This window comes from Streptomyces tendae (assembly GCF_014650435.1).
Classification (GTDB): Bacteria; Actinomycetota; Actinomycetes; order Streptomycetales; family Streptomycetaceae; genus Streptomyces; species Streptomyces tendae.
This window is the reverse complement of the sequence record NZ_BMUY01000013.1, coordinates 172,486-229,955: the sequence shown is the minus strand read 5'-3', so window position 1 is coordinate 229,955 and position 57,470 is coordinate 172,486. Positions and strand designations below refer to the sequence as shown.

Annotated in this window: 50 protein-coding genes and 1 riboswitch (2 of these 51 only partly in view); of the genes, 28 read left to right on the top strand and 22 right to left on the bottom strand. The window is 73.6% G+C overall.

What is annotated here, in order from left to right; genetic code table 11:
- Window positions 1-1,161: the 5' portion of a glycosyltransferase 87 family protein gene (locus IE258_RS30790; RefSeq protein ID WP_229892517.1), read on the bottom strand. The gene continues 108 nt to the left of window position 1, outside the view; only the first 1,161 of its 1,269 coding nucleotides appear in the window; its start codon is at window positions 1,159-1,161; its stop codon lies beyond the left edge, outside the window.
- Between the two features lie 156 nt (window positions 1,162-1,317).
- On the opposite strand from IE258_RS30790, the gene IE258_RS30785 reads away from it, so the two are divergent.
- Complete coding sequence (locus IE258_RS30785) at window positions 1,318-2,460, top strand: glycosyltransferase family 4 protein (protein ID WP_189748985.1); 1,143 nt, start codon at window positions 1,318-1,320, stop codon at window positions 2,458-2,460.
- A 119-nt stretch (window positions 2,461-2,579) separates the two neighbouring features.
- On the opposite strand, the gene IE258_RS30780 is transcribed toward IE258_RS30785, so the two are convergent.
- Entirely contained in the window at window positions 2,580-4,376 is a 1,797-nt protein-coding gene (locus IE258_RS30780; protein ID WP_189748983.1) for an AMP-dependent synthetase/ligase, read from the bottom strand.
- A 310-nt stretch (window positions 4,377-4,686) separates the two neighbouring features.
- Between IE258_RS30780 and IE258_RS30775 the strand changes: the two genes are divergently transcribed.
- The 6 genes from IE258_RS30775 to IE258_RS30750 all read left to right on the top strand — a co-directional run bounded on the left by IE258_RS30775 (window position 4,687) and on the right by IE258_RS30750 (window position 9,919).
- On the top strand, window positions 4,687-5,484 hold the full coding sequence (locus tag IE258_RS30775) for a metallophosphoesterase family protein (protein WP_159330104.1): 798 nt from the start codon (window positions 4,687-4,689) through the stop codon (window positions 5,482-5,484).
- 108 nt (window positions 5,485-5,592) lie between these two features.
- Complete coding sequence (locus IE258_RS30770; protein ID WP_189748981.1) at window positions 5,593-6,027, top strand: SRPBCC family protein; 435 nt, start codon at window positions 5,593-5,595, stop codon at window positions 6,025-6,027.
- 184 nt (window positions 6,028-6,211) lie between these two features.
- Window positions 6,212-7,384, top strand: a complete 1,173-nt coding sequence (locus tag IE258_RS30765) for an ArsA family ATPase (RefSeq protein WP_189748980.1) — start codon at window positions 6,212-6,214, stop codon at window positions 7,382-7,384.
- An 83-nt stretch (window positions 7,385-7,467) separates the two neighbouring features.
- Window positions 7,468-8,004 carry a DUF5304 domain-containing protein gene (locus IE258_RS30760; RefSeq protein ID WP_189748978.1) on the top strand — a complete coding sequence of 179 codons (537 nt, stop codon included), beginning with the start codon at window positions 7,468-7,470 and terminating at the stop codon, window positions 8,002-8,004.
- Between the two features lie 54 nt (window positions 8,005-8,058).
- Window positions 8,059-9,012: an ROK family glucokinase gene (locus tag IE258_RS30755; RefSeq protein WP_031035803.1), complete on the top strand. Its 954-nt coding sequence runs from the start codon at window positions 8,059-8,061 to the stop codon at window positions 9,010-9,012.
- Window positions 9,013-9,157: 145 nt separating this feature from the next.
- Entirely contained in the window at window positions 9,158-9,919 is a 762-nt protein-coding gene (locus IE258_RS30750) for an endonuclease/exonuclease/phosphatase family protein (protein ID WP_189748976.1), read from the top strand.
- Between the two features lie 32 nt (window positions 9,920-9,951).
- Here IE258_RS30750 and IE258_RS30745 read toward each other — a convergent pair whose 3' ends face one another.
- Both IE258_RS30745 and IE258_RS30740 read right to left on the bottom strand, forming a co-directional pair.
- The gene (locus IE258_RS30745; protein WP_159330099.1) at window positions 9,952-10,578 is read right to left on the bottom strand and encodes a hypothetical protein; all 627 of its coding nucleotides are present in this window, start codon (window positions 10,576-10,578) and stop codon (window positions 9,952-9,954) included.
- Entirely contained in the window at window positions 10,571-11,374 is an 804-nt protein-coding gene (locus IE258_RS30740; RefSeq protein WP_189748974.1) for an alpha/beta hydrolase, read from the bottom strand. Before IE258_RS30740 ends, IE258_RS30745 begins: the two co-directional genes overlap by 8 nt.
- 150 nt (window positions 11,375-11,524) lie before the next feature.
- Between IE258_RS30740 and IE258_RS30735 the strand changes: the two genes are divergently transcribed.
- The 5 genes from IE258_RS30735 (at window position 11,525) to IE258_RS30715 (ending at window position 16,491) form a co-directional block, all read left to right on the top strand.
- The gene (locus tag IE258_RS30735) at window positions 11,525-12,289 is read left to right on the top strand and encodes a lysophospholipid acyltransferase family protein (RefSeq protein WP_189749024.1); all 765 of its coding nucleotides are present in this window, start codon (window positions 11,525-11,527) and stop codon (window positions 12,287-12,289) included.
- Window positions 12,290-12,309: 20 nt separating this feature from the next.
- Window positions 12,310-13,551, top strand: a complete 1,242-nt coding sequence (gene macS, locus IE258_RS30730; RefSeq protein WP_189748972.1) for a MacS family sensor histidine kinase — start codon at window positions 12,310-12,312, stop codon at window positions 13,549-13,551.
- 127 nt (window positions 13,552-13,678) lie between these two features.
- The gene (locus IE258_RS30725; RefSeq protein WP_189748971.1) at window positions 13,679-14,326 is read left to right on the top strand and encodes a response regulator; all 648 of its coding nucleotides are present in this window, start codon (window positions 13,679-13,681) and stop codon (window positions 14,324-14,326) included.
- Window positions 14,327-14,382: 56 nt separating this feature from the next.
- A complete protein-coding gene (locus IE258_RS30720; protein WP_189748969.1) occupies window positions 14,383-15,411 on the top strand; it encodes a 6-phosphofructokinase in 1,029 nt (342 codons plus the stop codon).
- An 84-nt stretch (window positions 15,412-15,495) separates the two neighbouring features.
- Window positions 15,496-16,491: a 2-hydroxyacid dehydrogenase gene (locus tag IE258_RS30715; protein ID WP_189748968.1), complete on the top strand. Its 996-nt coding sequence runs from the start codon at window positions 15,496-15,498 to the stop codon at window positions 16,489-16,491.
- Here IE258_RS30715 and IE258_RS30710 read toward each other — a convergent pair.
- The 3 genes from IE258_RS30710 to IE258_RS30700 all read right to left on the bottom strand — a co-directional run bounded on the left by IE258_RS30710 (window position 16,449) and on the right by IE258_RS30700 (window position 21,405).
- The gene (locus IE258_RS30710; protein WP_189748966.1) at window positions 16,449-18,374 is read right to left on the bottom strand and encodes an anthranilate synthase family protein; all 1,926 of its coding nucleotides are present in this window, start codon (window positions 18,372-18,374) and stop codon (window positions 16,449-16,451) included. The genes IE258_RS30715 and IE258_RS30710 overlap by 43 nt on opposite strands.
- Before the next feature lie 100 nt (window positions 18,375-18,474).
- A complete protein-coding gene (locus tag IE258_RS42110) occupies window positions 18,475-18,531 on the bottom strand; it encodes a trp operon leader peptide (RefSeq protein ID WP_071528813.1) in 57 nt (18 codons plus the stop codon).
- Window positions 18,532-18,576: 45 nt separating this feature from the next.
- Window positions 18,577-21,405, bottom strand: a complete 2,829-nt coding sequence (locus IE258_RS30700; RefSeq protein ID WP_189748964.1) for an N-acetylmuramoyl-L-alanine amidase — start codon at window positions 21,403-21,405, stop codon at window positions 18,577-18,579.
- A gap of 169 nt (window positions 21,406-21,574) precedes the next feature.
- Here IE258_RS30700 and IE258_RS30695 point away from each other — a divergent pair, with 169 nt between their 5' ends.
- Complete coding sequence (locus IE258_RS30695; RefSeq protein ID WP_042825976.1) at window positions 21,575-22,927, top strand: class II 3-deoxy-7-phosphoheptulonate synthase; 1,353 nt, start codon at window positions 21,575-21,577, stop codon at window positions 22,925-22,927.
- 165 nt (window positions 22,928-23,092) lie between these two features.
- Window positions 23,093-23,326 (top strand): (2Fe-2S)-binding protein, encoded by a 234-nt coding sequence (locus tag IE258_RS30690; RefSeq protein ID WP_164883559.1) that lies wholly within the window; start codon window positions 23,093-23,095, stop codon window positions 23,324-23,326.
- 16 nt (window positions 23,327-23,342) lie between these two features.
- Here the strand turns inward: IE258_RS30690 and bfr are convergent, their stop codons facing one another.
- Window positions 23,343-23,846, bottom strand: coding sequence for a bacterioferritin (gene bfr, locus IE258_RS30685; RefSeq protein ID WP_127894764.1), 504 nt, complete (start codon window positions 23,844-23,846; stop codon window positions 23,343-23,345).
- A gap of 191 nt (window positions 23,847-24,037) precedes the next feature.
- Here bfr and IE258_RS30680 point away from each other — a divergent pair, with 191 nt between their 5' ends.
- Window positions 24,038-24,685 (top strand): sulfite oxidase-like oxidoreductase, encoded by a 648-nt coding sequence (locus tag IE258_RS30680; RefSeq protein WP_127894763.1) that lies wholly within the window; start codon window positions 24,038-24,040, stop codon window positions 24,683-24,685.
- Window positions 24,686-24,704: 19 nt separating this feature from the next.
- Here the strand turns inward: IE258_RS30680 and IE258_RS30675 are convergent, their stop codons facing one another.
- Window positions 24,705-25,586, bottom strand: a complete 882-nt coding sequence (locus tag IE258_RS30675) for a deoxyribonuclease IV (RefSeq protein WP_189748962.1) — start codon at window positions 25,584-25,586, stop codon at window positions 24,705-24,707.
- 95 nt (window positions 25,587-25,681) lie between these two features.
- Here IE258_RS30675 and IE258_RS30670 point away from each other — a divergent pair, with 95 nt between their 5' ends.
- The 4 genes from IE258_RS30670 (at window position 25,682) to IE258_RS30655 (ending at window position 29,857) form a co-directional block, all read left to right on the top strand.
- The gene (locus IE258_RS30670; protein ID WP_127894761.1) at window positions 25,682-26,002 is read left to right on the top strand and encodes a CU044_2847 family protein; all 321 of its coding nucleotides are present in this window, start codon (window positions 25,682-25,684) and stop codon (window positions 26,000-26,002) included.
- A gap of 159 nt (window positions 26,003-26,161) precedes the next feature.
- Complete coding sequence (locus IE258_RS30665; RefSeq protein WP_159330091.1) at window positions 26,162-26,332, top strand: FxSxx-COOH-like cyclophane-containing RiPP peptide; 171 nt, start codon at window positions 26,162-26,164, stop codon at window positions 26,330-26,332.
- A complete protein-coding gene (locus IE258_RS30660) occupies window positions 26,295-27,494 on the top strand; it encodes an FxsB family cyclophane-forming radical SAM/SPASM peptide maturase (RefSeq protein WP_189748960.1) in 1,200 nt (399 codons plus the stop codon). Before IE258_RS30665 ends, IE258_RS30660 begins: the two co-directional genes overlap by 38 nt.
- Window positions 27,491-29,857, top strand: coding sequence for an aKG-HExxH-type peptide beta-hydroxylase (locus IE258_RS30655; protein ID WP_189748958.1), 2,367 nt, complete (start codon window positions 27,491-27,493; stop codon window positions 29,855-29,857). Before IE258_RS30660 ends, IE258_RS30655 begins: the two co-directional genes overlap by 4 nt.
- Here IE258_RS30655 and fxsT read toward each other — a convergent pair.
- The 7 genes from fxsT to thiO all read right to left on the bottom strand — a co-directional run bounded on the left by fxsT (window position 29,788) and on the right by thiO (window position 41,725).
- Window positions 29,788-34,227 (bottom strand): FxSxx-COOH system tetratricopeptide repeat protein, encoded by a 4,440-nt coding sequence (gene fxsT / locus IE258_RS30650; protein WP_189748957.1) that lies wholly within the window; start codon window positions 34,225-34,227, stop codon window positions 29,788-29,790. The genes IE258_RS30655 and fxsT overlap by 70 nt on opposite strands.
- Window positions 34,227-35,243: an AAA family ATPase gene (locus IE258_RS30645; RefSeq protein ID WP_229892515.1), complete on the bottom strand. Its 1,017-nt coding sequence runs from the start codon at window positions 35,241-35,243 to the stop codon at window positions 34,227-34,229. Before IE258_RS30645 ends, fxsT begins: the two co-directional genes overlap by 1 nt.
- Window positions 35,240-37,168 carry a VMAP-C domain-containing protein gene (locus IE258_RS30640; protein WP_189748955.1) on the bottom strand — a complete coding sequence of 643 codons (1,929 nt, stop codon included), beginning with the start codon at window positions 37,166-37,168 and terminating at the stop codon, window positions 35,240-35,242. The genes IE258_RS30645 and IE258_RS30640 overlap by 4 nt, the downstream gene beginning before the upstream one ends.
- Before the next feature lie 144 nt (window positions 37,169-37,312).
- Window positions 37,313-39,286, bottom strand: coding sequence for a Stk1 family PASTA domain-containing Ser/Thr kinase (pknB, locus tag IE258_RS30635; RefSeq protein ID WP_189748953.1), 1,974 nt, complete (start codon window positions 39,284-39,286; stop codon window positions 37,313-37,315).
- A 218-nt stretch (window positions 39,287-39,504) separates the two neighbouring features.
- Window positions 39,505-40,299, bottom strand: coding sequence for a thiazole synthase (locus IE258_RS30630; RefSeq protein WP_189748951.1), 795 nt, complete (start codon window positions 40,297-40,299; stop codon window positions 39,505-39,507).
- 2 nt (window positions 40,300-40,301) lie between these two features.
- Window positions 40,302-40,502 carry a sulfur carrier protein ThiS gene (gene thiS / locus IE258_RS30625; RefSeq protein WP_189748949.1) on the bottom strand — a complete coding sequence of 67 codons (201 nt, stop codon included), beginning with the start codon at window positions 40,500-40,502 and terminating at the stop codon, window positions 40,302-40,304.
- The gene (thiO, locus tag IE258_RS30620; protein ID WP_189748947.1) at window positions 40,499-41,725 is read right to left on the bottom strand and encodes a glycine oxidase ThiO; all 1,227 of its coding nucleotides are present in this window, start codon (window positions 41,723-41,725) and stop codon (window positions 40,499-40,501) included. Before thiO ends, thiS begins: the two co-directional genes overlap by 4 nt.
- A riboswitch (TPP riboswitch) is annotated at window positions 41,723-41,834 on the bottom strand. Its footprint overlaps the gene before it by 3 nt.
- A 52-nt stretch (window positions 41,835-41,886) precedes the next feature.
- On the opposite strand from thiO, the gene IE258_RS30615 reads away from it, so the two are divergent.
- The 6 genes from IE258_RS30615 (at window position 41,887) to IE258_RS30590 (ending at window position 46,847) form a co-directional block, all read left to right on the top strand.
- Window positions 41,887-42,237, top strand: a complete 351-nt coding sequence (locus IE258_RS30615) for an avidin-fold protein (protein ID WP_189748946.1) — start codon at window positions 41,887-41,889, stop codon at window positions 42,235-42,237.
- 32 nt (window positions 42,238-42,269) lie between these two features.
- Complete coding sequence (locus tag IE258_RS30610) at window positions 42,270-43,544, top strand: NAD(P)/FAD-dependent oxidoreductase (RefSeq protein WP_189748944.1); 1,275 nt, start codon at window positions 42,270-42,272, stop codon at window positions 43,542-43,544.
- A gap of 41 nt (window positions 43,545-43,585) precedes the next feature.
- Window positions 43,586-43,951, top strand: a complete 366-nt coding sequence (locus IE258_RS30605) for an Rv2175c family DNA-binding protein (protein ID WP_127896972.1) — start codon at window positions 43,586-43,588, stop codon at window positions 43,949-43,951.
- A 125-nt stretch (window positions 43,952-44,076) separates the two neighbouring features.
- Window positions 44,077-44,751 carry a thiamine phosphate synthase gene (gene thiE, locus IE258_RS30600; RefSeq protein WP_189748942.1) on the top strand — a complete coding sequence of 225 codons (675 nt, stop codon included), beginning with the start codon at window positions 44,077-44,079 and terminating at the stop codon, window positions 44,749-44,751.
- A gap of 126 nt (window positions 44,752-44,877) precedes the next feature.
- On the top strand, window positions 44,878-45,801 hold the full coding sequence (metF, locus tag IE258_RS30595) for a methylenetetrahydrofolate reductase [NAD(P)H] (protein WP_189748940.1): 924 nt from the start codon (window positions 44,878-44,880) through the stop codon (window positions 45,799-45,801).
- A gap of 56 nt (window positions 45,802-45,857) precedes the next feature.
- Window positions 45,858-46,847: an SCO2102 family sporulation regulator gene (locus IE258_RS30590; RefSeq protein WP_189748937.1), complete on the top strand. Its 990-nt coding sequence runs from the start codon at window positions 45,858-45,860 to the stop codon at window positions 46,845-46,847.
- A 13-nt stretch (window positions 46,848-46,860) separates the two neighbouring features.
- On the opposite strand, the gene IE258_RS30585 is transcribed toward IE258_RS30590, so the two are convergent.
- Entirely contained in the window at window positions 46,861-48,381 is a 1,521-nt protein-coding gene (locus IE258_RS30585; RefSeq protein ID WP_189748935.1) for a phytoene desaturase family protein, read from the bottom strand.
- A gap of 440 nt (window positions 48,382-48,821) precedes the next feature.
- The gene (locus IE258_RS30580; protein WP_159330602.1) at window positions 48,822-49,451 is read right to left on the bottom strand and encodes a TetR/AcrR family transcriptional regulator; all 630 of its coding nucleotides are present in this window, start codon (window positions 49,449-49,451) and stop codon (window positions 48,822-48,824) included.
- A gap of 184 nt (window positions 49,452-49,635) precedes the next feature.
- Between IE258_RS30580 and IE258_RS30575 the strand changes: the two genes are divergently transcribed.
- From IE258_RS30575 to IE258_RS30565, 3 genes are all read left to right on the top strand, one after another.
- On the top strand, window positions 49,636-50,223 hold the full coding sequence (locus IE258_RS30575; protein WP_189748933.1) for an SAV_6107 family HEPN domain-containing protein: 588 nt from the start codon (window positions 49,636-49,638) through the stop codon (window positions 50,221-50,223).
- A 151-nt stretch (window positions 50,224-50,374) separates the two neighbouring features.
- Window positions 50,375-51,202 carry a methyltransferase gene (locus IE258_RS30570; protein ID WP_189748931.1) on the top strand — a complete coding sequence of 276 codons (828 nt, stop codon included), beginning with the start codon at window positions 50,375-50,377 and terminating at the stop codon, window positions 51,200-51,202.
- A 277-nt stretch (window positions 51,203-51,479) separates the two neighbouring features.
- Window positions 51,480-51,887, top strand: a complete 408-nt coding sequence (locus IE258_RS30565) for a spore wall synthesis complex protein (RefSeq protein WP_011028137.1) — start codon at window positions 51,480-51,482, stop codon at window positions 51,885-51,887.
- Between the two features lie 351 nt (window positions 51,888-52,238).
- Here IE258_RS30565 and IE258_RS30560 read toward each other — a convergent pair whose 3' ends face one another.
- From IE258_RS30560 to IE258_RS30545, 4 genes are all read right to left on the bottom strand, one after another.
- The gene (locus IE258_RS30560) at window positions 52,239-54,629 is read right to left on the bottom strand and encodes a transglutaminase TgpA family protein (protein WP_189748929.1); all 2,391 of its coding nucleotides are present in this window, start codon (window positions 54,627-54,629) and stop codon (window positions 52,239-52,241) included.
- The gene (locus IE258_RS30555) at window positions 54,626-55,990 is read right to left on the bottom strand and encodes a DUF58 domain-containing protein (RefSeq protein WP_189748927.1); all 1,365 of its coding nucleotides are present in this window, start codon (window positions 55,988-55,990) and stop codon (window positions 54,626-54,628) included. Before IE258_RS30555 ends, IE258_RS30560 begins: the two co-directional genes overlap by 4 nt.
- Entirely contained in the window at window positions 55,990-57,063 is a 1,074-nt protein-coding gene (locus IE258_RS30550) for an AAA family ATPase (protein ID WP_370665095.1), read from the bottom strand. Before IE258_RS30550 ends, IE258_RS30555 begins: the two co-directional genes overlap by 1 nt.
- A 257-nt stretch (window positions 57,064-57,320) precedes the next feature.
- On the bottom strand, window positions 57,321-57,470 hold the end of the coding sequence (locus IE258_RS30545; protein WP_161376465.1) for a beta-class carbonic anhydrase. Its footprint extends 399 nt past the window's final position; only the last 150 of its 549 coding nucleotides appear in the window; the start codon falls outside the window, past its right edge; the stop codon is at window positions 57,321-57,323.

Here is a 57,470-nt window from a genome sequence, read left to right as displayed (position 1 = left end):
GCGGGCGCCGAGGAGGGTGGCGGCCACCAGCAGGCCGTTGCGGACGGAGAGGAGCGTGATGCCGAGCGGTGTGCTCGCCACCACGTCCGCGAACAGGAGCGGGAACCCCAGCGCCGTCAGCGGGGTCGCCGCCAGCACCAGGGCCACCGGCACCCGCATCCGGCTCGCCCGGAAGCACCGGCAGACCGCGCCGAGGCCCACCAGCCACACCAGGTACTGCGGGCTGATCACCCGGCTGGTCACCGTGAACAGCAGCACCGCCACGAAGGCCGCGTCCGCCGCCGTGTGCGCCGCGAACCGGGGGGCCGCCGGGCGCGAGGCCCTCAGCCGCCACAGCAGCAGCCAGCCGAACCCCACCGCGCTCAGCCCCAGCGAGACCGTGCCCACCGTGTCCACGTGCGGGCCCAGGAACTCCATCGAACCGTAGTTCAGCAGCACCCCGCCCTCCCAGCCGAAGTGCCGGGCGACGTGGAAGACCAGCGAGCCCACCGACTCCACCTCGACGCCCCGTTCGCGCTGGAACGTCAGGAACGCGAACGCCCCGGGCATCGACACCGCGAACAGCACGGCCAGCCCCGCCCCGCTCACCGCGGCCGCGATCCACGGCCGCCACCCCCGCATCCCGACCAGCACCAGCGCCGGCCACACCTTCAGCAGCGCCCCGAGGGCCGCCAGGGCGCCCGCCACCCGCGGATGCCGCCCGGCGGCGAGCAGCGCGGCCACCGCGACGGCCGTGACCATCACGTCGTAGCGGGCGTACACCGTCGGCCCGAGCAGCGGCACGCCCACGACCCACACCCACGCCCCGCGCGGCGACCGTCCCGTCCCCCGGCCCGCATGCCACAGCAGCGCGAGTACGGCGGCGTCCGTGACACACGCGAGGACGAAGAAGGCCGTCGCGTACTCCAGGAAGGGCAGCAGACCGGGGGAGAGGATCGCGAGGGCCGCCGCCGGCGGGTACTGCCAGGTGACGTCCGTCAGCGGAAACGTTCCGGTGCGCAGGACGTCGGACCAGTCCCGGTAGATGACGGACACGTCGCTCGTGACGTCCGGACCGGGGAAGGCCAGCACCTTCAGCACGAACAGCAGCAGCACCAGCCGCGTGGCGCCCCAGACCGTCGGCAACCACAGCGGTGACCGCCCCGCGTCCCTCGTCTCCACGTGCTCCCTGCCCGTCCGTGCCCGCCCGCACCTGCCTGTCCCCGCCTCGTACCTGCTTGTCCCCCGGTGCGGCCATGATGACCCGGACCCCTGTGGGCGTGCCACAGGAGGCGGCCGGGCCAGGCTCCCGGCAGCCGGTTCGGTAGGGTCGGCGGCGTGCGCAAGACCTTGATCGTGACGAACGACTTCCCGCCCCGCCCGGGCGGCATCCAGGCCTTCCTGCACAACATGGCGCTGCGCCTGGACCCCGAGCGGCTGGTCGTCTACGCCTCCACCTGGAAGCGGAGCCGCGAGGGCATCGAGGCCACCGCCGCCTTCGACGCCGAGCAGCCCTTCACCGTCGTACGGGACCGCACGACCATGCTGCTGCCGACGCCGGGCGCCACCCGGCGGGCGGTGGGCCTGCTGCGCGAGCACGGCTGCACCTCGGTATGGTTCGGCGCGGCCGCCCCCCTCGGCCTGATGGCCCCGGCCCTGCGCAGGGCGGGCGCCGAGCGCCTGGTCGCCACCACCCACGGCCACGAGGCGGGCTGGGCCCAGCTGCCCGCCGCCCGGCAACTGCTGCGCCGGATCGGGGAGTCGACGGACACGATCACCTACCTCGGCGAGTACACCCGCTCCCGGATCGCCGGCGCGCTCACCCCGGAGGCCGCCGCCCGGATGGTGCAACTGCCGCCCGGCGTCGACGAGAAGACCTTCCACCCGGCCAGCGGCGGCGACGAGGTGCGCGCCCGCCTCGGCCTCACCGAGCGCCCCGTCGTGGTCTGCATCTCCCGCCTGGTCCCGCGCAAGGGCCAGGACACCCTGATCCGGGCGATGCCGCGGATCCTCGCCGCCGAGCCGGACGCCGTCCTGCTGATCGTCGGCGGCGGCCCCTACGAGAGGGATCTGCGCCGCCTCGCCGAGGAGACCGGCGTCGCCGCCTCCGTCCACTTCACCGGCGCCGTGCCCTGGTCCGAACTGCCCGCGCACTACGGCGCCGGGGACGTCTTCGCCATGCCCTGCCGCACCCGCCGGGGCGGCCTCGACGTGGAGGGCCTCGGCATCGTCTACCTGGAGGCCTCGGCGACCGGCCTGCCCGTGGTCGCCGGCGACTCGGGCGGCGCCCCCGACGCCGTACTCGACGGCGAGACGGGCTGGGTGGTCCGGGGCGAGGACCCGAACGAGTCCGCCGACCGCATCACCACCCTCCTCGCCGACCCGCAACTCCGCGGCAGGATGGGCGAACGGGGCAGGACCTGGGTGGAGGAGAAATGGCGCTGGGACCTACTGGCGGAGCACCTGAAGGCGTTGCTGTGACGCGGTCTCCTTCGCAGCGCGGGGGACTGGAGATACTCAGGGGCGCGGGGAACTGCGCGACCAGCCACAACGGATCCGCCCCCGCCCACGGTGATCAAGCCGCACCCCACTAGGCGCCCTCACTTGGAATAGATCGCCTCGATCTCGTCCGCGTAGTCCTTCGCCACAACATTCCGCTTCAGCTTCAGCGACGGCGTCAGATGCCCCGACTCTTCCGTGAACTGCGCCCCCAGCACCCGGAACTTCCGCACCGACTCCGCCTTGGACACCGCCGCGTTCCCGTCGTCGATCGCGTCCTGGATCGCCGCGAGCAGATCCGGGTCCTGGCGCAGCGACACCGCGGTCGAACCGGCCGGCTTCCCGTGCTCCGCACACCAGCGGCCCAGGAACTCCTCGTCGAGGGTGACCAGCGCGCCCACGAAGGGCCGCCCGTCGCCGACCACCATGCACTCCGCGACCAGCGCGTGCGCGCGGATGCGGTCCTCTATGACGGCCGGTGCGACGTTCTTGCCGCCGGCGGTGACGATGATCTCCTTCTTGCGGCCGGTGATCCGCAGGTAGCCGTCCTCGTCGAGGGTGCCGATGTCGCCGGTGTGGAACCAGCCGTCGGCCAGCGCCTCCGCGGTCGCCCCCGGGTTGTTCCAGTACTCCTTGAACAGGTGCTCGCCGTGCAGCAGCACCTCGCCGTCGTCCGCGATGCGCACCACCGAGCCGGGCAGCGGCTGGCCCACCGTGCCGATCTTCTGCCGGTCCCAGGGGTTGAAGGCGGTGGCCGCGCAGGACTCGGTCAGGCCGTAGCCCTCCAGGACCGTGAAGCCGATGCCGCGGAAGAAGTGACCGAGCCGCTCGCCGAGCGGGGCGCCGCCGGAGATGGCGTACTCGCCGCGGCCGCCGAGGACCGTGCGGAGCTTGCTGTAGACGAGCTTGTCGAAGACCTTGTGCTTGATCTTCAGGCCGACGGACGGACCCGACGCGGTGTCCAGGGCCTTGCTGTACGCGATCGCCGTGTCCGCGGCCTTGTCGAAGATCTTGCCCTTGCCGTCCGCCTGCGCCTTGGCGCGCGCCGAGTTGTACACCTTCTCGAAGACGCGCGGCACGCCGAGGATCAGCGTGGGCCGGAAGGCGGCCAGCTCGTCGGTGAGGTTCTTGATGTCGGGGACGTTGCCCAGCTTGATCGGCGCGATCATCGGCGCGACCTGGACCAGGCGCCCGAAGACGTGCGCGAGCGGCAGGAAGAGGAGGACCGAGCACTCCCCGGTGCGGAAGAGCGGCCGCAGCCGCTCCACCACGTTGCCGCACTCCGCGAAGAAGCTGCGGTGGGTGAGCACGCAGCCCTTGGGGCGGCCCGTGGTGCCGGAGGTGTAGACGATGGTCGCGGGGTCGTCGGCCTTCGCGATCGAGCCGCGCTCCTCGACGGTGGCGTCCGTGACGTCCTGGCCCAGACGCCCCAGCTCCTCCACCGCGCCGGCGTCGATCTGCCAGACGTTCTTGAGGGCGGGCAGCTGCTCGCGCACCGACTCGACGGCGGCCGCGTGCCCGGCCGACTCCACGACGCACGCCGTGGCCCCCGAGTCGCCGAGGATCCACTGCACCTGCTCCGCCGAACTGGTCTCGTACACCGGCACGGTGATCGCGCCCGCGCTCCAGATCGCGAAGTCCAGCAGCGTCCACTCGTAGCGGGTGCGGGACATCAGACCGACCCGGTCGCCCGGCTGGACGCCGGAGGCGATGAGGCCCTTGGCGGCGGAGTGCACCTCGGCGAGGAAGGCGCGCGCGGTCACGTCCTGCCAGGTGTCTCCCACCTTGCGGGCGATGACGGCGACGTCCGGATGCTGCGCGGCGTTTCTGCGGACGATGTCGGTCAGGTTTCCGTCCGCGGGGACCTCGTACAAGGCCGGAAGGCTGAACTCGCGCAAGACTGCTGCTCCTCATAGGGCGCCGGCGCCACGACGTTGTGTGATGCGACGGTGCGGTCCAAGGCTCGGGCTGTGGCTCCGGAGGACTCATGCGGGATTCACATGTTGAAATCCAGAGCACGACTGGACTGCCCGGACGTTACCCGCCGGTATGCGTTCTCCGACAGGGGGTCCCCGCGAGATGTTCGCTGCGTCACACGGATGGGGTTTGCTTTGCGCACAGTAGTCGACGGATCAACGGACCAGCCAGTAACCGCAGGTCCGACCGCCACTGTTCACAGCACGCGCGCGCTGCTTACGCTTGATCGCCATGGCACCCACACCGCCCCGTAACACGACCACGCGCGTCCACGTGGTCAGCGACGTCCATGGCAACGCCCGCGACCTCGCCAGGGCCGGCGAGGGCGCCGACGCCCTGATCTGTCTCGGGGACCTGGTCCTCTTCCTGGACTACGCCGACCACTCGCGCGGCATCTTCCCCGACCTGTTCGGCGTCGCGAACGCCGACCGCATCGTCGCGCTGCGCACCGCCCGCCGCTTCGCCGAGGCACGGGAGCTCGGGACGCGGTTGTGGGCCGGGGTCGACGGGGACCGGCGGGAGCTGATCGAGCGGGCGGTGCGCAGGCAGTACGCCGAACTGTTCGCCGCGTTCCCCACTCCGACGTACGCCACCTACGGCAACGTCGACGTGCCCCCGCTGTGGCCCGAGTACGCCGGCCCCGGCACCACCGTGCTCGACGGGGAGCGGGTGGAGATCGGCGGCCGCGTCTTCGGCTTCGTCGGCGGCGGACTGCGCACCCCGATGAACACGCCGTACGAGATCAGCGACGAGGAGTACGCCGCGAAGATCGAGGCCGTCGGCGAGGTGGACGTGCTGTGCACCCACATCCCGCCCGAGGTGCCGGAACTGGTCTACGACACGGTCGCCCGGCGCTTCGAGCGGGGCAGCCGCGCGCTGCTGGACGCGATCCGCCGCACCCGTCCCCGCTACGCCCTGTTCGGGCACGTCCACCAGCCGCTGGTACGGCGGATGCGCGTCGGCGCGACCGAATGCGTGAACGTCGGTCACTTCGCGTCGACGGGACGGCCGTGGGCGCTGGAGTGGTGACCGCGCGCGGCGGACCTGTGCAGGTGGGTAGTGGCATGTGCCCGCCGCGTGCGCGATAGCCTTCACGCGGCACACACGTAGCGGCCCGCATCCGGAGGAGCCACGGCGATGGCGGAACACACCAGCTCGAGCATCACCATCGAGGCGGCCCCGGCCGACGTCATGGCGGTGATCTCCGACTTCGAGCGCTACCCGGACTGGACGGGCGAGGTGAAGGAGGCCCAGGTCCTCGCGACCGACGAGCAGGGGCGTGCCGAGCAGGTCCGGCTCGTCATGGACGCCGGGGCGATCAAGGACGACCAGACCCTGGGGTACACCTGGACCGGCGAGCACGAGGTGTCCTGGACGCTGGTCAAGTCCCAGATGCTGCGCTCCCTCGACGGCTCCTACCTCCTCCGCCCGGCGGGCACGGGCACGGAGGTCACCTACCGGCTCACGGTGGACGTCAAGATCCCGATGCTCGGCATGATCAAGCGCAAGGCGGAAAAGGTCATCATCGACCGAGCCCTGGCCGGCCTGAAGAAGCGGGTCGAGTCGAAGTAACCCAGCTGCGGGCCGCAGTGCCGCCCCGTAGCTGCGGGCAATCGTGCTTCCCCCAGTGCCTGAACGGGCCTGGGAGGTACCCCCAGGCGGCACGGGTGGGCGCAGCGGCACCCCGCAACGCCGGGCAGCGCACCCCGCCGGTCACCAGCCCAACCGGCGGAGCCCCCAGGTACCGTTCACCCCCATGCGCACCCTCCTGATCACGGGCCCCGGCGGCACCGGCCGCACCACCGTCGCCGCCGCCACCGCGCTCACCGCCGCCCGCGAGGGCACCCGAACCCTCCTCCTCGGCACCGACCGCGACGACACCCTCGGCGCCGTGCTTGGCCTGCGCACCGGCCCGGCGCCGACCCCCGTGGAACCCGGCCTCACCGTCTGGCGCCCCGACGCCGCCCAGGGCTTCCGGGACGGCCTCGCCGCCCTTCAGGACCGCGCCGCCTCCGCGCTCGACCTCCTCGGCGCCTCCCGCCTCGACCCCGAGGACCTCACCCCGCTGCCCGGCGCAGAGGACCTCGCCCTGCTGCGGGCCCTGCGCGAGGCCGCCCTCGCCGAGGCGCACGACCTCCTCGTCGTCGACCTGCCGCCCGCGCCGCGCGCCCTCGCCCTGCTCGCCGCGCCGGAGGAACTGCGCCGCTGCCTGCGCCGCCTGCTCCCGCCCGAGCGGCAGGCCGCCCGCGCCCTGCGCCCCGTCCTCGGCCGGCTCGCGGGCGTCCCCATGCCGGCCGAGGCGCTGTACGAGGCCGCCGCACGCTGGGACCTGGAACTGGCCGCCGCCGAGGCCGTACTGGCCGACCGGCACACCGTCGTACGGCTGGTCGCCGAACCCGGACCGGCCGGGGCCGACGCCGTCCGCGCCACCGCGCTCGGCCTCGCCCTGCGCGGCCTGCGCACCGACCTCCTGGTCGCCAACCGAGCCCTGCCCGAGGACGCCCCGGCGGACAGCTGGCTCAGCGGCCCCCTCGCGCAGCAGCGCAAGACCCTGGAGGAGTGGCGCGGGGACCACGACGTCCGAGCCGTCGCCCATCTGGGCCGTGACCCGCGCGGCACGGACGACCTCGCGGTCCTCGACGTGCCCGGCGTCAACGCGGACGCCTCCCCGGTCGAGTGGCCCGTCACCGACCGGCTGGCCGAGGACGGCGTGCTGGTCTGGCACATCCCGCTGCCCGGAGCCGTGCGCGAGGACCTCGACCTGATCCGCCGCGGCGACGAACTGGTCGTCGCCGCCGGGCCCTTCCGCCGCGTCGTCCCGCTGCCCTCCGCACTGCGCCGCTGCAGCGTCGACGGGGCCGCGCTGCGGGACGGGACTCTCGCCGTCCGGTTCGCGCCGGACCCGGAACTGTGGCCGCGGGGACGCTGACCCGACAGGACTCGACAGGACCCGTCGGAGCCCGGGTCCGTTCGGGTAACGTCGTAAGGACGAACCGTAGTCAGGAGTCCGTCATGAGCGAAGAGCTCCCCCCGTCCGAGGCCCCCCGCCCCGACGAGGCCGACGCGGTCGACGAGACGCGAGCGACCGACGCCGACGCCTGGGCCACGGCGTGCGCCGAGGACCTGGAGGCGGAGAAGGCCCGCCGCCGTGCCGAGTACGGGCCGCCGCCCGGCTCCGCCGCCGAGGAACTGCGCCGGCTCGTCGACACCGTCGCGGACAAGCTGTCCGGTCTCCAGTCACCGCTGCTCGGCCAGATCGCCGGCCCCGCCGCCCAGCAGGTGGTCCGGCAGGTCGTGCAGCAGGCGAAGGCCGCCGTCGAACCGGTCATCGAGCGCAACCCGGACCTGTTCGACCACCTCGCCGCCGCCGGCGGCGAACTCCTCGCCGCCTACCGCTCCGCCGTCCAGAACCAGGAACGCCGCTGGACCACCGGCGACACCGCGCCCGGAGATCCACGCGACCCCCGTGACCTGGACGAACGCGACGCCGACGGCCGCGACGACGGCGACGAGGGCACCGGCCCGGGCCAGCGCATCGACCTGGACTGAGCCCCGCCTCGGGTACGGTTGCCCTTAGCGGGGCTCGACCGAACTGAGGGATTCATGGGACTCACCATCGGCGTCGACATCGGCGGCACGAAGATCGCGGCCGGCGTGGTCGACGAGGAAGGCAACATCCTCTCGACCCACAAGGTGCCGACCCCCACCACACCCGAGGCCATCGTGGACGCCATCGCCTCCGCGGTGGAGGGCGCGCGCGTGGGACACGAGATCGTCGGCGTCGGCATCGGTGCCGCCGGATACGTCAACCGTCAGCGCTCCACGGTCTACTTCGCGCCCAACATCGACTGGCGCCAGGAGCCGCTCAAGGAGAAGGTCGAGGCCCGCGTCGGCCTCCCGGTCGTCGTGGAGAACGACGCCAACGCCGCGGCCTGGGGCGAGTACAAGTTCGGCGGCGGCAAGGGCCACCGCAACGTCATCTGCATCACCCTCGGCACCGGCCTCGGCGGCGGCATCATCATCGGCAACAAGCTGCGCCGAGGTCACTTCGGCGTGGCCGCCGAGTTCGGGCACATCCGCATGGTGCCCGACGGTCTGCTGTGCGGCTGCGGTTCGCAGGGCTGCTGGGAGCAGTACGCGTCGGGCCGGGCGCTGGTGCGGTACGCCAAGCAGCGTGCCAACGCCACCCCCGAGCGCGCCGAGGTGCTGCTCGCACTCGGTGACGGGACCCCCGACGGCATCGAGGGCAAGCACATCTCGGTCGCCGCCCGCCAGGGCTGCCCGGTCGCCGTCGACTCCTACCGGGAGCTGGCCCGCTGGGCCGGTGCCGGCCTCGCCGACCTGGCCTCGCTCTTCGACCCGTCGGCGTTCATCGTCGGCGGCGGCCTCTCGGACGAGGGAGACCTGGTCCTCGACCCGATCCGCAAGTCCTACAAGCGCTGGCTGGTCGGCGGCAACTGGCGCCCGGTCGCCGACGTCGTCGCCGCCCAACTCGGCAACAAGGCCGGCCTGGTAGGCGCGGCCGACCTGGCCCGGGAGCCCGACCCGATCATGTGACGATCACCTTTTGATCGACGGGACCCGTCCCACCCCAAGGGGCGCGGGGAACTGCGCGACCAGCCACGACGAACCGGCAGTCGCCCACAGACCTCGCGCCCCGACCCATGAGGCGCCTGATCATGCGTTCCCGTAAATTGACGGCATGGCAACGTCCCTCCCCGCCCTCCCCAACTCCCGCACCGAGCCCGACGGTTCCGCGGTCATCCGCGTCCTGAGCTACAACATCCGCTCACTGCGCGACGACACCGACGCCCTCGCCCGCGTCATCACGGCCTGCGCGCCCGACCTCGTCCTCCTCCAGGAGGCCCCCCGCTTCTTCCGCTGGCGCAAGAAGATCACCCGGCTCGCCGCCGCCTGCGACCTGGTCCTGCTCTCCGGCGGCGGAACCGCCGCCGGCCCCGCGCTGCTCTGCTCCCTGCGGGCCACCGTCGAGCGCACCGAGGACACGCTGCTCCCGCTCACCCCCGGCCAACACCGCCGCGGCATCGCCGCCGCCGTGGTCCGGATCGGCGGGGCCCGTCTCGGCGTCCTCAGCACCCACCTGTCCCTGGACGCCGACGAGCGCCACGACCAGGCCGGGCTGCTCCTCGACCACCTGGCCGCCCTCGGCGTGAAGCACGCGGTGGCGGGCGGCGACCTGAACGAGCGCCCCGGCGGGCGCACCTTCCGGCGGCTCGGGGACGGGCTGCGCGACTGCTGGACCGCGGCGCCCAGGGGCGGCGAATACACCTTCCCGGCCACCGCCCCGGACCGCCGTATCGACGCGGTCTTCGTCACCGAGGGCGTCGAGGTGCTGGGCTGCGGGGTGCCGTCGGGACTGCCCGGGGTGGCCGAGGACGACCTGAGGGCGGCCACGGACCACCTCCCGGTCCTGACCGCCCTCCGCGTACCCGCGACCGCCTGACCCGGAGGACCGGGGGTCCGGCCGCCGCCCGGCTACACCACCGCGCCCCGCCCCGGATCGTCGTCGTCCTCCTCGCCCGTGCGCATCCGCATGAACAGGGTGGCGAAGCCGCCGAGGAAGCCGCCGATGCTCAGGGTCGTCAGCCACCAGGTCATGTCCCAGCCGAGCACCACCGCCAGCAGGAGCAGCACCGGACCGCCGACCACACCCAGCCAGGCGAACTTCGCCGTGGGGTCGGCATCGGGCAGCGGTGGCGGCTCGGGCGGCACGAAGTGGCCCTCGTCGTCCGCGTCGAAGTCGTCGTCGGACGGCTCGGCGGGCGTGTGGTCGCGCGGGCCGACGCCGGGCGCGAAGGCGACCGAGCTGCCCAGCGGCCGGTCCGAGGCGGGCCGGTCCGCCGAGGGCTTCTCGTCGTTCACCTCCGGCTCCAGCAGCGCCAGGTCCTCGACCGACTTGAACGGCTTGGCGCCCGGCGGGTCCGGGGGCTCCTCTCCGTACCCGGCGACGATCGCGGCCCAGGCGGCGTCCTCGTCGATGGGCACGTCCTGTGCCTCGGGGCCGCCGTCCGCCGCGCGCTCCCGTCCCTCGCGGTGCTCCCGCTCCAGGTCCCGCTCCTCGCGCTCCTCGCGGTCCTCGCGGTCGGAGTCGTGCTCAGCCACCTGCGGTCGTCCCTTCCTTGCCGAGACCGGACTCCGGTTCCCCGACGGAACCGGGCGCGAGCCGGCCGATGAACGCGACGCTCTCCGCGAAGATCCGGTCCGCATCGTGGTCCAACGTCGCCACGTGGTAGCTCTGTTCCAGCAGGATCTCCGTCACGTCCGTCGACGACACCCGGCCCAGGATCCGCGCCGAGTCGGCCGGCGGCACCACGTGGTCCTGCGGACTGCGCAGCAACAGCAGCGGCTGGGTCACCTGCGGCAGGTCGCCGTCGGCGAGACGGAAGAAGGCGCGCAGCGAGTGCGCCGAGTGCAGCGGCACCTTGTCGTACCCCAGCTCCGTGCTGAGCGGCTTGGCGATGTCGCTGGCGATGCCCTTCGTCGCGGGCACCAGGTGGCGCAGGACCGGAAGGGCGTGCTGGGCGACGCCGTGCATCCGGTTCGCCGGGTTGACCACGACGACGCCCGACACCGCGTCCCCGTGCTTGGCGGCGAGCCGCAGCGCCAGCGCGCCGCCCATGGACAGCCCGGCCACGAAGACCCGCGCGCAGCGCTCGCGCAGGACCCGCAGCTCGCGGTCCACCTCCGCGTACCAGTCCTGCCAGCCGGTGACCTGCATGTCCTGCCAGCGGGTGCCGTGCCCGGGCAGCAGCGGCAGCGACACGGTCAGGCCGCGCGCGGCCAGGTGGTGGGCCCAGGGGCGCAGCGACTGCGGGGAGCCTGTGAAGCCGTGACAGAGGAGGACGCCGACCTCACCGCCCTCGTGGCGGTACGGCTCGGCTCCGGGCAGGACCGACACGTCTCGGTCTCCTGTCGTCAGGGATACTCGCGGGTCTTTCACCGTACGCGACCGCACTGACACCGACCAGGGCCGTCGGGGCCATTGACGGCGCCGCGGGTTAAGGTCTGACCCACAGACATGGGAGGCACTCGGTTGTTGTACGGCGCGATGAAGGTCACCGTCGGGGGGTCGCTGAAGCTCGCCTTCCGGCCCTGGGTGGAGGGCCTGGAGTACATCCCGGCCGAGGGGCCCGCCATTCTGGCGAGCAACCACCTGTCGTTCTCCGACTCGTTCTTCCTGCCCGCCGTCCTCGACCGCAAGGTGACCTTCATCGCCAAGGCCGAGTACTTCAACACCCCCGGGGTCAAGGGCCGGCTCACCGCCGCCTTCTTCAAGGGGGTCGGTCAGCTCCCGGTGGACCGTTCCGGCGCGCGCGGTGCGGGCGAGGCCGCCATCAAGAGCGGCATGGAGGTCCTGGAGCGCGGCGAGCTGTTCGGCATCTACCCCGAGGGCACCCGCTCCCCGGACGGCCGCCTCTACCGCGGCAAGCCGGGCGGTCTCGCGCGCGTGGCGCTCGCCACCGGCGCGCCCGTCGTCCCGGTCGCCATGATCGACACCGAGAAGATCCAGCCGCCCGGGCAGGTGATGCCGAAGCTGATGCGGCCCGGCATCCGCATCGGCAAGCCGCTGGACTTCTCCCGCTACCAGGGCATGGAGCACGACCGCTTCGTGCTCCGCGCGGTGACCGACGAGGTCATGTACGAGATCATGAAGCTCTCCGGCCAGGAGTACGTCGACATGTACGCGACCGCCATGAAGCGGCAGCTCGCGGAGGCGGCGAAGGCCGAGAAGGCGGCCAAGGGCGACAAGGCGGCCAAGGGCGACAAGGCGGCCAAGGGCGACAAGGCCGAGAAGGACCGGGCCGGGACGTAGCCCGGGAAGGGGGGACGGACATGGCCAGGCGCGAGAGAGTCATGCGGATGTCGGTCGAGCAGCCGCTGTGGCGCGCGCTCGCCGGCTACCGCGTGCTCACCATGCTGTACGCGATCGGCTTCTTCGCCACCGCCTACTCCGGCTTCGCCCGGCCCTGGCTCGCCGTCGCCTACTACGCGGTCCTGTTCGTCTGGACCCTGGCCACCCTCCCCAGGGTTGCGAACGCCGCGAGCTGCACCAAGCGGTTCCTTGCCGCCGACCTCACGGTCGCGCTGACCGGCATCCTGCTCACGCCCTTCGCCGACGCCCACGAACGCGTCATGGACGGCGGACCGACCCTGCCGTCGATATGGACCGCCGGCTCCGTGCTCGCCTTCGCCGTCAAGGGCGGCTGGCGCTGGGCCGCCGTGGCCTCCACCCTCGTCGCCGTCGCCAACCTCGTCGAACGCGGCACCCCGGCCCGTGACACCGTCCACAACGTCATCCTCGTCTGGGTCGCCTCCATCGCCATCGGCTACGTCGTCGAGGTCGCCCGCGCCTCCGAGCGCACCCTCGCGCGCGCCCTGGAGATCGAGGCGGCGACCAGGGAACGCGAGCGGCTCGCCCGGGACATCCACGACAGCGTCCTCCAGGTGCTGGCGATGGTGCAGCGCCGGGGCGCCGTCATCGGCGGCGAGGCGGCCGAGCTGGGCCGGCTGGCCGGTGAGCAGGAGGTGGCCCTGCGCACCCTGGTCTCCGGCGGCCTGGTACCCGTCTCCAGGGTCTCGGAGGACGCCGCCGAGGGCGCGGTCGTCCGGGTGGTCGAGGAGCCGGAGGGGGCGGACCCAGACGGCCCCGCCGATCTGCGCGCGCTGCTCGCCCCGTACGCCGGGTCCCTGGTGAACCTCGCCGAACCGGGCGCTCCGGTCCTGCTGGCCCCGGCTGCCGCGCGGGAGCTGGCCGCGGCCGTGGGCGCCGCGCTGGACAACGTCCGCGAGCACGTCGGTGAGCAGGCGCGCGCGTGGATCCTGGTCGAGGACGAGCCGGACGAGGTGGTCGTCACCGTCCGCGACGAGGGGCCCGGCATCCCGGAGAGGCGGCTCGCCGAGGCCGAGGGAGAGGGACGGCTCGGCGTGGCCCTGTCGATCCGCGGCCGGCTGCGCGACCTCGGCGGCACGGCCGAGCTGATCTCGGTGCCCGGGCAGGGCACCGAGGTCGAACTGAAGGCACCGAAGAAGACCGTCGGTACCACCGCGCGGGGGAAGGCAGCGAACCATGAGTGAACGACGGGAACCCGAACGACAGGAACCCGAACGGCAGGAATCGGAACGGCAGGAACCGGAACGACCGGAGCACGGGCGGCAGGACCGTGACGGGCAGCAACCTCGGCGACAGGATGAGATCAAGGTCATGGTGGTCGACGACCACCCCATGTGGCGCGACGCGGTCGCCCGCGACCTCGCCGAGTCCGGCTTCGAGGTGGTCGCCACCGCGAGCGACGGCGACCAGGCGGTGCGCCGCGCCCGCGCCGCCGCCCCCGACGTCCTCGTGCTCGACCTCAACCTGCCCGGCAAGCCCGGCGTCCAGGTCTGCAAGGAAGTCGTCGCCGCCGACCCGCGGCTGCGCGTGCTCGTGCTCTCGGCGAGCGGGGAGCACGCCGACGTGCTGGAGGCGGTGAAGTCCGGCGCGACCGGGTACCTGCTGAAGTCGGCCTCCACCGAGGAGCTGCGGGACGCGGTGCGCCGTACGGCCGCGGGGGACCCAGTCTTCACCCCGGGGCTCGCCGGACTGGTCCTCGGCGAGTACCGCCGCCTCGCCTCCGAACCCGCGCCCGCCGCGGGCACCGACGACCCCGGCGCGCCCCGGCTCACCGACCGGGAGACCGAGGTGCTGCGCCTGGTCGCCAAGGGCCTGAGCTACAAGCAGATCGCCGAACGCCTCGTCATCTCGCACCGCACCGTGCAGAACCACGTCCAGAACACCCTCGGCAAGCTCCAGCTGCACAACCGGGTGGAGCTGGTGCGGTACGCGATAGAACGGGGTCTGGACGACGCGTGACCCGCGCGGGACAGTGGAGTGGCCTCAACCACCCACTGTGGCAAGGGGATTACGCGATGAAGGTCGGAGTACTGACCGGAGGCGGCGACTGCCCCGGGCTCAACGCCGTCATCCGGGCCGTCGTCCGCAAGGGCGTCCAGGAGTACGGCTACGACTTCACCGGCTTCCGGGACGGCTGGCGCGGCCCCCTGGAGGGCGACACCGTCCCGCTCGACATCCCAGCCGTCCGCGGCATCCTGCCCCGCGGCGGCACCGTCCTCGGCTCCTCGCGCACCAACCCGCTGGGGCAGCGGGACGGCATCCGGCGCATCAAGGAGAACCTCTCCGCACTCGGCGTCGACGCGCTCATCACCATCGGCGGCGAGGACACCCTCGGTGTCGCCACCCGCCTCGCGGACGAGTACGGCGTGCCCTGCGTCGGCGTTCCCAAGACCATCGACAACGACCTGTCCGCCACCGACTACACCTTCGGCTTCGACACCGCCGTCGGCATCGCCACCGAGGCCATCGACCGGCTGCACACCACCGCCGAGTCCCACATGCGCGTCCTGGTCGTCGAGGTCATGGGCCGGCACGCCGGCTGGATCGCGCTGCACTCGGGCCTGGCCGGCGGCGCCAACGTCATCCTCATCCCCGAGCAGCGCTTCGACGTCGAGCAGGTGTGCACCTGGGTGACCTCCCGCTTCCGGGCGTCCTACGCCCCGATCGTGGTCGTCGCCGAGGGCGCGACGCCGCGCGACGGCGACATGGTGCTCAAGGACGAGTCGCTGGACTCCTACGGGCACGTCCGGCTGTCCGGGGTCGGCGAGTGGCTGGCCAAGCAGATCGAGAAACGCACCGGCAAGGAGGCCCGCACCACGGTCCTCGGGCACGTCCAGCGCGGCGGCACCCCCAGCGCCTTCGACCGCTGGCTCGCCACCCGCTTCGGCCTGCACGCCATCGACTGCGTGCGCGACGGGGACTTCGGCAAGATGGTCGCCCTGCGCGGCACGGACATCGTCCGGGTCCCCATCGCCGAGGCCACGGCGCGGCTGAAGACGGTCGACCCGGCGCTGTACGAGGAGGTCGGCGTGTTCTTCGGCTGACACCCGGCCGAACCGGCCGCTGACCGGCGACGGCGAGCCCCGGCCCGTATATTCGGCCCGGAGCCCACCACGACGGGAGCGGTCATGGAGATCCTTGCCTTCGGCGTCCAGGCCGACGAGAAACCCCTGATCGAGCGGGCCTTCCGCGACCACGAGGACGTCCGCTGCCTGGACGTCTTCCTCAACGAGGACACCGCCCCCATCGCGGCCGGCCACGAGATCGTCTCCACCTCCGTCAACGCCGACCTCGGCGCGGCCGTCCTGGAGATCCTCGCGGCCGGCGGCACCCGGATGGTGGCCCAGCGCTCCACCGGCTTCAACAACGTCGACCTGGACACCGCCGACCGGCTCGGCATGACCGTCGCCCGGGTGTCGTACTACTCGCCGTACTCGGTCGCCGAGTTCGCCTGGGCCCTCGCCATGGCCGTCAACCGGCGGATCGTGCGCGCCTCCATCCGCACCCGCGACTTCGACTTCCGCCTCGACGGCCTGATGGGCCGGGACCTGCACGGCCGCACCGCCGGCGTCCTCGGCACCGGCAAGATCGGCGAGGCATTCGCCCGGATCGCCCACGGCTTCGGCATGCGCCTGCTCGGCTGGGACGTCGCCGAGAACCCGGCCTGCGCCGAACTGGGCATGCGCTACGTCCCGAAGGACGAGCTACTCGCCCGCTCCGACCTGATCACGCTGCACGTGCCGCTGATGGCCGAGACCCGGCACCTGATCGACGCGGCCGCCCTGAAGGCGATGCGGGACGACGCCATCCTGATCAACTCCAGCCGCGGCGGCCTGATCGACACCGCGGCCCTCGTCGGCGAGCTGCGCGCGGGCCGCTTCGCGGGCGTGGGCCTCGACGTCTACGAGGCCGAGGCGGGCCTGTTCTTCCTCGACAAGTCCCTGGAGGCCGTCGAGGACGACACCCTGGCCCGCCTCGTCACCTTCCCGAACGTCCTGGTCACCTCGCACCAGGCGTACTACACCGAGGACGCCGTCGGCCAGATCGTCGACGCCACGGTGCGCAACGTCCTCGACTACCGTCAGGGCCGCCGCTCGGAGAACGTGCTCGTCCCGCGCAGCTGACCGGCCAGCTCCCGCACGATCGCCGTGCCGTTCATCGTCAGCACCGACTCGGGGTGGAACTGGACGCCGGCGAAGCCCGGCCCGCGCAGCGCGTGCACCTCGCCGTTCGCGGCCCGGCTCACCTCGATGCCGCGTGCGGCCAGCCCGGTGGCCGCCCGGTCGTCGCAGCGCGCGGTGAAGCTGTTGTAGAAGCCGACCGTCTCCGGCCGCCCGAACAGGTCGATCCCGGTCTGCGCACCCTGGTACGGCACCTCCTTGCGGGCGATGCCGAGCCCCAGCTCCGCCGCGATCAGCTCGTGCCCGAGGCAGACGCCGAGGACGCCGTTCCGGTTGGCGCCGAGCACCTCGGCGGTCAGGGCCCGCAGGAAGCGCATCTTCGGGTCGGCCGGGTCCGTGGGATCACCGGGCCCGGGACCCAGCACCACCGGGCCGCCCTCGTGCCCGAGCGCCGCCTCGCGCAGCCCGGGCTCGTCGTACCGCCGCACGCTCACCGCCAGCCCGGAGGAACGCAGCAGGTGGGCGAGCATCGCCGTGAAGGTGTCCTCCGCGTCGACGACCAGGGCGTGCCCGGCGAGCGCGGCCGACGGCTCCTGCATCCGCAGCCAGAACGGGGCCAGCGAGGCGCGGCGCCCGTCCAGCGCGGCCCGCACCCGGGGGTCGTCCGCCAGCCTCGGCCGCCCCGCCTCCGTACGCGGCCGGGACGGACGTACGCCCAGCGCCGCCAGCACTCCGGCCGCCTTGGCGTGGGTCTCCGCCACCTCGCCCGCCGGGTCGGAGCCGCGCACCAGGGTGGCGCCGACCGGCACCCGCAGCCGTCCGTCGGCGTCGATGTCGGCGGTGCGGATCAGGATGGGGGAGTCGAGGGTCTGGGATCCGGCCGCCCCGCCGGGCCCGTCACCGGGGTCGCGCCCGAGCAGGGCCAGCGCGCCCGCGTAGTAGCCCCGCCCTCCGGCCTCGTGCCGCTCGATCACCCGGCAGGCGTTCTGCACCGGGGAGCCGGTGACCGTCGCCGCGAACATGGTCTCCCGCAGCACCTCCCGCGCGTCCAGGGAGGACTTCCCGCGCAGCTCGTACTCGGTGTGCGCGAGGTGCGCCATCTCCTTGAGCCGCGGGCCGACGACCACTCCGCCCATGTCGCCGACGGTGCACATCATCTTCAGTTCCTCGTCGACGACCATCGACAGCTCCTCGATCTCCTTGCCGTCGGCGAGGAAGCCGAGGAGGTGCTCGGGCGTCGGACCCTCGGCGGGGTAGCGGTACGTGCCGCTGATCGGGTTCATGACGACGGTGCCCCCGGACATCCGCACGTGCACCTCCGGGCTGGCGCCGACCAGCGTGCGGTCCCCGGTGTGCACGACGAACGTCCAGTACGCGCCCCGCTCGCCCTCCAGGAGACGCCGGAACAGCGCCAGCGCGTCGGCCCGCCCGAACCCGGGGATCCGGCCCTCGTACGTCCGCCGGATCACGAAGTTGGCGCCCTCGCCCCGCCCGATCTCCTCGTCGAGGACCCGGCCGACGATCCGCGCGTACTCCTCGTCGCCGACGTCGAAGCCGCCGCCCTCGACCCGGACCCGGTGCGCGGGCAGCCGCTCCAGCGCCTCGGCGAGCGGGATGTCGTGGCGCTCCTCGGGGGTGAGCATCAGCAGCGGTGTGCCGTCGTCGCGGACGTCGAAGCCGCGCTCGCGGATCTGCCGGAAGGGGACGAGCGCCAGCCCCTCGTCGGGCAGGTCGGCGAGCCGGTCGTGCTCCGTGACCGGGCCGACCAGCAGCTCCACCAGGTCGTGGTCGTGGCCGGGGGCCCGGCGGCGGAGCAGGGAGAAGGGGCGGGGGTCGGCCAGGAGGTCGTCGAGCGGTGTCCCGGGAGATGACGTGGGCGGTGTCATGGGTGGTGTCCCTCTGTTGTCCAGGAGGGACGGGCCCGGTCGCGGAAACACCGAAGGCCGCCCCTCGGGCGGCCTTCGCGGAGTCTTGCGTCGCGCGCAGTCAGTGGGCCGCCGGATGAGCGGTCCACCACCAGTTCTGGGTCGAGTGCGCGAACATGCCGCCGACCCTAGCGCATCCGCGCGCGGGACGGCGGCGTTCGGCTCAGATGATCATGCCGTACGTGTTCCAGCCGCCGCCGACCCTGGCGCGGGCCTTGAACGGCGCCGCGGCGTTGCCGGTGCCCTGGTAGTACCAGAGCACGCCGTCCTTGTCGCGGGCGACCAGGTCGGGAACCCCGTCGCGGTTCAGGTCGCTCGGGCCGTTCAGCACGTCGTAGACCGACCAGCCGCCGCCGATCCTGCTGCGGCCCTCGAACGGCGCCGCGGCGTTGCCGGTGCCCTTGTAGAGCCACAGCACACCGCTCTTGTCGCGGGCGATCACGTCCGCCCGGCCGTCACCCGTGAGGTCACCGGTGTCGGCCAGCGCGTTGTAGACCGACCAGCCGCCGCCGATCCTGGACTTGGTCTCGAAGGGTGCGGAGGTGCTGCCGGTGCCCTTGTAGAGCCAGAGCACGCCGCTCTTGTCGCGGGCGATCAGGTCCGGCCTGCCGTCACCGTCGAGGTCACGGGCGCCGATGATCGTGTCGTAGACGGACCAGCCGCCGCCGACCCGGGCGCGGGACTCGAACGGCTCCGTCATGTCGCCGCTGCCCTTGTAGTACCAGAGCACGCCGCTCTTGTCGCGGGCCACCATGTCGCCGGTGCCGTCGGCGCGCAGCGCCGTCATCGTGGTCACCGCGTTGTAGGCGTTCCAGCCGCCGCCGATGCGGAAGCGGCCGAAGAACGGCGAGGACGCGCTGCCGGTGCCCTGGTACTGCCACAGCACGCCCGAGGAGTCCCGGCCGAGGACGTCGTACCGGTCGGTGCCCGGGTCGGGCGCGGTGCCCTTGGCCAGCTGGACGTCGGCCGTGCGGACGTAGCCGATGCGGTGGTTGAAGCGGATCGGGTAGTACGTGGTGTTGCCCACGACCACCGTGCGCGAGCCCTCGCCCGAGCCGTCGATGTTGCCGCTGTTGTAGTACGAGCCCTTCATGGCCCCGCCGGCCAGGGCGTACTTCTGCCCGGCCAGAACGCCGTACTTGGTCAGCGACTCGTTGTTCTTGCTCTGGACCGGCACTCCGGTGCCCGTGTACGCGCTGTCCTCGGGGTAGGCGCGCCCGTACACCGGGATGGAGCTCGCCCCGGCCTTGGCCGTGACCACGTCCGGCGTGCCGACGGCGGTGGCGGACTGGCCGCCCCGGTTGTAGAACCATGCCTTCTTGCCGCCGTACCAGATGGCCGTCCAGTCCTGCCGGGCCTCGGCGACCACGAACTCGCCGCCGGCCAGGACCTTGTTGCCCCAGTTCCAGCCCTCGGTCCAGGTCTGGCTGCCCAGGTACGGGTCGGTGAGCGTGGCCGAGGAGGTGGACGGCGAGGAGTACAGGTAGGTGAAGTTCGCCGGCTGCTTCGGGACCGAGGAGCCGCCGTTGGTGATCTTCGGCTGGTTGGCCGTGGTGAACGGCGGGACGACGCGGATCACCTGGCCCGCCTTGTACGGGCCGCCCGGGCCCTCGGCGCCGGTGGGGGCGCCCAGCAGGTCCATGTAGTGGTTCCAGTCCCAGAACGGGCCCGGGTCCCAGTGCTGGGACTTCACGTTGCCGTCCAGGACGCCCGGGACCTCGTCGTGGCCGAGGACGTGCTCACGGTCCAGCGGGATGTCGTACTTGCCGGCCAGGTACTTCACCAGCGCGGCCGAGGACTCGTACTGCGGCTCGGTGTACCAGCTGCCGTCCTTGATCGCGTAGCCCTCGTGCTCGATGCCGATCGAGTGCATGTTGAGGGTCTTGTTGGCCGCGTGCCACGCCTCGTTCTTGTTCTCGACCATCTGGGTGACCAGACCGTCGGAGGCGCGGATCAGGTAGTGGGCGCTGGCGTAGGACAGCGAGTTCTGGAAGACGCCCAGGGCGCTGCTGTAGCTGCCCTCGGTGTCGTGGATCACGATCGAGGTGATCTCGTGCCCGGCCGTGGGGCGGCTCGCGACGTTGTAGTTGCCCCAGTCGTCGATGCCGCCGTTCTGCTTGTAGGCGGCGGGACGGAAGTCGCAGTTCAGGCCGGACGGGCACTCGGGGGCCGGGGCGGCGGAGGCCGCGGCCAGCTCCAGGTCCGTGGTCTTCTTCGGCTGCACCGCGGGGTCGGCGGGCAGGCTGAGCGACTGGCCGTCGGCGGTGACGCGCTGCTCGCCGGTCTTGATCGAGTCGAACACGCGCCGCGCGAACAGCTGCGCGCCCTTGGTGTCCGGGGCCTGGCTGGCGCGGGCCACCGCCGGGTACCAGGCGCCGGGGTCCTCGGGCAGCGAACCGGTCGCGTCCTTCTGGTACTTGGCCAGCAGTGCGGCGCCCGCCCGGATGCTCTCGCCGGTGTCGCTCTGCACCTTCTCGGCCGACGTGTCGATGAGGCCGGCCGCCTCGTCCAGGGTGTGCAGCCGCGGGTCGTCGGTGTCGACGGGCTTCTCGTCGAGGCTCTTCAGCGCCTTGTCGGCGTCGAAGTGCTGCTCGACGACCGGGTCGCCGCTGCGGTTCATGTGCTCGAGCCGGTGCTCGCGCTCCTCGGCGGCGCCGTCGTTCTCCAGACTGTCCTCGTCGACGTCCGTGAGCCCCATGACGTTGTAGGCGCCGGTGGTGCTCGGCAGCCCGTCGTGGTCCTCCCAGCGCGTCTGCCGGTACGAGACCGCCATCAGCACGCTCTGCGGGACGTCGAACTCCTCGGCCGCCTGCTCGAACTCGCTCTGCAGCCGGGCCCCCGGGGCCACGGCCGCCTGGGCCTGGTCCGAGCCGAGCAGTCCCGGCGAGGCCAGGGCCAGGCCGCCGGCCGTGGCGGCGACGGCCACCGCCGAGGCGACGCCGTAGACGAGCAGTCTCTTCTTCTTGCGGTCCCTGCGATGATCCGCGCTCAAAACCCCACCCCGGTATGCGCTCGATATGAATATGTACGAGAGTCGTCTGTGATCCGAACTCACGAGGCGCGTGAGGTTACCAACCCGGTCGCCGCGGACCGCACCGGGGTCCCGTCTCACCTGTCGAGCCGGGCGAAAACGGCATGGCGCGACCCCGTAGGGTTGAGGGGTGACCGTGAACGCTAAGACCAGCCCGAGCGCTGGCAACACCTGGCGAGACCTGCCCGCGGCGCAGCAGCCCGAGTACCCCGACACCGAGGCTCTGCGCGCAGTGATCGCGGACCTCGAGTCGTATCCGCCGCTCGTCTTCGCGGGCGAGTGCGACCAGCTGCGCGCCCGGATGGCGGCCGTCGCCAAGGGAGAGGCGTTCCTCCTCCAGGGCGGCGACTGCGCGGAGGCATTCGACGCGGTGTCCGCGGACCACATCCGCAACAAGCTCAAGACGCTGCTCCAGATGGGCGCCGTCCTCACCTACGCCGCGTCCGTGCCGGTAGTGAAGGTCGGCCGGATCGCCGGCCAGTACTCCAAGCCGCGCTCCAAGCCGACCGAGACCCGCGACGGCGTGACCCTGCCGACCTACCGGGGCGACTCGGTCAACGGCTTCGACTTCACCGAAGAGGCCCGGATCCCGGACCCCGAGCGGCTGAAGCGGATGTACCACGCCTCGGCGTCCACGCTGAACCTGGTGCGCGCCTTCACCACCGGCGGTTACGCCGACCTCCGGCAGGTGCACGCCTGGAACCAGGACTTCGTGAAGTCCTCGCCCTCCGGCCAGCGCTACGAGCAGCTGGCGCGGGAGATCGACAACGCGCTGAACTTCATGCGGGCGTGCGGGACGGACCCGGCCGAGTTCCAGACCGTGGAGTTCTTCTCCTCGCACGAGGCGCTGCTGCTGGACTACGAGTCGGCCCTCACCCGTGTCGACTCGCGCACGGGGCAGCTGTACGACGTGTCCGGGCACATGGTGTGGATCGGTGAGCGCACCCGGCAGCTGGACCACGCGCACATCGAGTTCGCCTCGCGGATCCGCAACCCGATCGGGATCAAGCTCGGCCCGTCCACCACGGCCGAGGAGGCGCTGCAGTACATCGAGCGGCTGGATCCAGAGCGTGAGCCCGGGCGGCTGACCTTCATCGTCCGGATGGGCGCGGACAAGATCCGCGACAAGCTCCCGGAGCTGGTGGAGAAGGTCACGGCGTCCGGCGCGACGGTCGCCTGGATCACCGACCCGATGCACGGCAACACCTACGAGGCGGCCTCCGGTCACAAGACCCGCCGCTTCGACGACGTGCTCGACGAGGTCAAGGGCTTCTTCGAGGTGCACAAGTCGCTCGGCACCCACCCGGGCGGCATCCACGTCGAGCTGACCGGCGACGACGTCACCGAGTGCGTGGGCGGCGGCGACGAGATCTTCGTCGACGACCTGCACCAGCGCTACGAGACGGCCTGCGACCCGCGGCTCAACCGGAGCCAGTCGCTCGACCTGGCGTTCCTGGTGGCGGAGATGTACCGGGACCAGTGACGGTCCGCCCCCCGGAGGGCGGGTGAAATGGGGCGCGGGTCACACGGGATCCGCGCCCCTCCCACTTTTGCCGGCCTTGCGCGATGGGTAAGGTTAGGTTTGCCTCACCGATCATTCGGGCCCTCCGGTCGTCGGTACGGCACGACCTTGTACCCCGCCCGGGAGGTGAACCGCGTGTTCGTCTGCAGCTGCTTCGGTGTCACCGAGGAACAGGTGAAGAGCCACGCGGAGGCCGGGGCCTGCACCCCCCGGCAGATCGCCTCCGCCTGCAAGGCGGGCACCGACTGCGGCGGCTGCGTACGGCGCATCCAGGCCCTGCTCGGGCGCGGCGCCTGCCCCCGCCGGCAGCTGGCCGACCAGGGCGCCCCGGTCCTCTCGGAGCTTCCCGAGGCGGCCTGAAAGCCTGCCCCCCGCTTTAGAGCGAGCCCGGTCCGGACGGGTCCGGCTGGGACTGCTCGATCACCGTCGACAGGTAGAGCGACTCGCCCAGCTTCTCGATCAGGTCGAGCTGGGTCTCCAGGTAGTCGATGTGGTGCTCCTCGTCGGCGAGGATCGCCTCGAAGACGTTGGCCGACGTGATGTCGTGCTTGGCCCGCATCACCTCGATGCCCCGGCGCAGCCGGTCGATCGCCTCCAGCTCGATCTCCCGGTCGGCCTGGAACATCTCGGTCACGCTCTGGCCGACCCGCACGTGGAAGAGCCGCTGGTAGTTCGGCAGGCCGTCCAGGAGCAGGATGCGGTCGGTGAGTACCTCGGCGTGGCGCATCTCGTCGAAGGACTCCGCGCGCGTGTACTTCGCGAGCTTGGTCCAGCCCTTGTGGTCCTGCAGCTTCGCGTGCAGGAAGTACTGGTTGATGGCCGTGAGCTCGGCGGTCAGCTGCTCATTGAGGAACTCGATGACTTCCGGGTCGCCCTGCATCGCTTGACGCTCCTTCGAACGGGAACAGGCGTGTTGCGCGGCATGATTGCACCGGCGTCGAAGATCGTCCAGTAAGTCTTGACTTAGTAAGTAAGTACAGGCTTAGTCGGCTTCGTCGCTATTATTGACGTTTGCCCGAATGTAAGTGAGGTGGGTCGGGGGCATCGGCCCGGGTCTGTCAGGATGGAGGCATGGGTCAGCCGGTGGAAGACGGATCGGGAGAAGACGGTTCGCAAGGAGCGTCGCGGTTCGAGCTCCCACCCGGGCAGCGGCTGCAGCGCGGCTGGCCCGTCACGCACTACGGACCGGTCCCCAAGTTCCGCCCCGAGCGCTGGGAGTTCCGGGTCTTCGGCGCCACCACCGACGACGAGAAGCACGGCTGGACCCACGACGAGTTCACCGCCCTGCCCTACACCACGGTCGTCGCCGACCTGCACTGCGTCACGAAGTTCAGCATGCTCGGCGCCGAGTGGGGCGGTGTCCCGGCCGCCACGATCCTCCGGCTCGCCCCGCCCGCGCCCGACGTCACCCACGTGATGGTGTGGGCCGAGTACGGGTTCAGCTCCAACCTCCGGCTGTCCGACTTCGCCGCCGGGCGCACCCTCTTCGCCACCCACAAGGACGGCGAGCTGCTCACCGCCGAGCACGGCTTCCCGCTGCGGCTGATCGTCCCGCACCTGTACGCCTGGAAGGGCCCGAAGTGGGTGCGCGGCATCGAGTACATGACCGCCGACCGGCGCGGCTTCTGGGAGGAGCGCGGCTACCACAACATCGGCGACCCCTGGAAGGAACAGCGCTACTCCTACCAGGAGGAGCCCGGGGACGGCCCCGAGCTGTGACCCGGCCCCGGCGGGCGGATCAGCCGTCGCGCAGCTTCTTCAGCCGCGCCACGTCCGCCGCGTGCCCCTCCTTGCCGCCCGGCGTCTCGATGACCAGCGGCACGCCCTCGGTCGCGGGGTGCGTCATCAGCGCCCGGAACGGGTCCTCGCCGATGTGACCGGCGCCGATGTTCTCGTGCCGGTCCTTGTGCGCTCCGGCCACGTCCTTGGAGTCGTTGGCGTGGATCAGCTTCAGCCGGCCCTCGCCGACGGTGTCCACCAGCAGGTCGAGGGTCCGGTGCATGCCGGAAGGGCCGGTCAGGTCGTGGCCGGCCGCGAAGATGTGGCAGGTGTCCAGGCACACGCCCAGCTTCGGATGGGCGTCCAGCGCCTCGAAGTACGGCCCGAAGTCCCAGGTCCGCGAGCACAGGGAGGAGCCCTGTCCGGCGGTCGACTCCAGCAGCAGGTACGGGTCGTCGTCGTGGGTCAGCTCGTCCAGCAGCGGCAGCATGTGCTCGCGCACCTGCTTCAGCGCCACCGAACGCTCCCGTCCGCCGGTCGCGCTCCCGGTGTGCACCACCACGCCGAGCGCGCCGATCGCCCGCCCGCGCCGCAGCGAGTGCCGCAGCGACTCGACCGACCGCTCCACCGTCGCCTCGGTGTGCGAGCCGAAGTTGATCAGGTACGGCGCGTGCACGTACGCCGGGATCGACGCGGCCGCGCAGGCTTCGCGGAAGGCCTCGTCCTGCTTCGGACTGCCGGCCGGTGTGGCCCAGCCGCGCGGGTTGGCGACGAAGACCTGCACGGTCTCCGCCTCCAGCTCACGGGCGTGGGACAGGCCGACGGAGTGCAGCCCGCCGGCCACGGGGACGTGGCCGCCGACGGGGTTGCGCGGCACGGGGGAGGGGGATGCGGTGCTCATGTCCGCACCAAGGATGCCAGGACGTGTGGACGGGCCCCGGATGAGGGTACGACTGCACCAGCGCACCGGCGCTGCCGAGCCTGGGGAGGGTGCACATGGGGGACGTCGTCAGCTTCGCGCTGCCGGACGGCGGCCGGGTCCTGGTCGAACCGGTCGACGAGGACGTCTACGGACTGCAGGAGATCTCGGTCAACGGGAGCACGGTCGTCCGGCGTGCCCAGGAGGGCCTCGGCGACGCCCTCGACGGCATCCGGCGCATGGCCGCCGAGGCGCACAGCCGCATGACGTCCCTGGCCGTGGCTCCGAAACGGCTGGAGCTGGAGTTCGGGGTGAAGCTCAGCGGGGAGGCGGGTGCCGTCGTGGCCAAGGCGACCGGAGAGGCCCACCTGATCGTGCGTGCCGTGTGGGAAAGCTGAGGGGCCCCATGCCCGGCGGACCGGGTGTCCGGATCCGGCCGCGGGGGAGTGAGGCCCTCTCCCGCACCGCGCCCGGATCCGCCTACCATGCTCGGGCGGCGGTGTGCCGCGGCGCGGGGCCGGATGCCGGACGTCCCGGACGCAGGAGGGGGCCGAGGCGTGGAAGAGACCACGGGGGTCGAGTGCGGACTGCCCGACATCGCCGGATGCACCGTCGACGAACTGCGCGCGCTCCCCGGTTCCGTACTCGCGGTGGCCCTGGAGCGGCTGCAGACGGAGGCCGCCCAGTCCCATGACGACGAATACACCAGCTGGCAGGCGAGCGCCTGACCCACCCGCGGTCGACGTCGCGGCACTCCTCGACGAGGGCTGGCGGCCGGTCCCGCTGCGCCAGTTCGTCCTCAAGACCCGCAGCCGGTGCAACCTCGCCTGCGACTACTGCATCATCTACGAGCACGGCGACCGCACCTGGCGCCGTCAGCCCCGTGCCATGAGCCCCGCGACCCTGCGCCGCACCGCCGAGCGGATCGCGGAGCACGCGCGGCGCCACGGGCTGCGGCAGGTGCGGGTCGTGCTGCACGGGGGCGAGCCGCTGCTGGCCGGGCCCGAAGGGGTCGCCGAGGCCGTGCACACCGTGCGGGAGACCGTCCGGGAGGCGGGCGCCGAGACCGAGTTCACCGTCCAGACCAACGGCACGCTGCTCGACACCCGCATGCTGGACACGCTGGCCGAGCACCGGGTCCGGGTCGGTGTCAGCGTGGACGGCGACCGGGAGGCGCACGACGCCCACCGCCGCACCCGCGGGGGCCGGGGCTCCTACGACGACGTGCTGGCCGGACTGCGCCTGCTGTCCGGCTCCTACCCGCAGCTGTACGCCGGACTGCTGTGCACCGTGGACGCGGGCAGGGACCCGGTCGCCGTCTACGAGTCGCTGCTGGCGACCCGGCCGCCGCTGATCGACTTCCTGCTGCCGCACGGCCACTGGGGCGCCCCGCCCCCGGCACCGGCCGGGACGTACGGACGCTGGCTGGCCGCCGTCTTCGACCGCTGGGCCGACGCGCCGCGCAAGGAGACCTCCGTGCGGATCCTCGACGAGCTGCTGCACACCGTGCTCGGCGGACACAGCAGGCTCGACTGGGTGGGCGTGACCAGCAGCGTCTCCGTCTTCATCGAGGCCGACGGGTCCGTCCACCAGAACGACACGCTGCGCACCGGACCCGACGGCGCCTCCGACAGCGGCTTCGACGTCTTCCGCAACAGCTTCGACGAGGTCCTGCTGCACCCCGGATTCGCCGCCCGGCAGGCCGGGGAGCGCGCCCTGTCCGAGCAGTGCCTGCGCTGCCCGGAGCTGTCCGTGTGCGGCGGCGGCGAGTACGGGCACCGCTACCGCCCCGGCTCCGGCTACCGGGCGCCGACCGTGTACTGCACGGACCTGCTCCTGCTCATCGGGCACATCAGACGCCGGCTCGCACCCACCGCGGCGCCGACGTGATCGGGCCGTACGTCCTGCCGGACGACGTCTTCGACGCGCTGGCCGCCGGGGCGGGCGGCCGGCCCGCGGTGCTCCTGCTGCTCCGCGCCCGGCGCAGCCGCAACCTCCTGCTGCTGCGCCGGGCGCTGGACGGACCGTGCGGCCGGGCCGTCGAACCGGCCGCGGACCTGCTGGCCGGTGTCGAACGCGTCGCCCCCGGGGCGGCCCGGTCGGTGATCGACGGCCCCGCCTTCGGCACCTGGGCCGCCCGGACCCTGCGCGACTGCCCGGCGCACCACCGGGGCGAATGCGCCGGCCGGGACCTCGCCGCCCTCGCGGTCCTCGCGGCGGTACGCGCGGCCCGTCCGGCCCGGGTCACGGTGCCGGTGCGCGAGGGGCGGCTGCGACTGCCCGGCCTCGGCACGGTCACCGGGCTCGGCGAGACGCCCGAGGCCCTGGTCGTCGTCGAGGCGCCCGCCGGTGCCGAAGGTGTCCCGGGCACCTCGGCCGGAAGCTGCCGGGTCCGCGTCCTGACCGCCGCCGGGGAACGCGTCCTGCCGCGCGACCCGTCCCGCCCGGGGCACGGCTGGCAACCCGTCGCCGTGCTCGACGCCCGGCACCGGGGGCTGACGCTCCGGCTGCCGCTGGAGACCGCCGCGCCGGAACTGCCCGCGCTGGAGACGGCCAGCGCCGGCCCCGCGGCCTGGCAGGACCTCCTGCGGCAGGCATGGGAACTGCTGGTCGACAACCATCCGCGCCGGGCCGAGGAACTCGCGGCCGGACTGAACGGCATCGTGCCCCTGCCCGCCCCGGCGCGCGGCGTGGCCTCCGCGACCTCGCGGCACGCCTTCGGCACCGTGCTCACCTCCTGGCCGGCCGACCCCGAGCGGCTGGCGCTGACCCTGCTGCACGAGTTCCAGCACAGCAAACTCAGCGCCCTGACCGACCTGGTGACCCTGTACGAGCCCGGCGGCAGACCCCGGCTGTACGCGCCCTGGCGGCCCGACCCGCGACCCCCCGGCGGGCTGCTCCAGGGCATCTACGCCCACCTCGGCGACCTGGCCTTCTGGCAGGAGCGCAGCGGCAGCCGGCACGGGCCCGCGCAGGCCGACGCGGCCTGGCGCCTGGCACAGACCCGGGCCCACGTGGAGCGCGGCCTGACCGAGGCGGCGTCCCACGTCCGCCTCACCGCCCTCGGCACCCGCTTCCTCGAACGGCTCGCCCGGACCGTACGGGACGGGGACCGGGGTGGAACCGGGGCCGGTGACGGGAGCGGTGGTGAGCGGCTCGCGCGGGCCGTCGCCCGGGTACAGGCGGGTGACGAGGCCGTCTGGCGGCTGCGCTGGGCGGCCGTCGACGACGCCGGGACCGAACGGCTGGCCGCGCTGTGGCGGGCCGGCCGCCCGGCCGGCCCACTGCCCGCGGAGGACGTACGGGCGGCCACCGGCGCCGTGGCCGGGCCGGGCCCGGAGTTCGGGCGCTGGGCGGCACGGCAGCGGGGCGCGGAACGGGCCCGGCCGGCCCGCGAGGCGGCGGACGCGGTGCTCGCCGCGCCGGACCGGGCACAGGGATGGGCGGAACTCGCCGCGGCGGCCGCCGAGGAGGACCGACCCGGCGCGGACGTCCTGCGCGCCCGTACCGAACTCGTCCGCGACCTCTGCGTACGGCTCACCGCACGGCAGCCGGCGACGCCGCCCGACACGGCACGGCCCCGCCCGCCCGATCTGCTGGCCCTGGCGGCCTGGCTGGCGAACACGGCCGTGGGCCCGGATCCTTCCGGCGGGGGTCCGGCCGCGGATGCGGCAATGCCGCCCGGCGGGGTACCGCCCGGCCCGCCCGACCCGCTGGCCCTGGCGGCCTGGCCGGCGGACCCCGCCGTGGGCCCGGATCCTTCCGGCGGGGGTCCGGCCGCGGATGCGGCAATGCCGCCCGGCGGGGTACCGCCCGACCCGCTGGCCCTGGCGGCCTGGCTGGCGGGCACCGCCGTCGGCCCGGACACCCCCGGCGCGGGTCCGGCCGCGGACGAGGAGGAAGCCGTGCAGGGGGCCCCACAGGCCCGGGGCGCCCACCCGGCCCGAGGCCCGGGGCACGCCGGACGGGGGGAGCCGCCCGAGGCCGGCCCTGCTCCGGGGCCGCCCTCCGGTGACGGGCTCGCGGTCCCGGCGGAGTCCGGCTCCGCTCAGGCGCCCATGGAGCCGGCCCGTTCGCCCGGCCCGGACCCGGCCGCCGACGAGGGGCCCGTGGCCCCGGCCCCGCCCGGCCCCGGAGAGGGACCAACCGCCGGGGCCGAGCCCGGCGGAGGCGGGACGCCCGGTCAGAAGACCGGTGTCTCGATGTCGCAGAACGCGCGCTCGCCCCTGGCGAAGACCTCGGCGACCGGGTAGTCCCGGCCCAGGGTGCGGGCGAAACGGGTCAGGACGTCGTCGAGGAGCGCCTCGGCCTCGTCGTCCCGGCCCAGTGCGCGCAGGTCGTGCGACAGGTTGCCGCCGCAGACCAGGGTCACCGGGTGGTCCGGGCCGACGGTCGCCCGCAGTGCCTCCAGATGCCGGCCGTCGGCCCGCGCCGCCTCCTCGTGGCGGCCCGCCGAGTGCAGGTCGTTGGCGAGGTTGACCCCGCAGCGCAGCGTGCAGTTGTGCTCCGGACCGAAACGGGCCGTCAGCTTCTCGTACGCCGTCAGGTTCAGGGACAGCGCCCGCTCGTGCTCGCCCAGCGCGCTGAGGACCAGGGCGTGGTTCGTCTCGGTCATCGGCAGGTACGGATGGTCCGCGCCGAACAACTGCTCGTACCCGGCCACGGTCTGCGCGGCCAGCCGCTCGGCGTCCTCCAGCTCGCCGCGCAGCAGCAGGTCGATGGCGTAGTTGCCCACCGCGGCCAGCGTGTTGAGGTCGCCCTCGCCGTACCGGGCCCGGTAGCGCTCCACCGTCCGCGACGACCGGTCGTACGCCTCCTCGTAGGCACCCATCGCGCGCAGCGAGACCGCGAGGTTCTTCGCCACGTCCAGGGTGGACGGGTGCTCGCGGCCCTGCCGGTCCCGCAGCTTCGGGTACAGCGCCCGCAGCGACTCGGTGGAGCCCCGGTAGTCGCCCAGCTCCCGCTGGTCCCGGGCGTAGTTGGCCGCCACCACCAGCGTGACCGGGTCGTCGGGGCCGAAGATGCGCACCCGCCGCTGGTAGGTGTCCGCGTCCAGCTCCAGCGCCTCCTGGAAACGGCCGAGCAGCCGCAGGTCCAGCGCGTGGTTGGCGGCCGACATCAGCGCCAGCGGATAGTCCCGCCCGAAGCTCCTCGTCAGCCGCTCCAGGGTGTCGGCGTCCCGCTCCGTGGCCTGCTCGAAGTCGCCCAGCACCCGCAGGTCCGCCGCGTTGCTGTTGGCGATGGCCAGCGTCTCCTCGTGGTCCTCGCCGAACACCCGGCGGGCCCGCACCAGCAGCTCAGCGTTCAGCTCCCGGGCCTCGTCGAAACGGCCGAAGTTGCGGATCAGCGTGGCGTAGGAGCGGGTGGTGCGCATCGTCTGCGGATGGTCGTCGCCCAGCCGCTGCTGCCACTCCTTGCGGGCGAATTCGGCCAGCTCCGTGCCGCCGGTGTAGTCGCCGTGCAGGTACAGGTAGCGGATCTCGTTGATGACCAGGTCCCGCACCTCCCGGTGGTCGCACTCGACGGCCCGGGTGGGCCGGATGTGCGGCCGCAGCTCGGAGTAGCGGCGCCAGTTGTCGTTGTCCTCCGGCTCCTGCGGGTCGGCGGCGGCCAGCAGCACGTGGGTCAGGTGGTAGGTGTCCTCCTGCTCCTGCTCCGACATCTGGTTGAAGAGCACCGCCTGCACCAGCCGGTGCATCTGGAGACTGTTGCTGCGGTGGTCGATCCGGGCGAGCGCGAGCCGGCCGATCTCCCGGGTGGCCAGGCCCAGTTCGACCGGATCGCGCAGCGCCTCGGCGAGCGGCGAGGGCAGCGGGGCGAACGCGGCGCTGCGCAGCATGGCCCAGCTGATCGGCTCCGGGGCCATGCAGGAACACAGCCGCAGCAGTTGCACGGCCGCCGGACTGCGCCGCTCCAGGCGCTCCATCGCCAGGTTCCAGGTCGCCACCACGGAGTGCGGGTACCCCGAAGGGACGGAGGTGTCCAGCAGCCGGTCCGCGTGCTCGCGCAGCAGCTCCAGGTACTCGTCGACCGACATCGCCGTCTCCGCGTGCCAGGCACCGGCCTGCTCCACCGCGAGCGGCAGGTCGCCCAGCGCCTCCGCGAGGCGGGAGGCGTCCTGCGTGGGCATGCCCGGCACCCTGCGCTGGAGGAAGCGGACCGACTCCTCGCGGGAGAAGACGTCCACCGAGACGGGGTGCGCGTGACCGGCCCAGCTCTGGTTGCGGGACGTGATCAGGATGTGCCCCTCGCCGGAGGGGAAGTACTCCTCCAGGTCCTCGGGCCGGTCGGCGTTGTCGAAGACCAAGAGATACCTGCGGTAGGGAGAGCCCCGGCGCAGCGCGTCGAGGACGAGCGGAAGCGCCTCGTCACCGCTGGGCCCGGCCTCCAGGCCCAGGTGCGGCGCGAGAGCGGCGATGGCGGAGCGGACCAGGGCCGGGTCCTCGGCGTTGATCCACCAGATCAGCTGGTACTGGGACTGGTAGCGGTAGATGTACTCCACCGCCAGTTGGGTCTTGCCCACCCCGCCGAGACCGAAGAACGCCTGCGGCACGATGGCCGCGCGCCGGTCGGCCAGCCGGTCGTGCAACTGGGTGATCAGCTCGCTGCGTCCGGTGAAGTTGTGGTTGCGCGGCGGGATGCGCCGGCCCCACACCTGCGGCACGGTCTCCTCGAAACGCACCGGACGGGTGAGCGTCGGAAGGGTGCCCGTCGGAGCCGGCGCGGTCTTCGAGGGGCCGTTGACGCCGACCGGGTGAGAGGCGGACTCGGCCACGGATGGATCCCTTCCCGCTGTGTGCCGTGACTGTTCCCCCGTCGCCGCGGACGTCCCCCCGGTCCGGGTGCCGGGACCGGCTGTGCGGGGGCGGCCGGCGCCCGTTTCGATGGCTCCACTGGTGGATGTGGTGTCAGTCACACCGTCATCGTAGGGCGACTTCGGTGGACGATCTCCTCCGGGCGTTTGCTGCCGGGAGATGAGATCCCGCAGTTCGCGCGCGCGGGCGGCGAACCCGCCGCCCAGGGCGTCCGCGACCGCCGCGTCGACCTTGGCGAAGGGCAGGCTCTCGACGCTGATCCGGGAGGGCAGCCCCCGCGACGGATCGGTCAGCGTCGCGTCGAACCGGTACGGCGCCGAGGAGTGCTCCGCCAGATAGCCCGACACGGCGGTCAGGACCCGGCGGCTCTCCTGCCGGTGCAGCGAACCCAGCAGCAGCGACCGCACGGTCTCGGGAAAGTCGAACTCGGTCTGCTCGGCCGGGCGGGGCTGCGCCGGCACCGGGTGCAGCAGGCCGGACAGGAAGACCTCGGCCAGGTGCGAGGGGGTGGTGCGCGGCGCCATCACCTGCTGCACCAGACGCATCACCGGCAGGAACAGCGGAGCGGCGGCGAGATATCCGGCCAGTTCGAAGGCCTGCGGCGAGGCCTCCGCGCGGAACGCCAGCACCCGGTCGAGGGGCGACAGCCGCTCGTCCGGCACCGCGGACCCCGGGCCGACCGGACGCGGGCCCGACCCCTGCTCCGGCTCCGGACGCGGGGCGGTGTCCGTCCGCACCGCGTACCCCTGGAACGGCGAGGACTCGGGGCGCGCGACCAGCCGCGCCCACATCTGCAGGGCCGCCGGGGCGAGTTCGACCACGGGCACCAGCAGCCCCGGCCGGTCGGCGTCCGAGCGCAGGTCCGTGTTGGGGGCGCCGGGCCGGGACGCCTTGAGCGCGACGGGCAGCGGCCGCAGCGCGGTGCGGTGCCACAGCCGCCGGTCCAGCGGCTGCACCAGCGCCGTCGGACCGCCGCGCGCCCAGCTGGCCAGCAGCCGGTGCGCCGCGCCCGAGCACCACCCGGGCCCGATCGCGTCACTGAGGACCAGGACCGCGCCGCGCGGGGAGTGCGGCAGGTGCCGGTCCGCACCGGTGGTGGAGCGGCGGGCGCCGCCGTCCGGCCACGGCGGCGGGGTGGCGCGCACCGTCACGGAGCCGTCCGGCAGGTGCTCCAGCCAGCGCACGGTGAGGGAGCGGAAGGCCCCCACCCGGCGCAGCACCGCGCGCAGTTCGGTCACCGCGCCGTCCCACAGCACCATCGACTCGCCGGTGTCCACCACGAGTACCAGGTCCAGCCAGGGTTCCTCAGCCGGCACCAGCACCGGCTCCCAGACGTCCGTCTCGGCCGCCCGGTCGGCCGTCGCCTCCTCGTCCAGCCGGTGCCGGACGCTGGACGCGGCCCGCCGCCGCAACGGCCGCAGGGCCTTGGCCAGCTCCGCCGTCCCGGCCAGCGGCCGCACCCCCGGTGACCGCACCGGCAGCGCCGGTACCGGGGTGCCCGTACGGCCGTCCGGCGCGCCGGTGCTCCGCACGTGCAGCCGGGGCTCCCCGGCCCCCGGCACGGCCCCCTCGGACCAGGTGTCGTCCGGCGCCGGGCCGGGCGGGTCCGCCGGTGGCCGGGCACCCGACCGGCGGCGCGGTGAGCCCGGCTCCAGCTGGCCCGCGATCCCGGCCAGCCGGGGTGCGCCCGTGGGCGTCCGGGCGGGCTGCTGGTCCTGGGGCGCGCGGGCCAGCCGCGCCGCGAGCCACAGGACCTCGGCGATCTCCCGGGCGTCCGGAGCGGGGCGCTCCGGCGGTTCGTACGACATCAGGGCCCCGTCTCCAGGTGCCGCCACAGGGTGCGCAGCAGGTCGTGCCACTGCTGCGGGTCCTCGTCGGCACCGGCCCGCGCCAGCTGGATGGCGCTCAGCAACTGGTCCACGGCGACGCTCCCGTTGCTCTGCTCCGCGAGGAACGCCTCCACCAGGGGCGCCGCCTCCTCCAACGCGTCGGCGCCCAGGTGCGCGGCGACGATCGCCGCCAGCCGGTCGGGACCCGGCTGCTCGATGTCGTAGCGCAGGCAGCGGCGGGCGAAGGCGGCGGGGAACTCCCGCTCCTCGTTGGAGGTGATCACCACGAACGGGAAGGCCCAGCACTCCACCTCGCCCTCCGTCACCGGGGCGCTCTGCCCGTCCGCCGTCCGCACCGGGACGGTGCGCTGCTCGGGCGGCAGCCGCAGCAGCTCCTCGACGGTGAAGCGGCCCTCCTCGAACACGGTGAGCAGGTCGTTGGGCAGATCGATGTCGCTCTTGTCCAGTTCGTCGACCAGCAGGACCCGCGGCCGGCGGCGGGGGAGCAGCGCCGTGCCCAGCGGTCCGAGCCGCAGGAAGCGGCCGATGTCGCCGGTGCCGTCCCCGGTCTCCAGCCCGGCGCGGCGCAGGTTGGCCTCGTGCAGCCGGCCGATGGCGTCGTAGGCGTACAGGCCGTCCCGCAGCGTGGTGCGCGAGGTCACCGGCCAGTGCAGGACGGGGCCGAGGCCCAGCTCGTAGGCGACCGCGTGCGCGAGGGTGGACTTGCCGGTGCCGGGGCGCCCGGTCAGCAGCAGCGGGCGGCGCAGCAGCAGCGCGGCGTTGACCGCGTCGACCAGACCGTGGTCGACCTGGAAGACCCGCCCGCGCCGGGTGTCGGCGGGCTGCGGGGGCACGGGCTCGTCCTGCGGCGGCATGCCCTGCTGCAGCGGGCGCCAGCTCGGCGGATCGGGCAGTCGTTCGATGCCGTTGTGCGGGACACCGTCACCGCGGTAGATCCACCACGCCGGCGGCTGCGGGGCTGCGGACTCGGTCACGACGGGGCACCTCCGGGAGCGGGAGCTGGTGGGGTCAGGGGTGTGTGCGGGGGCAGCCGGTCGAACGGGTCCCACAGGAAGCCCAGCCGCAGACCGCCCCCGACCCGCGGCCGGGCCGCTCCCGGCCGCGACGACCACTCCCCGCGGCGGGCCCGCAGCACCTCCCCGGGCAGCGTGCGCGCCCCGGCGGCCCGCAACCGGTCCGGCAGATCGGTGGCGACGGACGGCCCGTCCTGCTCGTCGTGGGCCCAGACCAGGGCCGGCACCCCCGCGTCCAGGGCCGCGTCGAACTCGGCGTCGGGGGCGCGCCTGCGGGGCACCCGCGGCGGGAACCCGAGGACCAGGGCCAGCGGCCCGTCGTCCGCGTACAGCGCGGAGAACAGCGCCTCGTAGGACGAACCGTCCTGGTTCCGGGCGGGGACCACCGCGACCACGCCCTCTCCGGAGAGTGCGGACAATGCCTTCATCCTGTCCCACTTCCGGGACCAGTTATGCCCCCAGTCGACCCATTCCGACGCGTTCTGGCGCTCGAGGCTGCGCACGGCGACGGGGTGTACGACCCCCAGACGCACCTCTGCGCCGCTCGGCGTCGTGATCGGCAGGCCGTCGACCGGCCGGCCCAGCAGTTCCCGGGGCAGGACGAACTCCACGAACAGGTCGGGGGAGTCGATGGCCTTCTCCCGGCGCATCCGGATGATCTCGTCCACCACGAGCCGCTCCAGCCGCCCCAGACGCATGGCCTCGGTGTACTGCTGCACCGCCTCCCGCGGAGCGCCCTCGTGCTGCCGGAACACGTCGAGCAGGTAGTGCCGGCTCGGCGACGCCGGAGTGATCCGGAAGGTGGCGTACGTCCACCGGGTGCCCGCCCCGCCCGGACGCACCCGGCGCTCGAGGAGCGGACCGGGATCGACCGCCGGGGTGCAGTGCCCCGCCCGGCCGCGCACCCAACGGGCCAGTTCCTGGCCGCGGGGCCCGGGGACCCGCCGGGACAGCGCGGCGACGAAGGTCAGCAGCGGCGGCACCGGCCGGCCCGCCTGGGCGATGTGCCGCAGGTCGTGCACGATGCCGAGGATGTCCTCGGGGGAGCCCTGCCAGGGGCGGCGCACCGGCCCGAGCGCGTCGTCGCGCAGCGCCACCAGGCCGGGCATCGCCAGCCGGCCGTCGAGCAGCAGCCGGTAGAGGTCGTCCATGGCCTCGTCGTCGAACGGGCCGTCGTCCGGGTCCGGCGGCTCCGGCGCGGGCAGCGGCGCGGGACGGTCACCGGACAGCGCCAGCGCCGCCCGTAACGGGGGCCAGTCGCGAGCCAGCCGCTCCAGCGGGATCATCCAGGTCACGCCCGCCTCGGGCGACTTGTCGCGCAGCACGGCGAGCCCGGCGACGCGGGACGTCGCGGCGTCCCGGACCCCGCAGCCGCTGTAGCCGCGGGCCACCCGGCGGCCGGTGTCCGGCGCGTCGTTCAGCTGGATCAGCGCCGACTCCGGGCCGCCCCGGCCGGCCATCAGGCAGTCCGCCCACACCCCGTGCGGCTGGCCCTGCGGATAGCCGTACACCTGCATGGGCCGCTTGGCGGCGTAGTCGCCGGTGGAGAGATGGGCGTGCGAGGTGGGGAACTGGCCGTTGGCCTGCCCCAGGTCGCCGTGCAGGGTGAGCACCGAGACGTCCTCGTGGTGGCTGCCGCCCGTGTAGCGGTGGCCGCCGCCCGGGGAGCCGGTCAGCTTCAGCCCGCTGCTGAGGGTCACCGTGACGGTGGCGTGCGGGTCGTCCTCCAGACGTCCGCCCATGGCCGACGTCACGACGTGGGCGCAGGTCAGCACATAGCGGGGCGGGACGATGACCCCGCCGCCGACCGGGTTCCCGGCCGGGCCGAGGATGCTCACCTGCCAGTCGTCGGTGACGGCCGTCCGTACGACCGGTTCCGCCGCCAAGGCGCCCTCCCCCCGTCCGCCACCGCAGGCCCCGACCGTCTGCGGAGCCGCCATAGTAGCGGTCCCCGCCGGGGGAAGCAGAGGGGGCAACAACCCTTTGCGGACGGCCGGTTGACCATGGGTTCGGCCTGTTGGGCCGCCGGGTCAGCGGATCGTGATGGTGACGGTCGAACCCTCGGGAGCGGTGTCCCCGCCGTCCACGGACTGCTTCTTGACGGTGTCGCCGAACAGCCCGAGCAGACCGCGGTCCTCGTCCACCTCGAAGCCCGCGTCCTCGAGCTTCTGCTTGGCGTCGTCCACGCTGTCCCCGACCACGTCCGGGACCTCGATCATCCGGGGCCCCTTGGACACCGTGAGGGTCACCGTGTCCCCCTCGGCGGCGCGGCCGCCCGGCTCCGGCGTCTGCCGGGCCACCTGGCCGCTGTCGTACTCCGAGTTCACCCGCTCGTCGGCGACCTTCACCTTCAGGCCGGCCCCCTCCAGCTCGGCCCGCGCCTCGTCCAGGTCGTCGCCCGTGACGTCCGGGACGTCGATCGGGCTGCCCTTGCTGACCACCAGGGCGACCGCCGAGCCCGCGCGCACCGTGGTGCCCGACCCGGGCTTGGTGGAGATCACGAAGCCCTTGGCCACCTCGCCGCTGAACGCCCGGGTCACCATGCCCGGCTCCAGCCCCTCGTCCTCGAGGAGCGTCCGGGCCTTGTCCAGCCGGTAGCCCGTGACGTCCGGCAGCTTCACGGTGTCGGGACCGTCGGAGACGGTGAGCGACACTGAGTCGTTCTTCCGGATGCGGTCGCCCACCCCCGGGTCGGTGCTGATGACCTTGCCGCGCTCCACGGTGTCGCTGTACGCGTGCCGAACCTTGCCGACGTCGAGACCGGCGTCGTCCAGCCGGTCGCGGGCCTGCGCCTCGGTCTTGGACAGCAGCGGCGGCACCTTGGTGAACTGGCCGGAGTTGATGTACCAGACGCCCGTGCCGATCCCGAGCACCAGCAGGACGGCCACGACGACCGTCAGGGGCCCGCGGCGCAGCCGCAGCCGCCGGGACGGGGAGGGAGCCGGCGGGGGAGCGGCCAGCCGGCTGGTGCGGTTGATGCCGTCCGCGCCGAACCCGCCGTCCGAGGCGAAGCGAGCCTCCGTGCCGTCGGTCTCGTCGTCCTCGTTGACGGGCAGCGGCCGGGGCATCGTCAGCGCGCGCGGGATCACGCTCGTGCGGTCCTCGGCGTTGTCGTGCTCCGCGGTGAGCGCCTGCGGCGGGACCGCGTCCAGCTGCGCCGTGCTCAGCGCCTGACGCGCCTCGCGGGCCCGCGCGAGCAGCGCCACCGCGTCGTGCGGCCGGACCTCCGGGTTGCGCGCGGTGGCCGCGGCGACCAGCTCGTCCAGCTCGTACGCCAGCTCCGGCACGGCGGCCGAGGGCGGCGGCACGTCCTCGTGGAGGTGCTTGTAGAGCACCGCCGCGGGTGAGTCCCCGTCGTGCGGCTTGGCGCCGGTCAGCATCTCGTACAGCAGGACCCCGCACGCGTACACGTCGACCCTGGGGTCGGCGGTCCCGTGCTCGATCTGCTCGGGCGCCAGATAGGAGACGGTGCCGAGGACGGCACCGGTGGTGCTGGTGACGGTGTTCACGGCCCGGACCAGGCCGAAGTCGGCGACCTTGACCCGGCCGTCGTCACCTATCAGCACGTTCTCCGGCTTCATGTCCCGGTGCACGAACCCCGCCCGGTGCGCGGCGCCCAGCGCGGCCAGGACCGGCTCCAGGATGTCCAGCGCGGCCCGCGGCCTGAGCGCCCCGCGCTCGCGCAGCACGTCCCGCAGGGTGCAGCCCGCGATGTACTCCATCGCCAGGTAGACGTACGCCCCCTCGGCCCCCTGGTCGAAGACCTGGACGACATTGGGGTGGTCGAGCCGGGCCACGGACTTGGCCTCGCGGATGAACCGCTCGACGAAGGTGGCGTCGGCCGCGAGCGTCGGGTGCATCACCTTCAGCGCGAGCACGCGGTCCAGGCGGGTGTCCACGGCCCGGTAGACCGTGGCCATCCCGCCGACCGCGATCCGCGCCTCGACGCGGTACCGGCCGTCGAGCACCTGCCCGACGAGAGGGTCCTGAAGGGTCGTGTCCACGCACGTGAGTCTACGAGCCACCACGGACACCCCCGCGCCGCCGCCCGAAATCGGGGCGGGACTGAAGCGCACCTGTGACGTATCGAACACAGCTGCGGGCAGTCGTGCGACACCCCCCCGCTGCGGGCAGTCGTGCCGCTGGGGCGGCACGGGTGGGCGCAGCGGCACCCCGCAACGCCGGGCCGCGCCCCCGCCCCCGCCCCGCACAACGCCGGTGCCTAAAAGGCAGGCCGCTCCGGATCCAACACCGCCAAGCCCTCCGCAGGAGACGACGCCTCGGCGAAATGCCGCCGCGGAATCCGCCCGGCCCGCCGGGCCAACCGCCCCGCCTCCACCCCCGCCCGCATGGCGGAAGCCATCAGCACCGGCTCCTGCGCCCGCGTCACCGCCGAGGCGAGCATCACACCCGCGCACCCCAGCTCCATCGCCAGCGCCACGTCCGACGCCGTACCGGCCCCCGCGTCCAGGATCACCGGCACGCGCGCGTGCTCCACGATCAGCTGGAAGTTGTGCGGGTTGCGGATCCCGAGCCCGGACCCGATCGGCGAGCCCAGCGGCATGATCGCCGCGCACCCGACGTCTTCCAGCTTCCGCGCGAGCACCGGGTCGTCGTTGGTGTACGGCAGCACCGTGAACCCGTCGTCGACCAGCGTCTCCGCCGCGTCCAGCAGCTCGACCGGGTCCGGCAGCAGCGTGCGCTCGTCGGCGATGACCTCCAGCTTGACCAGGTCCGTGCCGAGCGCCTCGCGCGCCAGGCGGGCGGTGAGCACCGCCTCCCCGGCGGTGAAGCAGCCGGCCGTGTTCGGCAGCACCCGGATGCCGAGCCGCTCCAGCACGGACAGCACGGACCCGTGCACCGAGGCGTCCACCCGCCGCATCGCGACGGTCGTCAGCTCCGTCCCGGAGGCCACCAGCGCGCGCTCCAGCACCTCCAGGCTGGGCGCCCCGCCCGTACCCATGATCAGGCGGGACGCGTATGTCGTGCCGCCGAGGACGAAGGGATCGTCGGCCATGGTCAGCCTCCTTGGACGGCGGTGAGGACCTCGACGCGGTCGCCCTCGGTCAGCGCGGTGGCCGACCACCGCGCGCGCGGGACGACGGTCTCGTTCAGGGCGGCGGCCACTCCGGACGGGGCCCGGGTGAGCGTGCCCACCAGGGCGTCCAGGGCGGTGCCGGGAGCCACCTCGCGCGGCTCGCCGTTGACGGAGATGTTCATGCGGGCTGCTCCGAGAGTGCGGGGACGGCGCCGAAGCTCCGGGGGCCGAAGCGTCGGGGGCTGAAGGGACGGGCCTCCTCCGGCAGCTCCCCGCCGGTCAGGACGTCCGCCATGACGTCGCCGGTGACGGGGGTGAGCAGGACCCCGTTGCGGTAGTGACCGGTGGCCAGCAGCAGACCGTCCAGGTCGGTTCTGCCGAGCAGCGGGGCGTTGTCCGGGGAGCCGGGGCGCAGACCGGCGCGGGTCTCCGTGAGGGGCAGCTCCGTGATGCCGGGCACCAGCTCGTGCGCGTCGCGCAGCAGCTCGTAGACGCCGCCCGCGGTGACCGTCGTGTCCCAGCCCAGTTCCTCGCTGGTGGCGCCGACGACCAGCTCGCCGCTCTCCCGGGGCACCAGGTAGACGTGGTTGCCGCGCACCACGGCGCGCACGGTCCGGTTCAGCAGCGGTGCCCCCACCCCCGTCCGCGGCATGGTCAGCCGCAGCACCTGCCCCTTCACCGGCCGTACCGGCGGCAGTACGGCCTCCGGCACGCCCGTGAGCCGCCCGCTCAGGCTGCCCCCGGCCAGCACCACCTGCCCGGCCTCCAACGCCGTGGCGTCGGCGGTGACGACCCCCGTGGCCCGCTCCCCGCGCCCGACGGTGAGCCGCTCGGCCCACTCCCGGTGCAGGACGACGCCCTCGCGTTCGCAGGCGGCCAGCAGCGCGTGGGCGAGCCGGCGCGGGTCGATCTGGTGGTCGCCGTCCACCCGCAGGCCCCCGCGCACGCCCGGCGCGAGCATCGGCTCCAGACGTCGGCACTCGCGCCCCGACAGCCACTCGGACTCCAGGCCGGAGCGCTGCTGGAGGGCGTGCAGTTCGCGCAGGTGGGCGCGGTCGTCGGCGTCCAGCGCGACGGCGAGGGTGCCGCAGCGGCGGTAACCGAGGTCGTGGCCGGTCAGCTCGGTCAACTCGGCCGCGAACTCCGGATAGCGGCGGGCGGAGGCGAGGTTCAGCGCGAGCAGGGTCTCCTCGCCGTAGTGCAGCTCCGTGACGGCGGCCAGCATCCCGGCCGCCACCTGGGCCGCCCCGCCGCCCGGCTCGGGGTCCACGAGCGCGGTGACCAGCCCGCGCCGCGCGGCCCGCCAGGCGGTGACGAGCCCGATGATCCCGCCGCCGACGACGAGCACGTCGGGTGTTCGGGATGTGCGAGGTGTGTGCACAGGCGTGTGTGGTGGAGACGACATGGGCGTCCAGCCCCTCCCTTCGCCGGCATGACCCGGATCAGGTTCGTACGGTCGGAGGCCGCCAGCCTCCCTCTCAGCCCGGTGCGTCCGGGCTCCCGCGAGTGCCTTACGTTGGCCACCCTAGCCCGCAGCGCAACGCACGTGTAAGGGAGCCTCCACCCGTGGCGCGTTCACTCGACGGTCTCGTCCTCGCCCCCGTCGCCGACCAGGCGCCCGGCCAGGTGGGCACCCGGACCCGGTTCACCTACCACGAGCAGGACGGCGCCGTGTGGGCCGAGTACGAGGGGGGTGACGTCGTCCGCGGGCGGCTGGTGGGCACCAGGGAGGGTGACCGCCTCGACTTCCGGTACGTGCAGCTCAAGGCCGACGGCAGCACGTCGTCGGGGCACTGCGTCTCCACCGTCGTCGAACTGCCGGACGGGCGCGTGCGACTGGACGAGACCTGGGAGTGGGAGTCGCAGCCGGGCAGCGGGACCAGTGTGGTGGAGCAGCTCACCGCGCACGGGCGATGACCGGCGAATCGCCGGGTGTCTATGGTGGTCAGGTGAGCGAGCAGACGCGGGAGCAGGGACCGGCGGCGGAGGCGGAGCGGCGCGCGGTCGTCGTGGGCGCCGGGATGGCGGGCGTGCAGACCGCGGTCGCCCTGCGGGAACAGGGCTTCACCGGTCCGGTGACCCTGATCGGCGCGGAGCCGCACCAGCCGTACGACCGGCCCCCGCTGTCCAAGGCCGTCCTGCTCGGCACCGCCGAGGGCTCCGCCTTCGACGTCGACTTCGAGGGGCTCGGCATCACCCTGCGGCTGGGCTGCGAGGCCCTGGGCGTCCGCCCCGGCGAGCACCTCCTGGACACCTCGGCGGGGCCCGTGCCGTACGACGTCCTGGTCCTCGCGACCGGCGCCGAACCGGTCCGGCTTCCGGGCGCCGAGGGCGTGCCCGGCGTGCACCTGCTGCGCACCCTGGACGACGCCGAGCGGCTGCGGCCGGTACTCGCCCGGCAGCACGACATCGTGGTGGTCGGCGCGGGCTGGATCGGCGCCGAGTTCGCCACCGCCGCGCGCGAGGCGGGCTGCGCGGTGACCGTGGTGGAGGCCGCCGACCGGCCGCTGGCCGACGCACTGCCCGCCGAGGTCGCCGCGCCGATGACCGCCTGGTACGCCGACGCGGGCGCCGAACTGCGCACCCGCGCGCGTGTGGAGCGGGTGGAGGCGGGCGGCCCCGGCGAGTCCGGCCGGGTCGTCCTCGACGACGGCACCCGGTTGCCCGCCGACGCGGTCGTCGTCGGCATCGGCGCCCGCCCCGCCACCGGCTGGCTGGCCGGCTCCGGGATCGCCCTCGGCGCGCACGGCGAGGTCCTGGCCGACGACCGCCTGCGCGCCTCGGTGCCGGACGTCCACGCGGTCGGCGACTGCGCCTCCTTCCCCTCCGCCCGCTACGGGGAGCGGCTGCTGGTGCACCACTGGGACAACGCCCTCCAGGGCCCGCGCACGGTCGCCGCGGACATCGTCGGCGCCCCGGGCGGCGAGGTCCCGGCGGCCTACGACCCGGTGCCCTACTTCTGGTCCGAGCAGTTCGGCCGCTTCGTCCAGTACGCCGGTCACCACGCGGCCGCCGACACCACCCTGTGGCGCGGCGATCCCGCGGGTCCGGCGTGGACGGTCTGCTGGCTGCGCGAGGGCCGCCTGGTCGCCGTGCTGGCGGTGGGCCGCCCCCGTGACCTGGCGCAGGGCAGACGCCTGATCGAGTCGGGGGCGACGATGGACCCGGAACTGCTTGCCGACCCGGCGAAGCCGCTGAAGGCGGCGACGGCGGCCACGGCGTAGTCAGGTTTCCGACTGTCAGTGCCAGGTGGCAGGCTGGAGGCGTGACCGAGATTGACGCAAAGACCGATGCTCTCGTGCCCGCCTGGCTCACCGTTCCCGACATCGCCGAGAAGCTCGGTGTCGAGGTGACCCGGGTACGCCAGCTGATCAAGGAAGGCCAGCTCATCGCCGTACGCCGCGGTGAGAACCGCGCCCTGCACATCCCCGCGGCCTTCATCGACGAGGACAAGGTCGTCAAGGGCCTGGTCGGGACCCTGACGCTGCTGCGCGACGACGGCTTCACGGCCGAGGAGATGCTGGAGTGGCTCTTCACGCCCGACCCGAGCCTGCCCGGCACCCCGGCCCAGGCCCTGAGTGAGAATCGCGGCACGGAGGTGAAGCGCCGAGCCCAGGCGCTCGCCGTCTGACCGGCCCCGTCGCCGATCAGCCACACCGCCCGGCGTGCGGTCCACGCACGCCGGGCGCCCGCGCCCGTACGCCACCGGCACGGGGCCCGTCGTGGGCCCACGCCACTCACCGGGGGGACACCCGCATGCCCGACACCGCCGCCACCACCGCCCGCGCCCGGCTCGCCGACGCCCGGCTCTACCTGTGCACGGACGCCCGCCGGACCCAGGGCGACCTGCCCGAGTTCCTGGACGCCGTGCTCGCCGGCGGCGTCGACATCGTGCAGCTGCGGGACAAGGGGATGGAGGCGGCGGAGGAGCTGTCGCACCTGGAGGTCTTCGCCGACGCCTGCGCCCGCCACGGCAAGCTCCTCGCCGTCAACGACCGCGCGGACGTCGCCCACGCCGCCCGGGCCGACGTGCTGCACCTCGGCCAGGGCGACCTGCCGGTGCCCGCCGCCCGGGCGATCCTCGGCGACGAGGTCCTGATCGGCCGCTCCACGCACGCCGAGTCCGAGGCCGCCGCTGCCGCCGCCCAGGAGGGCGTCGACTACTTCTGCACCGGTCCGTGCTGGCCGACCCCCACCAAGCCCGGCCGCCACGCACCCGGCCTCGACCTGGTCCGCAGCACGGCCGCGCTCGGCACCGACCGCCCCTGGTTCGCGATCGGCGGCATCGACCTGGGCAACCTCGACGAGGTGCTGGACGCGGGCGCCCGGCGCGTGGTCGTCGTCCGAGCGATCACCGCCGCCGACGACCCGGGCGCGGCGGCGGCCGAGTTCGCGAAGCGGCTGCGGCAGGCGGCCCCGGCCCGGGCGTAGCCGCACGCCGTCGCGGCGCGTCGTCCCTGACGGGCAGGTGTCCAAGGGGTGGACAACAACTCGACAATGTGGACAAAAGTCCCGCATCCGGTTGGGTGACCGCCGCACCCTGGCTAACCTGCCCATATGGCCCTCGGAACCGCAAGCACGAGGACTGATCGCGCCCGCACGGTGCGTGACATCCTCGCCACCGGCAAGACGACGTACTCGTTCGAGTTCTCGGCGCCGAAGACGCCCAAGGGCGAGAAGAACCTGTGGAGTGCGCTGAGGCGGGTCGAGGCCGTGGCCCCGGACTTCGTCTCCGTGACCTACGGCGCCGGCGGCTCCACACGTGCGGGCACGGTCCGCGAGACCCAGCAGATCGTCGCCGACACCACGCTGACCCCGGTGGCGCACCTCACCGCCGTCGACCACTCCGTCGCCGAGCTGCGCAACATCATCGGCCAGTACGCCGACGCCGGGATCCGCAACATGCTGGCGGTGCGCGGCGACCCGCCCGGCGACCCGGGCGCCGACTGGATCGCGCACCCCGAGGGCCTGACGTACGCCGCCGAACTGGTCAGGCTCATCAAGGAGTCGGGCGACTTCTGCGTCGGCGTCGCGGCCTTCCCCGAGATGCACCCGCGCTCCGCCGACTGGGACACGGACGTCACGCACTTCGTCGACAAGTGCCGGGCCGGCGCCGACTACGCCATCACCCAGATGTTCTTCCAGCCCGAGTCCTACCTCCGGCTGCGCGACCGGGTCGCCGCGGCCGGCTGCGAGACCCCGGTCATTCCCGAGGTCATGCCGGTGACCAGTGTGAAGATGCTGGAGAGGTTGCCCAAGCTCAGCAACGCCTCGTTCCCACCGGAGCTGAAAGAGCGGATCCTCACAGCCAAGGACGATCCGGCGGCTGTACGCTCGATTGGCATCGAGTTCGCCACGGAGTTCTGCGCGCGGCTGCTGGCCGAGGGTGTGCCCGGACTGCACTTCATCACGCTCAACAACTCCACGGCGACGCTGGAAATCTACGAGAACCTGGGCCTGCACCACCCACCGCGGGCCTAGACCGGCCGCACGTATTTGCGACACACTGCGTAACGGCCACTGGGAGAGGGGCGTACATGGGCTGGACGGTCCTCTACATCGCGTTCGGCGTGGTCGCGCTGTGGCTGCTCGGCGAGGTGCTGCTGCAGTACAAGGCGCGGTTGCGCTGGCGGCTGCTCGCCTTCGGCGGCTTCGTCGGCGTCGTCGCCGGTGTGCTGATGTCCAACGTGCTCGTCATCGGTCTCGGCGCCGCCGCCTTCGCGGTCGGCCAGACCTACGTCACCCTGTCGTTCCGCCGTGGCTTCGAGGCCGGCTGGGCGGTCAACGCCCCGGCGAGCCTCGTCGGCAAGCGCGGACGTCCCGAACGGGGCCGCCAGGAGCCGACGTTGGAGGTCTCCGGGCTCGGCCCCGCCGAGGGCGACCGGGACCACCACGACGGGTACGACGAGCGCGCCCAGACGCCCGCCCCGGGCCAGGACGCCCCGCTCTACGGGCACGACGACTACGACCGCGACGACGTCTTCACCCCGGCCCGGCCCACCGCCGACCCCTCGGCCGCGGAGACCACCGCCGTCTACGAACCGCAGCCCATGCCGGACGACACCAACGCGTACGGCATCTACACCGACGCCGGTTACGGCACCGGCCAGCAGCAGGCGGCCACCGCGCCGGGCGCCGACCAGACCTACGCCTACGACTACTCCGGCTACGGCCAGCAGCAGGACTACGGCTACGACACCGGCGCCCAGCAGCAGTACGCCGCCTACTCCGACCCGTACATCGGCACCCACACCTACGGCGGCGGGGCCTACGACACCGGCGGCTACGAGACAACCGGTGCGCAGAACTACGGCCAGCAGGGATACGGCCAGGACCAGTACGCCACCGGCGCACCCGGCGGCTACGGCGGCGAGACCCCGGCCGGCGGGGTGTGGGTGCCGCAGCAGCGCAGCACCGACGACCCCTACGGCGGCGAACTCCCGCCCGAGCAGCAGCCGTACCCCTACCAGGGCGACGGCCGGCCGCAGGGTCAGGGCCAGGGGTACGACGAGCAGTACCGCTTCTGAGGAACCCGGCCGCTCACTGGGAGCCGCGGAACTCCGGTCCCTCCACCACGAGTCCGGCGACCAGCGCACCGGACATCCCCGCGTGCGGCAGCCCCCCGCCGGGGTGCGACCAGCCGCCGACGGTGAACAGGCCCTCCGTGCGCGTGCCGTTCGCCGGGTGCAGCAGCCGCCCGTCGGCACCCGCCAGCGACAGCACCGGAATCGCCCCGTCCGCCGTACCGGTGTCCGCCGCGACCTCGGCCGGGGTGCGCACCTCGTGCCACAGGAGGCGGTCGCGCAGGCCGGGCACGGCCCGCTCGGCGACCTCCGTCAACTGCTCGGCCCAGTGGGCGAACACCTCGGTCGTGGCCCAGTCGGACTCACCGCCCAGGGCGGGCACCGCCGCGCTGAGCGTCACCGCCTCGTGGCCCGCGTCCGGGACCAGCGCCGGGTCGTCGGGCCGCAGGACGGTGACGGTCGGCCGCGCGGCCATCCCGGGAGCGGCGCCGAACAGGCAGTCCAACTCCGCCTCGCGGTCCGCCGCGTGCACCACCGTGCGGTGTGCCGTGCCCGCCGGACGGCTGCCGCGCAGGGCCAGCAGCACCGTCAGCCGGCTCGACCCGCCGCGCTGCGCCGGCACCTCGTCCCCGCCGCGCACCGGCGCCCCGCCGCACAGTCGGTCCAGCACGTCCGGTGCCACGCCGGAGACCACGAACTCGGCCTCCGCCACGGCCCCTTCGGCCAGCTCCACGCCCGCCACCCGGCCGTCCTTCTCGACGACCCCGGTGACCTCGGCCTCGAAGCGGAACTCGACCCGGCGGGCCAGGCACCGCTCGTACACCGCCCGCGCCAGCTCCCGCAGCCCGCCGCCGCGCACGTACCAGACGCCGAACGCGTACTCCATGTACGGCAGGACGGCGGAGTTGGCCGGGGCGGTGCGGGGGTCCAGGCCGTGGGCGAGCGCGTGGCTCTCCAGCAGGGCGGCGAGCCGGGCGTCGCGCAGCTCCCAGGCGCCGACCTCGGCGAGCGTGCCGGCCCGGCGGGTGCGCAACAGCCGCTTGTGCGGGACCGCCGGATAGGGCTCGCGCTCGGCCAGCACCCGCCAGTTCGGCCACAGGGGCTCCTCCAGGAGGGGGCGGCGGGTGCGGTCCCAGGTCTCCCGGGCCCGCACCAGGAAGTCGCCCCAGCGCCGCCCGGCGTCCGCGCCGAGCGCGGCGTCCAGGGCGGCGACGACACCCGCCCGTGAGGCGTTCGGCAGCGAGACCTCCGTGCCGTCCGCGAACACGTGCCGGGACGACGGGTCGACCTGGACCAGGTCGACGCACGACTCCAGCGGCTCCTTGCCGGTCTTGACGAACAGATCGCGCCAGACCGCGGGCAGCGGGAGCAGACCGGGGCCGGTGTCGAAGGAGAACCCGTCCCGCTCGAACCGGCCCAGGGCTCCGCCGTACGTCCGCGTCCGCTCGTACACCACCACCCGGTGGCCCGCGACGGCCAGCCGGGCGGCCGCCGCCATGGCGCCCATCCCGGCGCCGATCACCGCAATCCGTGCCATGCCAGGGACTTTATCCGCCGCCACGGACACCGCCCTGCCAGGGCTGAGTACCGGAACGGACGTCCGGGTGACCGGTCGGCGGCGCAGCGCCGTGGCGTGGCGGGCCCAGGGGTGAGTAGCTGTACCTAGTGCGGCAGATGAGTACGCGCGCGGATGGGCTCCGACCTGTGAGAACGAGAGAGTGGAGACACGGAGAGGGGCACGGCTCCGGTACCGGCGGCACGGGGCGCCGGAACGGAGCCGGGCCCGCGATCCGCTCCTTCCGCCGACCGTGGTCGGCGGAAGCGAGACACGGGGGAGCCCGGAGGGACGACCGGCGACGGGAGTTCCGACGGGGGGACGTATGGGGGAGCAGAAGAAGGCGCCGGTCCGACGGCGGCCCGCGGGGGACGCGGCCACCACGGACCGGCGTTCTTCGTGCGTCACCCACCGCCGCCCGCTCAGCCCCGGCCGCTCACCCGTCCCTGGAGCAGTCGCGACAGCGCGGCGTGCACGTCGTCCAGGGAGCGCTCCGGCTGGAACGCCTTCCAGTCCAGCGCGGCCACCAGGACCATGCCGACGAGTGCGGCGGCGGTCAGCGGCACGTCGATCTCCTCGCTGAACTCACCGCCGGCCACCCCCTCGCGCAGCACGCCCTCCACCACCGCCACGGCCTGCTGCCGGACCACCAGCAGCGTGGACTGCCAGGCCCGGTTGGTGCGCCACAGCTCGGCCACGTACAGCTGGGTGAAGGCGGGATAGCGGTCGATGAAGACGAGTCCCGCGCGGATCATCGCGTCCAGGGCGTCGACCCGGCCGCCGCCCTCCCGCGCCGTCCGTTCCGCGGCCTCGCGCAGCGAGGCGGTCAGCAGGCCGACACCGTGCCGCAGCAGCTCCTCGAAGAGGACGGACTTGCTGGCGAAGTTGTAGTAGACCGTGCCCTTCGCGACCCCGGCCCGCTCGGCGATCTCGTCCACGGTGGTGGCGGAGAAGCCCTGCTCGGCGATGAGCGTGACCGCCGCCTCGTAGAGCTTCTGCCGGGTGGCCTCGCGACGGCTGCCGCTCTGCGAGGCGGTGCTGCTGCTTTCCATGGTCCCGATTCTCACAGCACCCGGCCCGGCCCGTTCACCGCAGGCCCGCCCGGGGCCCGAACCGAACTGTCGATCGAATCAAAAGTCCAGGTCAGAACGGATTGTCAGTGCCATACCTCACGATGGGCACATACGGCACCTCCTGCCAGGAGCGTGCCGTCACGCAGACGACAGGAGGATCGTCATGGCCCACTCGTCCGCAGCCGCCGCCCGGCGGCGCCGCGCAGCCGGCCCTGCACCCTCACTGACCGGACCGGCGAGCGACGTGCACCCCGTGCTCCGCCGGACGACCGCCCCGCCCGCCGCCCTCGACCTGCTCGCCCAGGCCCGGGCCGGACTGGAGGAGGCCACCGCACTCGAGACGCCGAACGAGCGTTACGCGACGGCCCACCTCGCCGCCCTGCGCACCGCCGCCGCCGTACTGGCCGCGCGCGGCCGCCCGGAGACCAGCCCGCGGGCCAGGGCCCGCATCCGCAGCGCCTGGGAGGTGCTGCCCGAGATCGCCCCCGAGCTGTCCGACTGGAGCGCGCTGTTCGCGTCCGGCGCGCGACGCCGGGCCCGCGCCGAGGCCGGCATCCAGGGCGCGGCGGGCCGCCGGGACGCCGACGACCTGATACGCGACGTGGCGATGTTCCTGCGCCTGGTGGAGCGGATGCTGGTCCTCCAGCCGGTCCTGCCCCAGCCCCGCCCCGACGCGGACCCACCGGGCCCGGAGCGGCCCGGCAGCTCCGACGCGGCTCCCCCGGGCCGCGACCTGCCGGACGCGGGGTGAGCACACGGGGAGACGGGGTGCTCGGCGGGTGCGGCGCAGGCAATAGGGTGGGAGTCGCCTGAAGCCTCCCCCTCCCGCACCGGGCCGGGGGCGGCAGCCCGTTCCGCTCCGCCCGAGTCCGAGGCGGTGCCGCGCCGAGGAGTCAACTGCCGTGTCGGACCCGATGCGCCCGCCCGCCTCCCAGCCCCGACCGCACCCGGCGGCTCCGCGCTCCGAGCCCTCCCGATCCCGGTCGGCCCTGCGTACCGCCGTGGTCTGGGACGTCCTCCAGGACGCCCTGGACCGCCGGGTCAAGGCCACCGGCCGCCAGACGCTGGACGTCCTCGACACCGGCGGCGGCAGCGGCAACTTCGCGGTGCCCGTGGCCGGGCTCGGCCACCGCGTCACCGTCGTGGACCCGAGCCCCAACGCCCTGTTCGCCCTGGAGCGCCGGGCCGCCGAGGCCGGCGTCGCCGACCGCGTCCGAGGCGTCCAGGGCGACGCCGGCGGCCTCTTCGACGTGGTCGAGCGCGGCGGCTACGACGCGGTGCTGTGCCACGGCGTCCTGGAGTACGTGGACGACCCCGCGGAGGGAGTGCGCAACGCGGTGGCGGCCCTGCGCGCCGACGGCGTCCTCAGCCTGCTCGCCGCGGGCCTGGGCGGCGCCGTGCTGGCGCGTGCCCTGGCCGGCCACTTCACGGAGGCCCGGCAGGCCCTGGACGACCCGGACGGCCGCTGGGGCACGGGTGACCCCGTGCCGCGCCGGTTCACCGCCGAGCAGCTCACCGGGCTGGTCGAGGCGGCCGGGCTCCGGATCGGCGCCGTGCACGGAGTGCGGGTCTTCGCCGACCTCGTCCCCGGCGCGCTGGTGGACACCGAGCCCGGGGCCATGGACGCGCTGCTGAAGCTGGAGGCCGCGGCGGCCGAACTCGCCGCGTTCCACTCCGTGGCCACACAGCTCCATGTGCTCGGTGAGACGCGAGGGGCCGACGGGGCCTGAGCCGACCGGTGGGGTAAGGCGCTGATCAGGGGCGCGACTGCAGATGGAGTACGCCACAGGCCCCCCGAACGGGGGGCAGTCGCCGTATGATCGAGGGAGACCGCCCGGCATGACGGGTCGGCCGCTGGGGAATGGGACCTTCAGCGAGCCGGTACGGCCATGACGGAGTCCGGTTGGTCAATTGGCGCAGAGGGGCGGGTTTCACGGGGGCGATTCCCTGCCTATCCTGAAGGGACCCCCCGGGTCGCCCCGGCGACTGCACGATGAGGAGGACTCCGTGCCGCTCTCGGAGCACGAGCAGCGCATGCTCGAGCAGATGGAGCGAGCGCTGTACGCCGAAGATCCCAAGTTCGCGACAGCGCTCGAGGGAAGCGGGCTGCGTACGTACACCCGGCGACGGGTCTACCAGGCGGTCGCGGGCTTCCTCGTAGGTATTGCGCTCCTCATGGCCGGTATGGTCGCCCAGCAGGTGTGGCTCAGCGTGGTGGGTTTCCTCGTCATGCTGGGGTGCGCGGTGCTCGCCGTGACCGGCTGGCGCAAGGCCCCCAAGCCGGGCGAGCAGCAGCAGGCGGCCGGTGCCGGCCCGCAGGCAGCACGCCGCCAGGGACGACAGAAACGCTCCATGATGGACCGCATCGACGAGCGTTGGCAGCGTCGCAGAGACGAGCAGCAGGGCGGCCAGTAGCGCCGCCGAGCAGCTGCTCACCAGGACATCCGCGTGAGGGGGTGACCACCGTCCGGGTGGTCACCCCCTCACGCGCGCCCATGAGCAGCCCCTGAGGGCACCACCCTGCGACGGCACGGACGCCCCGCCAGTCAGCCCCGAGTCCCACCGGCGGCCGACGTGCTCACCCCATCGGCCGGACGGGACGCGCGCCGTTCTCTCGGGCCGTCGGGATCGGGCCAGTGGCCGGATGGTTCCAGCCGTGCTCGGTCGCCCGGTGCAGCCCGCCCCGGCCCGCCGGCACGGCCCGCCCCGGCCCGCTGGGACGGGCGGCCCCGGCCCGCTGGGACGGGCGGCCCGCCCCCGGTGGGATCAGCCCTGCTGGTCCGACGGTTTGCGCCATACCGGGCGGGACGCCGCGGCCCGCCGTTTCAGGGCCGTCCACCGGGCCGACACCGTCCAGGTCACCCGGATGGCCGAACGCGGCGCGAACCGTGCGCGCAGCCGAGTGCCGCGGCCGACTCCGGCCCGCAGACCGGCGGTCGCCAGCCGGACATCCTGTGCCAGCCCCGCCGTCAGGCGCGGATGCGGCGCGTAGAGGACCTGCTCCACGGCGTCCGCCACCCGGTGCACCGCCTGGGCGGGAGCCGCGTCGAGCCGGCCCAGCCGGACGATGCGGGCCGCCGCCTTGCGCGGGGTCTGCGACTCCTGGGGCAGGATGCCGAGGTCCCACGCCGTGTCGGTCAGCTCCTGCCACACCGCGAGGGTGTGCGGGCCGGCGTCCTCGGCACCGCGGCCGTGTCCCCCGAGCCGTACCGCCCGGGCGCGCAGCCGCCACAGCATCGGCGCGAGCGGGACCAGCAGCACCGCGAGTCCCGCCAGGGCCCAGGCGAGCAGCGCGTACCACTTCGGTCCGCCGCCGCCGGTGACGGGCACGGCCACCGCGGACTCGGTGGAGCAGGCGTCCAGCTTCTTGTCCTGCGGGGAGCAGGCGTCGCTCGACGAGGGCGCCGCGGACGGCTCCGTCTCCGTGTCCTGCGACGGCAGGGCCGGGTCGGGCACCGAGCTGCCGGGCCGGTCCGTGATGGTGTACGACGGGGTCGAGCCACGGGTCGGCGTCGGCTCGAAGCGGGTCCAGCCCACGCCCTCGAAGTACACCTCGGGCCACGCGTGCGCGTCCCGCAGCCCCACCGACACCGAGCCGTCCGCCTGCGGGGAGCCCGGTGCGAAACCGACCGCGACCCTGGCCGGAATGCCCAGGGAGCGGGCCATCGCCGCCATGGCGAAGGAGAAGTGGACGCAGAAGCCCTCCTTGTCCTTCAGGAACCGGGCGATCGCGTCGGATCCGCTGCCGACCTTGACCTGGGTGTCGTACTCGAAGCCGCCGTTGACCGCGAAGTACTCCTGGAGCCTGACCGCCTGCTGGTACGGGTTCACGGCGCCGGCGGTGACCTCGCGGGCGGTCCGGGAGACCACCGCGGGCAGCGAGTCCGGCAACTGCGTGTACTCGCGCAGGAGCGCCGCCGGCGGCGCAGGTGCCGCGCCGAGCTGCTGTGCCGTCGGCTGCACGTTCAGGCTGCGCACCTCGTACCTCAGCCCGCGGGTGTTCTGGCCGTGGTCGCCGACCAGGGTCATGCCGACGGGTTCGTAGCGCCAGTTCCCCGCGACGCGGACGCCGCTGGGCGGGTAGGGCATGGGCAGCCAGTCCTGGGCGTACCAGTCGGCGGCCGAGACCAGGGTCCTGACCTCCGTGCGCTTGATGTCGGCACCGAGGCCGGCCGGCGTGGGGAACGTGCCGTCCGGCACGGCGGTGATGTGCCGCTTGGACGGCTTCCAGGTGGTGCCGTCGAAGTCGTCCAGGGACACGATGCGCAGGTACAGGTTGGACAGGTCCTCGGAGTCCGTCTGGACGGAGAGGACCTGGCGGTCCTCGTTGACGTTGAGGCTGTCCCGCAGGGAGACCAGCGGGTTCACCGCGGAGATCGTGCCGCCGCCACCGGTGCCGGAGCCCACGCCGCCCCGGGCGCCGTCCAGCAGCCCGCCGTCCATCGCGGGCAGGGCCAGCGGCACCACCAGGGCGATGCCCAGCGCGAAGGCGCCGATGCGCCGCCCGGTGCGGACCGGGGCGAAGGCGCGCCCCTGCTCCGGGCCAGGGGCGCGCGCCGAACCGCCGAAGACCCGGCCCCACTGCGAGAGCCGGTCGCGTCCCTCGGCCAGCAGCAGCATCAGATAGCCGACCGCCGCGACCAGGAACCACAGCCAGTCGGCGCCGCCCTCGGACAGCCCGGCCGCCACCGAGTAGAGGGCGAGCAGCGGCAGGCCGGCCGGGGCCGCGCTGCGGAAGGTCACCGCGAGGGTGTCCACCAGCAGCCCGACCACCAGGACGCCGCCGACGAGCATCAGCCGGATACCGTCCGACTCCAGCGGCGCCGGGATCGCGTACCGGGCGATGTCGTCGCCGCCCTGCTGGAGCAGGTCGGCGAAGCGCTGGAACGCCTGCGGGCCGGGGACCAGCCCGGCGAACGCCTGCTGCCGGGCGAAGACCAGGGTCAGCAGCACCAGCGTGACCAGGGCCTGCGCCGCGATGGTCAGCGGCCGCGCCAGCGGCACCCGCCGGGCCACCGCGCCCACCCCCGACTGCACCGCCAGCAGGACCGCCGCCTGGAGGATCCACGTGGCCGGCTCGACCAACGGCAACAGCGCACACGCCGCCATCAGGGTGGCCGCCCACGCACACACGCCGAGCCGCGCCCGCCCGCTCATCGCGTCCCCTTTCCGCCGGTCGGCGTGGTGAGGGTGGTGCGCTCGTGGTCGGCCAGGCGCCACATCTCCTCGACGGTGGCGCCCCGCGGGACGGTCACCGCGGTCCAGCCCGACTCGCGGAGCATCCGCAGCCGCTCCCCGCTCCCGTCCAACGGGCCGGGCACGTCCGCCGGTTCCCGTGCCCAGGTCTCGCTGTCCAGGACGAAGGCGACGGCGCCGCCGCTGCGCTGCCGCATCTTGGCCGCCACCGTGGCCTGCTCCTCGTCCAGGTCGCCGAAGAAGGCCACCAGCAGCCCCTCGTTCCCGCCGCGCAGCACGTCGTAGGCCCGGGACAGACTCGTGTCGTCGGAGTGGTCGACCACGGCGAGGGTGTCCATCATCAGTCCGGCCGCGTCGGCGGTGCCCTGGCCGGTCCCCGCGAAGCCGTCGGCGCCCTCGCCCGGCACCGAGTTGCCGCTGTCGGTGAGCAGCCGCACGGAGAAGCCCCGCTCCAGCATGTGCACCAGCACGGACGCCGCACCCGACACCGCCCACTCGAAGGCCGAGTCGGGGCCGGCGCCCTCGAAGGCCACGACCCGCGTGTCGAGCAGCACCGTGCAGCGGGCCCGCTGCGGCTGCTCCTCGCGACGCACCATCAGCTCGCCGTAGCGCGCGGTGGAGCGCCAGTGCACGCGGCGCAGGTCGTCGCCGTACCGGTACCCGCGCGGGATCACGTCGTCGTCGCCGGCCAGGGCGAGCGAACGCTGCCTGCCCTCGCCGTACCCCTTCGCCTCGCCGCTCAGCCGCACCGGCGGCAGCGCCTCCACCCGCGGGATCACGGTCAGCGTGTCGTACGTCGAGAAGGAACGGGTCAGCTCGCACAGGCCGAACGGGTCGGTCAGGCGCAGCTGCAGCGGGCCCAGCGGGTAACGGCCGCGCAGGTCGGAGCGGACCCGGTAGGACACCTCGCGGCGACCGCCGGGCTCCACCCTGTCGAGTACGAAACGGGGGCGCGGTCCGAGCACGTAGGGCACCCGGTCCTGGAGCATCAGCAGACCGGTGGGCAGCCGGGAGACGTTGTCGACGCGCAGATGGACCCTGGCCTCGCTGCCCGCGGGCACCCGGCCGGGGGAGAGCCTGCGACTGCCCGCGACCCGGTAGCGCGTGCGGTAGAGCACGGCCGCGCAGACCAGCGGCAGGGCGCCCAGGAGCAGCCCGACCCGCAGCAGATCGCTCTGTCCCAGGACGTACGCGCAGACCGCGGCCGCGATACCGGCCGCCAGGAAGGAGCGGCCGCGGGTGGTCAGACCGGCCAGGGCGGTCCGGATGCCGCCGCCCTCGCCCCGGTCGGCCTCGGACCGGTCCGTCCCCCCGGCGTCCATCACAGCCTCCGCGGCGGTTGCTGACCGTAGGCCGACGTGCCGCGGCCCATGCCGAAGCCCGTCTGCTGCTGGGGTTCCGCGGGCACCGGGGTGCGCTGCACGATCTCCTCGACGACCTGCTCGGCGGTGCGGCGGTTGAGCTGGGCCTGCGCGGTCGGCAGCAGCCGGTGGGCCAGGACGGAGACCGCGAGGGCCTGCACGTCGTCCGGCAGCGCGTAGTCCCGGCCGCCCAGGGCGGCGGACGCCTTCGCCGCGCGCAGCAGGTGCAGCGTGGCACGCGGCGAGGCGCCGAGTCTGAGGTCGGGGTGGGTGCGGGTGGCGGAGACCAGGTCCACCGCGTACCGCCGGACCGGGTCCGCCACGTGGACGCCGCGGACCGCTTCGATCAGCTTCAGGATGTCGTGCGCGTGCGCCACCGGCTGCAGGTCGTCCAGCGGGCTGACCCCGCCGTGCACGTCGAGCATCTCCAATTCGGCTTCCGGGCTCGGATAGCCGATGGAGACCCGGGCCATGAAGCGGTCCCGCTGGGCCTCGGGCAGCGGGTAGGTGCCCTCCATCTCGACCGGGTTCTGCGTCGCCACCACCATGAACGGGCTGGGCAGCTCGTAGGTCTGGCCGTCGATGGTGACCTGGCGCTCCTCCATCGACTCCAGCAGCGCCGACTGCGTCTTCGGCGACGCGCGGTTGATCTCGTCGCCGATCACCACCTGCGCGAAGATCGCGCCCGGCTTGAACTCGAAGTCCCGGCGCTGCTGGTCCCAGATGGACACCCCGGTGATGTCCGAGGGCAGCAGGTCCGGCGTGAACTGGATCCGGCGCACCGAGCAGTCGATGGACCGCGCCAGCGTCTTGGCCAGCATGGTCTTGCCGACGCCTGGCACATCCTCGATCAGCAGGTGCCCCTCGGCCAGCAGCACGGTCAGCGAGAGCCGTACGACCTCGGGCTTGCCCTCGATCACGTCCTCCACCGAACCGCGGACACGCTCGACCACAGCGGTCAGATCTTCCCCCACGCTTCCGTACGCACGCGCGGCGGTGCCTCCACGGCTCGCCTGATCGTCATAGGTCGTCACCCGGCCCTCCTCGGCCTTTCCCCGCACTTCCTGGGAAGCGGGAGTACCCCAACTTGCCGGACCGCCCCCGCACCGCGGACCGGCCCACCCCGAATCACGGACGCCGCGCGGAAAAAGTTCCGCACGACACCACTTCCCGCATTCTTGCCGCCGTTACCGATTCGTGTCACTCGCCTGTGGACAACTGGCCGCGATATGTCGGCCCTTACGGCCTTTGCGGCGCTTGCGCGGCTCGATCGCCGGGGCGGGCCGCCGGATCAGGCCGGGTCGACCTCGCGCAGCAGCCCGGTCTTCACGTCGAAGACGAAACCGCGCACGTCCTCGGTGTGCAGCAGGAACGGCGAGGTGCGCACCCGCTCGATCGACTGCCGCACGTCCTGGTCGGCGTCCCGGAAGGCCTCCACCGC

Coding starts and splice junctions, on each gene's coding strand:
- IE258_RS30775 (WP_159330104.1), top strand. CDS start 4,687: ATGGCACCCACACCGCCCCGTAACACGACCACGCGCGTCCACGTGGTC.
- IE258_RS30770 (WP_189748981.1), top strand. CDS start 5,593: ATGGCGGAACACACCAGCTCGAGCATCACCATCGAGGCGGCCCCGGCC.
- IE258_RS30765 (WP_189748980.1), top strand. CDS start 6,212: ATGCGCACCCTCCTGATCACGGGCCCCGGCGGCACCGGCCGCACCACC.
- IE258_RS30760 (WP_189748978.1), top strand. CDS start 7,468: ATGAGCGAAGAGCTCCCCCCGTCCGAGGCCCCCCGCCCCGACGAGGCC.
- IE258_RS30755 (WP_031035803.1), top strand. CDS start 8,059: ATGGGACTCACCATCGGCGTCGACATCGGCGGCACGAAGATCGCGGCC.
- IE258_RS30750 (WP_189748976.1), top strand. CDS start 9,158: ATGGCAACGTCCCTCCCCGCCCTCCCCAACTCCCGCACCGAGCCCGAC.
- IE258_RS30735 (WP_189749024.1), top strand. CDS start 11,525: ATGAAGGTCACCGTCGGGGGGTCGCTGAAGCTCGCCTTCCGGCCCTGG.
- macS (WP_189748972.1), top strand. CDS start 12,310: ATGGCCAGGCGCGAGAGAGTCATGCGGATGTCGGTCGAGCAGCCGCTG.
- IE258_RS30725 (WP_189748971.1), top strand. CDS start 13,679: ATGGTGGTCGACGACCACCCCATGTGGCGCGACGCGGTCGCCCGCGAC.
- IE258_RS30720 (WP_189748969.1), top strand. CDS start 14,383: ATGAAGGTCGGAGTACTGACCGGAGGCGGCGACTGCCCCGGGCTCAAC.
- IE258_RS30715 (WP_189748968.1), top strand. CDS start 15,496: ATGGAGATCCTTGCCTTCGGCGTCCAGGCCGACGAGAAACCCCTGATC.
- IE258_RS30710 (WP_189748966.1), bottom strand. CDS start 18,374: ATGACACCGCCCACGTCATCTCCCGGGACACCGCTCGACGACCTCCTG.
- bfr (WP_127894764.1), bottom strand. CDS start 23,846: ATGCAGGGCGACCCGGAAGTCATCGAGTTCCTCAATGAGCAGCTGACC.
- IE258_RS30680 (WP_127894763.1), top strand. CDS start 24,038: ATGGGTCAGCCGGTGGAAGACGGATCGGGAGAAGACGGTTCGCAAGGA.
- IE258_RS30675 (WP_189748962.1), bottom strand. CDS start 25,586: ATGAGCACCGCATCCCCCTCCCCCGTGCCGCGCAACCCCGTCGGCGGC.
- IE258_RS30670 (WP_127894761.1), top strand. CDS start 25,682: ATGGGGGACGTCGTCAGCTTCGCGCTGCCGGACGGCGGCCGGGTCCTG.
- IE258_RS30660 (WP_189748960.1), top strand. CDS start 26,295: ATGACGACGAATACACCAGCTGGCAGGCGAGCGCCTGACCCACCCGCG.
- fxsT (WP_189748957.1), bottom strand. CDS start 34,227: ATGTCGTACGAACCGCCGGAGCGCCCCGCTCCGGACGCCCGGGAGATC.
- IE258_RS30630 (WP_189748951.1), bottom strand. CDS start 40,299: ATGGCCGACGATCCCTTCGTCCTCGGCGGCACGACATACGCGTCCCGC.
- thiS (WP_189748949.1), bottom strand. CDS start 40,502: ATGAACATCTCCGTCAACGGCGAGCCGCGCGAGGTGGCTCCCGGCACC.
- thiO (WP_189748947.1), bottom strand. CDS start 41,725: ATGTCGTCTCCACCACACACGCCTGTGCACACACCTCGCACATCCCGA.
- thiE (WP_189748942.1), top strand. CDS start 44,077: ATGCCCGACACCGCCGCCACCACCGCCCGCGCCCGGCTCGCCGACGCC.
- metF (WP_189748940.1), top strand. CDS start 44,878: ATGGCCCTCGGAACCGCAAGCACGAGGACTGATCGCGCCCGCACGGTG.
- IE258_RS30590 (WP_189748937.1), top strand. CDS start 45,858: ATGGGCTGGACGGTCCTCTACATCGCGTTCGGCGTGGTCGCGCTGTGG.
- IE258_RS30585 (WP_189748935.1), bottom strand. CDS start 48,381: ATGGCACGGATTGCGGTGATCGGCGCCGGGATGGGCGCCATGGCGGCG.
- IE258_RS30580 (WP_159330602.1), bottom strand. CDS start 49,451: ATGGAAAGCAGCAGCACCGCCTCGCAGAGCGGCAGCCGTCGCGAGGCC.
- IE258_RS30575 (WP_189748933.1), top strand. CDS start 49,636: ATGGCCCACTCGTCCGCAGCCGCCGCCCGGCGGCGCCGCGCAGCCGGC.
- IE258_RS30560 (WP_189748929.1), bottom strand. CDS start 54,629: ATGAGCGGGCGGGCGCGGCTCGGCGTGTGTGCGTGGGCGGCCACCCTG.
- IE258_RS30555 (WP_189748927.1), bottom strand. CDS start 55,990: ATGGACGCCGGGGGGACGGACCGGTCCGAGGCCGACCGGGGCGAGGGC.